At 70.9% G+C, this 55,912-nt stretch carries 50 protein-coding genes, 2 pseudogenes and 1 riboswitch; of the genes and pseudogenes, 38 read left to right on the top strand and 14 right to left on the bottom strand.

Annotated features, from left to right (window positions below):
* On the top strand, positions 1-379 hold a 379-nt coding region (locus tag IF78_RS0131175; RefSeq protein ID WP_031498559.1), incomplete at its 5' end, for a methionine adenosyltransferase domain-containing protein.
* Positions 380-528: 149 nt separating this feature from the next.
* A complete protein-coding gene (locus IF78_RS0131180; protein ID WP_031486080.1) occupies positions 529-2,700 on the top strand; it encodes a primosomal protein N' in 2,172 nt (723 codons plus the stop codon).
* A 148-nt stretch (positions 2,701-2,848) separates the two neighbouring features.
* Here the strand turns inward: IF78_RS0131180 and IF78_RS0131185 are convergent, their stop codons facing one another.
* On the bottom strand, positions 2,849-3,391 hold the full coding sequence (locus IF78_RS0131185; protein ID WP_031486081.1) for a hypothetical protein: 543 nt from the start codon (positions 3,389-3,391) through the stop codon (positions 2,849-2,851).
* 340 nt (positions 3,392-3,731) lie between these two features.
* Between IF78_RS0131185 and fmt the strand changes: the two genes are divergently transcribed.
* Positions 3,732-4,664 (top strand): methionyl-tRNA formyltransferase, encoded by a 933-nt coding sequence (gene fmt, locus IF78_RS0131190; protein ID WP_031486082.1) that lies wholly within the window; start codon positions 3,732-3,734, stop codon positions 4,662-4,664.
* Positions 4,665-4,846: 182 nt separating this feature from the next.
* Positions 4,847-6,265 (top strand): RsmB/NOP family class I SAM-dependent RNA methyltransferase, encoded by a 1,419-nt coding sequence (locus tag IF78_RS0131195; protein ID WP_031486083.1) that lies wholly within the window; start codon positions 4,847-4,849, stop codon positions 6,263-6,265.
* 196 nt (positions 6,266-6,461) lie between these two features.
* Here IF78_RS0131195 and IF78_RS0131200 read toward each other — a convergent pair whose 3' ends face one another.
* A complete protein-coding gene (locus IF78_RS0131200) occupies positions 6,462-8,642 on the bottom strand; it encodes an MMPL family transporter (RefSeq protein WP_051828316.1) in 2,181 nt (726 codons plus the stop codon).
* Positions 8,643-8,788: 146 nt separating this feature from the next.
* Here IF78_RS0131200 and rpe point away from each other — a divergent pair, with 146 nt between their 5' ends.
* The 7 genes from rpe to IF78_RS0131235 all read left to right on the top strand — a co-directional run bounded on the left by rpe (position 8,789) and on the right by IF78_RS0131235 (position 15,371).
* Positions 8,789-9,475, top strand: coding sequence for a ribulose-phosphate 3-epimerase (gene rpe / locus IF78_RS0131205; RefSeq protein ID WP_031486085.1), 687 nt, complete (start codon positions 8,789-8,791; stop codon positions 9,473-9,475).
* Between the two features lie 78 nt (positions 9,476-9,553).
* Positions 9,554-10,597: a sugar-binding transcriptional regulator gene (locus IF78_RS0131210; RefSeq protein WP_031486086.1), complete on the top strand. Its 1,044-nt coding sequence runs from the start codon at positions 9,554-9,556 to the stop codon at positions 10,595-10,597.
* An 80-nt stretch (positions 10,598-10,677) separates the two neighbouring features.
* Entirely contained in the window at positions 10,678-10,983 is a 306-nt protein-coding gene (locus IF78_RS0131215; protein WP_031486087.1) for a barstar family protein, read from the top strand.
* Between the two features lie 169 nt (positions 10,984-11,152).
* Positions 11,153-12,595, top strand: a complete 1,443-nt coding sequence (locus IF78_RS0131220) for a GuaB1 family IMP dehydrogenase-related protein (protein WP_031486088.1) — start codon at positions 11,153-11,155, stop codon at positions 12,593-12,595.
* A 94-nt stretch (positions 12,596-12,689) separates the two neighbouring features.
* Positions 12,690-13,187 (top strand): GNAT family N-acetyltransferase, encoded by a 498-nt coding sequence (locus tag IF78_RS0131225; RefSeq protein WP_031486089.1) that lies wholly within the window; start codon positions 12,690-12,692, stop codon positions 13,185-13,187.
* Between the two features lie 233 nt (positions 13,188-13,420).
* A complete protein-coding gene (locus tag IF78_RS0131230; RefSeq protein WP_031486090.1) occupies positions 13,421-14,908 on the top strand; it encodes an amino acid permease in 1,488 nt (495 codons plus the stop codon).
* Between the two features lie 10 nt (positions 14,909-14,918).
* Positions 14,919-15,371 carry an Lrp/AsnC family transcriptional regulator gene (locus IF78_RS0131235; RefSeq protein ID WP_031486091.1) on the top strand — a complete coding sequence of 151 codons (453 nt, stop codon included), beginning with the start codon at positions 14,919-14,921 and terminating at the stop codon, positions 15,369-15,371.
* Positions 15,372-15,420: 49 nt separating this feature from the next.
* On the opposite strand, the gene IF78_RS0131240 is transcribed toward IF78_RS0131235, so the two are convergent.
* Together IF78_RS0131240 and IF78_RS0131245 are read right to left on the bottom strand one after the other, a co-directional pair.
* The gene (locus IF78_RS0131240) at positions 15,421-15,879 is read right to left on the bottom strand and encodes a hypothetical protein (protein WP_031486092.1); all 459 of its coding nucleotides are present in this window, start codon (positions 15,877-15,879) and stop codon (positions 15,421-15,423) included.
* Positions 15,880-15,989: 110 nt separating this feature from the next.
* On the bottom strand, positions 15,990-16,730 hold the full coding sequence (locus IF78_RS0131245; RefSeq protein WP_031486093.1) for a GntR family transcriptional regulator: 741 nt from the start codon (positions 16,728-16,730) through the stop codon (positions 15,990-15,992).
* Between the two features lie 226 nt (positions 16,731-16,956).
* Here IF78_RS0131245 and IF78_RS0131250 point away from each other — a divergent pair, with 226 nt between their 5' ends.
* The 4 genes from IF78_RS0131250 to IF78_RS0131265 are packed head-to-tail and all read left to right on the top strand — an operon-like array spanning position 16,957 to position 21,008.
* Entirely contained in the window at positions 16,957-18,129 is a 1,173-nt protein-coding gene (locus tag IF78_RS0131250) for an ABC transporter substrate-binding protein (RefSeq protein WP_234439913.1), read from the top strand.
* Complete coding sequence (locus IF78_RS0131255; RefSeq protein ID WP_031486095.1) at positions 18,126-19,061, top strand: ABC transporter permease; 936 nt, start codon at positions 18,126-18,128, stop codon at positions 19,059-19,061. The genes IF78_RS0131250 and IF78_RS0131255 overlap by 4 nt, the downstream gene beginning before the upstream one ends.
* Positions 19,049-19,891, top strand: coding sequence for an ABC transporter permease (locus tag IF78_RS0131260; RefSeq protein ID WP_107050051.1), 843 nt, complete (start codon positions 19,049-19,051; stop codon positions 19,889-19,891). The genes IF78_RS0131255 and IF78_RS0131260 overlap by 13 nt, the downstream gene beginning before the upstream one ends.
* A 25-nt stretch (positions 19,892-19,916) precedes the next feature.
* A complete protein-coding gene (locus IF78_RS0131265; RefSeq protein WP_031486097.1) occupies positions 19,917-21,008 on the top strand; it encodes an ABC transporter ATP-binding protein in 1,092 nt (363 codons plus the stop codon).
* On the opposite strand, the gene IF78_RS0131270 is transcribed toward IF78_RS0131265, so the two are convergent.
* Entirely contained in the window at positions 21,009-21,464 is a 456-nt protein-coding gene (locus IF78_RS0131270) for a hypothetical protein (RefSeq protein ID WP_031486098.1), read from the bottom strand.
* 129 nt (positions 21,465-21,593) lie between these two features.
* Between IF78_RS0131270 and IF78_RS0131275 the strand changes: the two genes are divergently transcribed.
* Together IF78_RS0131275 and IF78_RS0131280 are read left to right on the top strand one after the other, a co-directional pair.
* A complete protein-coding gene (locus IF78_RS0131275) occupies positions 21,594-23,081 on the top strand; it encodes an HAD-IA family hydrolase (RefSeq protein WP_267882982.1) in 1,488 nt (495 codons plus the stop codon).
* Positions 23,082-23,201: 120 nt separating this feature from the next.
* A complete protein-coding gene (locus IF78_RS0131280) occupies positions 23,202-24,398 on the top strand; it encodes an MFS transporter (protein WP_031486100.1) in 1,197 nt (398 codons plus the stop codon).
* Here the strand turns inward: IF78_RS0131280 and IF78_RS0131285 are convergent.
* The gene (locus tag IF78_RS0131285) at positions 24,367-24,909 is read right to left on the bottom strand and encodes a hypothetical protein (RefSeq protein ID WP_031486101.1); all 543 of its coding nucleotides are present in this window, start codon (positions 24,907-24,909) and stop codon (positions 24,367-24,369) included. The two genes, IF78_RS0131280 and IF78_RS0131285, sit on opposite strands and share 32 nt — an antisense overlap.
* Before the next feature lie 299 nt (positions 24,910-25,208).
* Between IF78_RS0131285 and IF78_RS0131290 the strand changes: the two genes are divergently transcribed.
* A complete protein-coding gene (locus IF78_RS0131290) occupies positions 25,209-25,997 on the top strand; it encodes a carbon-nitrogen hydrolase family protein (RefSeq protein ID WP_031486102.1) in 789 nt (262 codons plus the stop codon).
* A gap of 57 nt (positions 25,998-26,054) precedes the next feature.
* Entirely contained in the window at positions 26,055-27,773 is a 1,719-nt protein-coding gene (locus tag IF78_RS0131295) for a flavin monoamine oxidase family protein (RefSeq protein WP_031486103.1), read from the top strand.
* Between the two features lie 20 nt (positions 27,774-27,793).
* Here the strand turns inward: IF78_RS0131295 and IF78_RS0131300 are convergent, their stop codons facing one another.
* On the bottom strand, positions 27,794-28,723 hold the full coding sequence (locus tag IF78_RS0131300) for an LLM class F420-dependent oxidoreductase (protein WP_031486104.1): 930 nt from the start codon (positions 28,721-28,723) through the stop codon (positions 27,794-27,796).
* Positions 28,724-28,804: 81 nt separating this feature from the next.
* Entirely contained in the window at positions 28,805-29,491 is a 687-nt protein-coding gene (locus IF78_RS0131305; protein WP_031486105.1) for a DUF5995 family protein, read from the bottom strand.
* Between the two features lie 192 nt (positions 29,492-29,683).
* Between IF78_RS0131305 and IF78_RS0131310 the strand changes: the two genes are divergently transcribed.
* The gene (locus IF78_RS0131310; protein WP_031486106.1) at positions 29,684-30,829 is read left to right on the top strand and encodes a glycoside hydrolase family 6 protein; all 1,146 of its coding nucleotides are present in this window, start codon (positions 29,684-29,686) and stop codon (positions 30,827-30,829) included.
* Positions 30,830-31,000: 171 nt separating this feature from the next.
* Positions 31,001-31,327 (top strand): annotated as a pseudogene (locus tag IF78_RS0131315) (acyl-CoA thioesterase); the annotation flags it as partial.
* Here the strand turns inward: IF78_RS0131315 and IF78_RS0131320 are convergent.
* Positions 31,287-32,498 (bottom strand): MFS transporter, encoded by a 1,212-nt coding sequence (locus tag IF78_RS0131320; protein WP_031486108.1) that lies wholly within the window; start codon positions 32,496-32,498, stop codon positions 31,287-31,289. The pseudogene IF78_RS0131315 and the gene IF78_RS0131320 overlap by 41 nt on opposite strands.
* A gap of 150 nt (positions 32,499-32,648) precedes the next feature.
* Between IF78_RS0131320 and IF78_RS0131325 the strand changes: the two genes are divergently transcribed.
* The gene (locus IF78_RS0131325; RefSeq protein ID WP_031486109.1) at positions 32,649-33,965 is read left to right on the top strand and encodes an ROK family transcriptional regulator; all 1,317 of its coding nucleotides are present in this window, start codon (positions 32,649-32,651) and stop codon (positions 33,963-33,965) included.
* Between the two features lie 153 nt (positions 33,966-34,118).
* On the opposite strand, the gene IF78_RS0131330 is transcribed toward IF78_RS0131325, so the two are convergent.
* A complete protein-coding gene (locus IF78_RS0131330) occupies positions 34,119-34,874 on the bottom strand; it encodes an SDR family oxidoreductase (protein WP_031486110.1) in 756 nt (251 codons plus the stop codon).
* A gap of 438 nt (positions 34,875-35,312) precedes the next feature.
* A riboswitch (FMN riboswitch) is annotated at positions 35,313-35,443 on the top strand.
* Between the two features lie 147 nt (positions 35,444-35,590).
* Between IF78_RS0131330 and IF78_RS0131335 the strand changes: the two genes are divergently transcribed.
* The 9 genes from IF78_RS0131335 to IF78_RS0131375 all read left to right on the top strand — a co-directional run bounded on the left by IF78_RS0131335 (position 35,591) and on the right by IF78_RS0131375 (position 43,015).
* Positions 35,591-36,208, top strand: coding sequence for a riboflavin synthase (locus tag IF78_RS0131335; RefSeq protein WP_031486111.1), 618 nt, complete (start codon positions 35,591-35,593; stop codon positions 36,206-36,208).
* Positions 36,205-36,846, top strand: a complete 642-nt coding sequence (locus IF78_RS0131340) for a nicotinamide mononucleotide transporter family protein (RefSeq protein ID WP_031486112.1) — start codon at positions 36,205-36,207, stop codon at positions 36,844-36,846. Before IF78_RS0131335 ends, IF78_RS0131340 begins: the two co-directional genes overlap by 4 nt.
* A complete protein-coding gene (locus IF78_RS0131345) occupies positions 36,843-38,207 on the top strand; it encodes a bifunctional 3,4-dihydroxy-2-butanone-4-phosphate synthase/GTP cyclohydrolase II (RefSeq protein WP_031486113.1) in 1,365 nt (454 codons plus the stop codon). Before IF78_RS0131340 ends, IF78_RS0131345 begins: the two co-directional genes overlap by 4 nt.
* 25 nt (positions 38,208-38,232) lie before the next feature.
* Positions 38,233-38,718: a 6,7-dimethyl-8-ribityllumazine synthase gene (gene ribH / locus IF78_RS0131350; RefSeq protein ID WP_003988915.1), complete on the top strand. Its 486-nt coding sequence runs from the start codon at positions 38,233-38,235 to the stop codon at positions 38,716-38,718.
* Between the two features lie 34 nt (positions 38,719-38,752).
* Entirely contained in the window at positions 38,753-39,025 is a 273-nt protein-coding gene (locus IF78_RS0131355) for a phosphoribosyl-ATP diphosphatase (RefSeq protein WP_031486114.1), read from the top strand.
* Between the two features lie 48 nt (positions 39,026-39,073).
* A complete protein-coding gene (hisG, locus tag IF78_RS0131360; protein ID WP_031486115.1) occupies positions 39,074-39,925 on the top strand; it encodes an ATP phosphoribosyltransferase in 852 nt (283 codons plus the stop codon).
* A gap of 19 nt (positions 39,926-39,944) precedes the next feature.
* Positions 39,945-40,403 (top strand): PH domain-containing protein, encoded by a 459-nt coding sequence (locus tag IF78_RS0131365; RefSeq protein WP_031486116.1) that lies wholly within the window; start codon positions 39,945-39,947, stop codon positions 40,401-40,403.
* 201 nt (positions 40,404-40,604) lie between these two features.
* Positions 40,605-41,930: a hemolysin family protein gene (locus IF78_RS0131370; RefSeq protein ID WP_031486117.1), complete on the top strand. Its 1,326-nt coding sequence runs from the start codon at positions 40,605-40,607 to the stop codon at positions 41,928-41,930.
* On the top strand, positions 41,927-43,015 hold the full coding sequence (locus tag IF78_RS0131375; protein WP_031486118.1) for a hemolysin family protein: 1,089 nt from the start codon (positions 41,927-41,929) through the stop codon (positions 43,013-43,015). The genes IF78_RS0131370 and IF78_RS0131375 overlap by 4 nt, the downstream gene beginning before the upstream one ends.
* A gap of 104 nt (positions 43,016-43,119) precedes the next feature.
* On the opposite strand, the gene IF78_RS0131380 is transcribed toward IF78_RS0131375, so the two are convergent.
* On the bottom strand, positions 43,120-44,985 hold the full coding sequence (locus IF78_RS0131380) for an AAA family ATPase (protein ID WP_031486119.1): 1,866 nt from the start codon (positions 44,983-44,985) through the stop codon (positions 43,120-43,122).
* A 432-nt stretch (positions 44,986-45,417) separates the two neighbouring features.
* Positions 45,418-46,038 (bottom strand): nucleoside/nucleotide kinase family protein, encoded by a 621-nt coding sequence (locus IF78_RS0131385; RefSeq protein WP_031486120.1) that lies wholly within the window; start codon positions 46,036-46,038, stop codon positions 45,418-45,420.
* Positions 46,039-46,291: 253 nt separating this feature from the next.
* On the opposite strand from IF78_RS0131385, the gene IF78_RS0131390 reads away from it, so the two are divergent.
* The 5 genes from IF78_RS0131390 (at position 46,292) to IF78_RS0131410 (ending at position 51,531) form a co-directional block, all read left to right on the top strand.
* Positions 46,292-47,245 carry a hypothetical protein gene (locus IF78_RS0131390; RefSeq protein WP_031486121.1) on the top strand — a complete coding sequence of 318 codons (954 nt, stop codon included), beginning with the start codon at positions 46,292-46,294 and terminating at the stop codon, positions 47,243-47,245.
* 124 nt (positions 47,246-47,369) lie between these two features.
* Positions 47,370-48,824, top strand: coding sequence for an amino acid permease (locus tag IF78_RS0131395; protein WP_037641707.1), 1,455 nt, complete (start codon positions 47,370-47,372; stop codon positions 48,822-48,824).
* Positions 48,825-49,123: 299 nt separating this feature from the next.
* On the top strand, positions 49,124-50,482 hold the full coding sequence (locus IF78_RS0131400; protein WP_031486123.1) for a peptidase C39 family protein: 1,359 nt from the start codon (positions 49,124-49,126) through the stop codon (positions 50,480-50,482).
* Between the two features lie 102 nt (positions 50,483-50,584).
* Positions 50,585-50,725, top strand: a complete 141-nt coding sequence (locus IF78_RS47915) for an SCO1431 family membrane protein (RefSeq protein WP_107050053.1) — start codon at positions 50,585-50,587, stop codon at positions 50,723-50,725.
* A 146-nt stretch (positions 50,726-50,871) separates the two neighbouring features.
* Entirely contained in the window at positions 50,872-51,531 is a 660-nt protein-coding gene (locus tag IF78_RS0131410; protein WP_031486124.1) for a TetR/AcrR family transcriptional regulator, read from the top strand.
* A gap of 67 nt (positions 51,532-51,598) precedes the next feature.
* On the opposite strand, the gene IF78_RS0131415 is transcribed toward IF78_RS0131410, so the two are convergent.
* The gene (locus tag IF78_RS0131415) at positions 51,599-52,849 is read right to left on the bottom strand and encodes a glycoside hydrolase family 18 protein (RefSeq protein ID WP_031486125.1); all 1,251 of its coding nucleotides are present in this window, start codon (positions 52,847-52,849) and stop codon (positions 51,599-51,601) included.
* Between the two features lie 351 nt (positions 52,850-53,200).
* Here IF78_RS0131415 and IF78_RS0131420 point away from each other — a divergent pair, with 351 nt between their 5' ends.
* Both IF78_RS0131420 and IF78_RS0131425 read left to right on the top strand, forming a co-directional pair.
* A complete protein-coding gene (locus tag IF78_RS0131420; RefSeq protein WP_031486126.1) occupies positions 53,201-54,373 on the top strand; it encodes an acyl-CoA dehydrogenase family protein in 1,173 nt (390 codons plus the stop codon).
* Between the two features lie 464 nt (positions 54,374-54,837).
* Positions 54,838-55,254: pseudogene (locus IF78_RS0131425) on the top strand (hypothetical protein); the annotation flags it as partial.
* Positions 55,255-55,324: 70 nt separating this feature from the next.
* On the opposite strand, the gene IF78_RS0131430 reads toward IF78_RS0131425, so the two are convergent.
* The gene (locus IF78_RS0131430; protein ID WP_031486128.1) at positions 55,325-55,762 is read right to left on the bottom strand and encodes a hypothetical protein; all 438 of its coding nucleotides are present in this window, start codon (positions 55,760-55,762) and stop codon (positions 55,325-55,327) included.
* Between the last annotated feature and the right edge of the window lie 150 nt (positions 55,763-55,912).

Raw genomic sequence — 55,912 nt, forward strand, 5'->3', positions numbered from 1 at the left:
TGGCGCGTTCTCCGGCAAGGACCCGTCCAAGGTGGACCGTTCGGCGGCGTACGCGATGCGCTGGGTCGCCAAGAACGTCGTCGCGGCGGGTCTGGCCGCCCGCTGCGAGGTGCAGGTGGCGTACGCGATCGGCAAGGCCGAGCCGGTCGGCCTGTTCGTCGAGACCTTCGGCACGGCCAAGATCGACGCCGAGAAGATCGAGAAGGCCATCGACGAGGTCTTCGACCTCCGCCCGGCCGCCATCATCCGCGACCTCGACCTGCTGCGCCCGATCTACGCCCAGACCGCGGCCTACGGTCACTTCGGCCGTGAGGTGCCGGAGTTCACCTGGGAGCGGACGGACCGGGTTGAGGCGCTGCGGAAGGCGGCGGGGCTGTAAGCCCGGCTCCACTGGTTCGTACGAGGCCCGGCGCCCCAAGGGGCGCCGGGCCTCGGCGTGTCTGACGTGGGTGGGGAGGATGCGCGCTTCGTTGCCGTCGGGATCTCGGGGCGCGTCGGTTGTCAGTGGCGTTTGGTAAGAATGCAAGCGTGAGCAGCGAGAACGGGCAGACGGGCGGTGGGGCCGAGGGGGCGCCGCCCGAGCAGCTTGCGCTCATTCGGGAGAGTGTGCGCAAGGCCAAGGTGCCCAAGGCCAAGCCGCGGACGTGGCGGGGGGCCGCGCTCGCCAAGGAGCTGCCCGTGGCGCGGGTGCTGGTCGACAAGGGTGTGCTGCACCTCGATCGGTACTTCGACTACGCCGTCCCCGAGGAACTGGACGCCGACGCGCAGCCGGGCGTTCGGGTGCGGGTGCGGTTCGGGGCCGGGCGGCATCGGGTGCGTGAGGGCCGGCGTGAAGGCGGCGGGCTCATTGACGGGTTCCTTGTCGAGCGGGTCGCCGAGTCCGACTACTCCGGGCCGCTGGCGGCTCTCGCGCAGGTCGTGTCCCCTGAGCGGGTGTTGAGCGAGGAGCTGTTGGGGCTTGCCCGGGCCGTTGCCGATCGGTATGCCGGAGGGCTTGCCGATGTGCTGCAGCTTGCCGTGCCACCGCGCAGTGCCCGGGCCGAGCAGCGTCCCTCGCCGGAACCGCTTCCGGCGCCTGGAGTGCCCGAGGTGGGGTCATGGGGCCGGTATGAGCGGGGGGCCGCCTTCCTGGAGTCGCTGGCTGCCGGGGGCGCGCCGCGTGCCGTATGGAATGCGCTGCCCGGACCCGAGTGGAGTGAGGAGTTGGCTCGGGCCGTTGTCGCGACGCTGGCCTCCGGGCGCGGGGCGCTCGTCGTGGTGCCGGACGGCAGAGCTGTCGCGCGGGTCGACGCCGCGCTGACCTCCTTGATGGGAGAGGGGCGGCATGCGGTCCTGACCGCGGATGCCGGGCCCGAGAAGAGGTATCGGGAGTGGCTCGCGGTGCGGCGGGGCAGCGTGCGGGCGGTCGTGGGCACTCGGGCCGCCATGTTCGCCCCCGTGCGGGATCTAGGGCTGGTCGCCCTCTGGGACGACGGCGACGACAGCCACAGCGAGCAGCATGCTCCGCAGCCGCATGCGAGGGAAGTGCTCCTGCTGCGGGCGGCGCAGGACAAGTGCGGCTTCCTGCTGGGGAGTTGGAGCTGCACGGTCGAGGCCGCCCAGCTCGTGGAGAGTGGCTGGGCCCGGCCGTTGGTCGCGGGGCGGGAACAGGTGCGGGGCGCGGCTCCGCTCGTCCGGACCGTCGGGGACGCGGATCTCGCGCGGGACGAGGCCGCTCGGGCCGCCCGGCTGCCCACGCTCGCCTGGCAGGTGGTGCGGGAGGGGCTGCGGCATGGGCCGGTGCTGGTGCAGGTGCCCCGGCGCGGGTACGTGCCGCGGATGGCCTGCGCCAACTGCCGGGCGCCCGCTCGGTGTCGGCACTGCTCCGGGCCGCTGGAGGCGCGGGGCTCGGGGGCCGATCTGCGGTGCGGGTGGTGCGGGCGTGACGAGGGCGCCTGGCACTGTCCGGAGTGCGGTGCGTTCCGGTTGCGGGCTCAGGTGGTGGGGGCGCGGCGGACCGCCGAGGAGTTGGGGCGGGCCTTTCCCGCGGTTCCGGTGCGGACGTCAGGTCGAGAGCATGTGCTGGACACCGTGCCGGGCACGCCCTCGCTGGTCGTGAGTACGCCTGGGGCCGAGCCGGTTGCCGAAGGCGGGTATGCGGCGGCACTGCTGCTGGACGGCTGGGCGATGCTCGGGCGACCCGATCTGCGGGCCGGGGAGGACGCGTTGCGGCGGTGGATCGCGGCCGCGTCGCTGGTACGGCCGCAGCGGGTCGGGGGGACGGTGGTGGTCGTCGCCGAGCCCACGTTGCGGCCCGTTCAGGCGCTGGTGCGGTGGGATCCGGTCGGGCACGCGGTGCGGGAGCTGGCCGAGCGGGCAGAGCTGGGGTTTCCGCCGGTGTCCCGCATGGCGTCCGTGGCCGGGCCGGGGGAGGCGGTCGCCGAGTTCCTCCGTGCGCTCGCACTGCCGCCGCAGGCGGAGGTGTTGGGGCCGGTTCCGCTGCCCGTCACGCCGGCGGGGCGGCCGCGGCGCGTGGGGGCGCCGCCGCCCGGGGAGCACTGGGAGCGGGCGTTGATCCGGGTGCCGCCGGGGCGGGGGGCCGCGTTGGCGACCGCGTTGAAGGCAGCGCAGGCGGCGCGGATGGCTCGGGGGAGTGGGGGTGGCGGTGGTGAGGCTGTGGTGCGGGTGTCGGTTCGGATTGATCCGGCTGATATTGGGTGACGGTGGAATGTCGGGTGCCGCCGGTGTGCCGGGTGCCGCTGGTATTGGGTGACTGGTGACTGGTGACTGATGCCGGTGGCGTGGCCCTTGTGGGACTGGCATGGCTCTGCCCTCCCGGGTGCGCTCCAGGAGGGCAGAGTTAGGGGGGTCAGCCGTTGCGCGGGCCGGGGAAGGCCGTCGGCCTGGCCTCGTCGCGCAGGCCGGGGCTGCCTGCCGTCGGCTGCGTCGGCATGGAGCGGGCCGCGGGGACCGTCGGCACCGTGGGGATGGCGGTGGTGACATTGACCGTGCGGGTTCCCGAGGGCTCGGTCGCACGCTCGGCCTCGGCTGTCGCCTGGGCGGTGGCGCGGCGTGCGCCGTAGCGGCGGTGGACCGCCTGTTTGGTGACGCCGAGGGCGGAACCCACCGCGTCCCAGGAGAAGCCGAGTGAGCGGTCGAAGTCCACGGCTGCCGTGACCAGGGTTTCGACGCTGTCCCGCAGCTCCTGGGCGAGGCGGACCGTCGGGGCGGGGGCGCGTCCGTAGACGACGAAGCCCGTGGAGGGACCGGAGCGGCGCGGGCGGTAGACGTTGCCCAGTTGCGCGGTGAGCGTGCGCAGTGCGTCCACCTGCCGGCGGACCCGCTCGATGTCCCGCACCAGCAAGTGCAGGCTGGCCCGAGCCTGGGCGTCGTGGGTTGCGTGGTCGGCCATGAACAAGCCTCTCGAACCGGCGTTGAAAAGGAGTGGGCCGCGAGTACGGCGGGTGCGGCCCGTTGTGGTCAACTCTTTCTTGACCAACGCGGGATCGCTCCGCGGGTCACGCAGTGGGGGCGTGTGGGCATATGCCTACGCCCCTGCGCGCGGGGTGTGCGCCTCGGCGTTCGGCCTCGGATCCTTTGCCCGCCCGCGCACCACCCGTTCCTTGGCCAAGAGGCTGGACTCTCCTGTGGGTGTTGCTCGCCGTTGGCGGCTTTCCGTTCGTGGGCGCCATGCACACATAGACTTGTGCGCTGCCCGCAACAACCCCCGCCCGAGAGGCCCGAACCCACCCATGAAGCTTGTCTTCGCCGGTACCCCCGAGGTCGCCGTTCCCGCTCTGGACGCTCTGATCGCCTCCGGGCGACACGAGGTGGCCGCCGTCGTCACGCGGCCCGACGCGCCGGCCGGGCGTGGGCGCAGGCTGGTGGCCAGCCCGGTGGCCGAGCGGGCCGAGGAGGCCGGGATCGAGGTGCTCAAGCCGGCCAGGCCGCGTGACCCCGAGTTCCTGGAGCGGCTCAGGGAGATCGCGCCCGACTGCTGTCCCGTCGTCGCCTACGGCGCCCTGCTGCCGCGCGTCGCCCTCGACATCCCGGCCCACGGCTGGGTCAACCTGCACTTCTCGCTGCTGCCCGCCTGGCGTGGGGCGGCGCCGGTGCAGCACGCCATCATGGCCGGCGACGAGATCACCGGGGCCTCCACCTTCCTCATCGAGGAAGGGCTCGACTCCGGACCTGTCTACGGCACCGTCACCGAGGAGGTCCGGGCCACCGACACCAGCGGCGACCTGCTGACCCGCCTCGCCTTCGCCGGCGCCGGGCTGCTGGCGGCGACCATGGACGGGATCGAGGACGGCACGCTGAAGGCCGTACCGCAGCCGTCCGAAGGGATCACTCTCGCTCCCAAGGTCAACGTAGAGGACGCCCACATCGACTGGAGCGCGCCCTCCCTGCGCGTCGACCGGGTCGTGCGTGGGTGCACCCCGGCGCCGGGCGCCTGGACCACCTTCCGTGGCGAGCGGCTCAAGCTCATCCAGGTGCAGCCGGTGCCCGGGCGGGACGACCTCGCGCCTGGTGCGCTCTCCGTCGGGAAGAACAACGTGTACGTCGGGACCGGTTCGTACGCCGTCGAGTTGCTGTGGGTGCAGGCTCAGGGCAAGAAGCCGATGCGGGCCGCGGACTGGGCTCGGGGGGTCAGGATCGACGACGGGGAGATCCTCGGGGCTTGAGGTTCGATGGCGCGGATGCGGATGCCGACGCGGATGTGGCGGGTGCGGGGACCGTTGGCTGATTGTTGAGTGCCGGTTGTCCGCCGCTCGTCGGTTGGTCGGCGGACCGTCCTGCGCGCGGGCCTCCGGTGCGACGTACGCTGTGTGCGTATCTCGATCCAGCAATCCGGAGCACCTTTTTCGTGAGCGACACCTCCCGTCGGCCCCGCAAACCCGGCAAGCCCTACCGACGGCCCAAGAAGGACCCCGTCCGCATGCTCGCCTTCGAGGCGCTGCGCGCCGTGGACGAGCGGGACGCGTACGCCAATCTCGTGCTGCCGCCGCTGCTGCGGAAGGCGCGGGAGAAGGGCGACTTCGACGGGCGGGACGCCGCGCTCGCGACCGAGCTGGTGTACGGGACGCTGCGGTGGCAGGGGACGTATGACGCTGTCGTCGCCGCCTGTGTGGACCGGCCGTTGCGTGAGGTCGATCCGCCGGTGCTCGATGTGCTCAGCCTCGGTGTGCATCAGCTGCTCGGGACGCGGATCCCGCCGCATGCCGCCGTGTCCGCCTCCGTCGAGCTTGCCCGTGTCGTGCTCGGGGACGGGCGGGCCAAGTTCGTCAACGCCGTGCTGCGGAAGGTCGCGCAGGACGATCTCGACGGGTGGATCCAGCGGGTGGCGCCGCCGTACGACGAGGATCCCGAGGACCATCTCGCCGTGGTGCACTCGCATCCGCGGTGGATCGTCTCCGCGCTGTGGGACTCGCTCGGTGGAGGGCGGGCCGCGATCGAGCGGTTGCTGGAGGCCGACAACGAGCGGCCCGAGGTGACGCTGGTCGCGCGGCCGGGACGTGCCACGACCGAGGAACTGCTCGGGGAGGAGGCCGCGGTGGCGGGGCGTTGGTCGCCTTATGCCGTGCGGCTTGCCGAGGGCGGGGAGCCGGGGGCGATCGAGGCCGTGCGGGAAGGGCGTGCGGGGGTGCAGGACGAGGGGAGCCAGCTGGTTGCCCTCGCCCTTGCCAATGCTCCGCTGGACGGGCCTGATGAGCGGTGGCTCGACGGGTGTGCCGGGCCTGGAGGGAAGGCCGCGTTGCTCGCGGCGTTGGCCGCCGAGCGGGGAGCCTCGTTGCTCGCCTCCGAGAAGCAGCCGCATCGGGCGGGCCTGGTGGCCAAGGCGTTGGAGGGGAATCCGGGGCCGTATCAGGTCATCGCCGCCGATGGGACGCGGCCTGCGTGGCGGGCCGGGAGCTTTGACCGGGTGTTGGTGGATGTTCCGTGCACCGGGCTGGGGGCGTTGCGGCGGCGGCCTGAGGCGCGGTGGCGGCGTCGGCCGGAGGATCTGGATGGGGTCGCGCCGTTGCAGCGGGGGTTGTTGCGGGGGGCGCTCGACTCCGTGCGGGTGGGTGGGGTGGTGGGGTACGCCACTTGCTCGCCGCATCTTGCTGAGACGCGGGCGGTTGTCGAGGACGTGTTGAAGCAGCGGGTTGGGGGTGAGCTGATTGATGCTCGGGGGTTGTTGCCCGGGGTGCCGGAGCTGGGGGAGGGGCCCGATGTGCAGTTGTGGCCTCATCTGCATGGGACGGATGCGATGTATTTGGCGTTGATTCGGCGGGTGGGCTGAGGGGCGGGGTGTCTGGGGGCGCCGGTCGTTCGGTGCCCGGGGGGTTGGTGCGGGCTTGGCTGTTCTCGCCCCCGCCGCCCCTACCCGTCCCGTCCTCCAGGGGCGCTGCCCCTTCGACCCCGCCAGGGGCTCCGCCCCTTGACCCCGCTGGGGCTGCCGCCCCAGACCCCGCTTCGGCCCTGAAGGGGCCTCGTCCTCAAACGCCGGACGGGCTGGATGGTGAAACGGCATCGAGAGGTGGCTCTTCCTCCCGCGCCCGCCTGTGCGGCCACCAGACCTTCGGCCCCGCGTCCAGGAACAGTGCCGTCACCAGGACCGAGCGGACGATGAAGGTGTCCAGGAGCACTCCCAGTGCTACCGCGAAGCCGATTTCGGCGAAGGCGACCATGGGGAGGGTGCCCAGGGCGGCGAAGGTGCCGGCGAGGACCAGGCCGGCCGAGGTGATGACCGCGCCGGTGGCGGCCAGGCCGGTGAGAACGCCGGGGCGGGTGCCCTGGTGGGTTGCCTCCTCGCGGATGCGGGTCGTGAGGAAGATGTTGTAGTCGATGCCGAGCGCCACCAGGAAGACGAAGACGAAGAGGGGGAAGTCGGTGGACTCGCCCGCGTAGTCGAAGAGGTGGCGGAACGCCAGCGCGCTGATTCCCAGGGCGGCCGTGAACGACAGGATCACCGTGCCGATCAGCAGGAGCGGGGCGATCAGTGCGCGGAGCAGTGCGCAGAGGATCAGCAGGACGACCAGCAGGACGAGCGGGATGATCAGGACGTTGTCGTGCGTTGTTGCCCTGTCCATGTCCAGCAGGGCTGCCGTACCGCCGCCCACCTGGGCGTCGGCGTCCGGCACGGCATGCACGGCGTCGCGTACGCGTTCGACCGTCTGTTTCGCGGCCTCGCTGTCGGCGGGATCGCTCATCGTCGCCTCGAAGAGCACCTTGCCGTCGTAGGAGGGCTTCGCGCCGGGCGGGAGGCCGAGTGACTCGGGGACCACGCCGGGTGTGTCGGCCACCGTGCGGCCCACCTGTTCGGCCTGTGCCTGGTTGGTGACGATGACCAGCGGGTCGCCGGTGCCGGCCGGGAAGTAGCGCTCGGAGACCTCCTGGCCGGTGATCGAGTCCGGCTTGTCGGTGAACGCGTCGGCGTTGCTCAGGCCTTCGGCGCGCAGTTGGATCAGGCCCAGGGAGCAGACCGCCAGGGCGATGGACGTGGCGACCCAGGTCGTGCGCGGGCGGTGGGAGATACGGCGGCCCATGCGGGCCCAGATGCCTCGCTGGTCCGGGTTCTCCGTGCCCAGGTGGGGGATCACCGGCCAGAAGATCCAGCGGCCGAAGATGACCAGGAGGGCGGGGAAGAGTGTGAGCATCGCGATCAGACCGACCGCGACGCCGATCGCGGCGACGGGGCCGAGGCCGCTCGTCGAGTTCATCTCCGCCGCCAGCAGCACCAGCATGCTGAGGACGACGGTCGCGCCGGAGGCGATCACCGCCGGGCCCGCGCGGTGCAGGGCGAGGGCCATCGCCTCGTGGCGGTCCTCGTGGCGGCGTAGCTCCTCCCGGTAGCGGGCGACGAGCAGCAGTGCGTAGTCCGTGCCCGCGCCGAAGACCAGGACCGTGAGGATGCCGGCGCTCTGGCCGTTGACCGTCAGGCCGCCGTACTCCGCCAGGAGATAGATGAAGGCCTGCGCGGTGAACAGGGCCACGATCACGGCCACCAGGGGGATCAGGAGCAGGGTCGGACTCCGGTAGGTGAGCAGCAGCATCACGATGACCACAGCCATCGCCGACAGGAGCAGCGTGGAGTCGATGCCCTCGAACGCCTCGGCGAAGTCGGCGGATGTGCCGCCCGGGCCCGTGATGTGCACGGCCAGTCCGCCGCCGCCCTCGCCGACCACGTCCCGGATCGAGTCGACCGCGGGCGCGATGCGTTCCCAGCCCTTCTCGTCCATCGTGATCGGGACCTGGACCTGGGCCGCGCGTGGGTCCGCCTCGCGGTCGAAGACCGGGCCCCGCGTCTCGGCGCCCCGGATGCCGTGGTCGGTCAGCTGCTTCAGCCGGCCCACGTCCTCGGTGATCGCGGCCCGGTCCTGTGCCGTCAGGCCGCCGTCACGGGCGTAGATGACGATCGCCGGTATCTGTTCCGGTCTGAAGTTCTCGGAGATTTCCAGGACTTGGGTGGACTCGGCCGAGCCCGGCAGCCAGGAGGCCGCGTCGTTGTCCTGGGCGTCGGTCAGCTTCTGGGCGAAGGGCGCCGTCAGGAACAGCACCACCAGCCACAGGACGAGCACCACCCACTTCGCGCGCCGCCCGCAGACCAGATGCGCGATGCCCTGCTGTCCCGGCCGCGTCCGCTGCCTCGTCTCCTGGAACTTCTGGACCTTCGTCATGGCCACCCCCGCAGCCGCACAACGATCCGGTCGGCCGTCCGGTCGGCCGCCCAGCATGGCACGCGCGACCCGAGCACAACATCCGATGAACGTCTCAGCTCTGTACCGGCGCGAACATTCGTGCTCCGGCATGGCAGTCTTGGGTCATGGCCGTGCAGATCAACCCCAGCATCCTGTCCGCCGACTTCGCCCGTCTCGCGGACGAGGCGAAGGCGGTCGAGGGAGCCGACTGGCTCCACGTCGACGTCATGGACAACCATTTCGTCCCGAACCTCACGCTTGGCGTGCCGGTCGTAGAGTCCCTGGTCCGTGCGACGGACACCCCGCTGGACTGCCATCTGATGATCGAGGCCCCCGATCGATGGGCACCCCAGTACGTGGAAGCGGGGGCTTCCTCCGTCACCTTCCATGTCGAGGCCGCCGCGGCCCCGGTGCGGCTGGCCAGGGAGATCCGGGCCAAGGGCGCACGTGCCTCCATGGCGCTCAAGCCCGCGACGCCCATCGAGCCGTACGAGGATCTGCTCCCCGAACTCGACATGCTGCTGATCATGACGGTCGAGCCGGGCTTCGGTGGTCAGGCGTTTCTCGACATCATGCTTCCGAAGATTCGCCGCACCCGCGAGTTGATCAGCAAGCACGGCCTCCAGCTGTGGCTCCAGGTGGACGGCGGGGTCTCCGCGTCGACGATCGAGCGGTGTGCCGAGGCGGGCGCCGATGTCTTCGTCGCCGGATCGGCGGTGTACGGGGCCGAGGACCCGGCCGAAGCGGTCCGTGGGCTGCGCGCTCAGGCGGAGGCGGTGACCAAGTCCGCCGCCTGGGCATGCGACCACTGAGCCAAGGGAACGTGAACGGCGCCCATCAGGGCGGATCAAGAGCGCCGGATCTGCAAGGATGAACGGCGAATCCAGAGTGTGAACAGCAGTGAGGAGATCGCCGTGTCGGGTATGTCGGCGGGCCGGTCAGCCATGCGGATGGGACCCGCTGAGCTGGTGCAGGCGGCGGCCATGGCCCGCCGCTTCTACCTCGAGGGCAAGTCCAAGATCCAGATCGCCGAGGAGTTCGGCGTCAGCCGCTTCAAGGTGGCCCGGGTCCTGGAGACCGCCCTCGAACGGGATCTCGTACGTATCGAGATCCGTGTCCCGGCCGAGTTGGACGCCGACCGCTCGGACGCGCTGCGCGCCCGGTACGGCCTCAGGCATGCCGTCGTCGTGGAGTCCCCGGCCGAGGCCGAGGAGACGCCGGACCCGGAGAACCTGGGAGAAGTGGCCGCCGACCTGCTCGGCGAACTGGTGAACGAAGGGGATGTCCTGGGCCTGGCCTGGGGCCGCTCCACCATCCACATGGCCGCGGCACTCGACCGGCTGCCGCCGTGCACGGTCGTGCAGCTGACGGGTGTGTACGACGCGGGGACCGCCGAGCGCGGTTCGGTCGAGGCGGTGCGCCGGGCCGCCCAGGTGTCGGGCGGCGACGCACACCCCATCTACGCGCCGATGCTGCTGCCGGACGCGGCCACCGCGGCGGCGCTGCGCCACCAGACCGGGATCGCCCGGGCCTTCGAGTACTTCGACAAGGTCACGGTCGCCTGTGTCTCCATCGGCTCCTGGGAGCCCGGCATCTCCACGGTGCACGACATGCTCAGCGACGAGGAGCGGGCCCACTACGCCTCGCTCGGCGTCGCCGCCGAGATGTCCGCGCACCTCTTCGACGCCGAGGGGCGCCGGGTCGGGCGGGACCTGGGCGAGCGGTGCATCACGGTCAAGGCCGACCAGCTCCGCCGTATCCCGGAGGTCGTCGCGATCGCGGGCGGCGCGCGCAAGGCGGCCGCGATCGACGCGGTGCTGCGCTCGGGGCTCGTCACCAGCCTGGTGACGGACACCTCGGCGGCGGACGTGCTGATGACGGCCGGGACGACGCCGAAGCCGGCGCTCAACAGGGCCGATCCGGACGGGCACTGACGGAACATCAGGAGGGGGCGGCCCGGGTCGCCCCCTCCCTCATTCGACGATCACTACGACACGCTCAGGGCGGTACCGACATGACGGAGCTCGTGGTCACGCTGGACCTCGACGGGGTCACCGACAGGGCCGGCCTGATGGACCGCTGCGCCACCGCCCTGCGGCTGCCCGACTGGTTCGGCCGCAACTGGGACGCGCTGGCCGACTCCCTCTCCGACCGCACCGTCTGGCCGGAGGATGCCGTCGAGCGGGGGCTGCTGGTCGTCGTACGGAACTGGCAGCCGTACGCGAAGACCAGGCCCGAGGAGTGGACGGTCGCGCAGGACGTGTTCGGCGACGCGGTCGCCCGTGACTCGTCGCTCACTGTGGCGCTCGCTCTTGGCTGACGCCGGAGGCCGACGCCAGCCTTGGAGGTTCCTCTGAAGGGGCCCCTGACCTGCTTGGATGATGTGACCGTACATCGCAATCCGGTCAGCATGGGACAATGAAGTACGTGCTCCTACCCCTGGCTGACCTGTCCGGGGGCCACCTCTGATCGACTGGGATGTGCAGCACGTGCGTTTCCTCAATGACATCCAGCCCGCGTACGACCTGACGTACGACGACGTCTTCATGGTCCCGAGCCGCAGCGCGGTCGGCTCGCGGCAGGGCGTGGACCTCAGCTCCCCGGACGGCACGGGCACCACGATCCCGCTGGTCGTCGCCAACATGACGGCCATCGCCGGCCGCCGTATGGCCGAGACCATGGCCCGGCGCGGCGGCCTGGTGGTCATCCCGCAGGACATCCCGATCGATGTCGTCACGGACGTCATCTCCTGGGTCAAGAGCCGCCACCACGTCCTCGACACCCCGATCGTGCTGGCCCCGCACCAGACCGTCGCCGACGCGCTGTCGCTGCTGCCCAAGCGTGCGCACAACGCCGGTGTCGTCGTCGACGAGGACAACAAGCCGATCGGCGTGGTCACCGACTCCGACCTCTCCGGCGTGGACCGCTTCACGCAGCTCGAAGTGGTCATGTCCCGTGACCTGCTGCTCCTCGACGCGGACATCGACCCGATCGAGGCCTTCAACACCCTCGACCACCACAACCGGCGCTACGCCCCGGCCGTGGACGCCGAGGGCCGTCTCGCGGGCATCCTGACCCGCAAGGGCGCCCTGCGCGCCACGCTGTACACGCCGGCCGTCGACGTCGACGGCAGGCTGCGCATAGCGGCCGCCGTCGGCATCAACGGCGACGTCGCGGGCAAGGCCAAGCAGCTGCTCGACGCGGGCGTCGACACGCTGGTCATCGACACGGCGCACGGGCACCAGGAGTCGATGATCGCCGCGATCAGGACCGTGCGCGCGCTCGATCCGCAGGTGCCGATCGTCGCGGGCAACATCGTCGCCGCCGAGGGTGTCCGGGACCTCGTCGAGGCCGGTGCCGACATCATCAAGGTCGGTGTCGGTCCGGGCGCGATGTGCACGACCCGCATGATGACCGGCGTCGGCCGGCCGCAGTTCTCGGCGGTGCTCGAGTGCGCCGCCGAGGCGAAGAAGTACGGCAAGCACGTGTGGGCCGACGGTGGTGTGCGGCACCCGCGCGACGTCGCCATGGCGCTCGCCGCCGGTGCGTCCAACGTGATGATCGGGTCCTGGTTCGCGGGGACGTACGAGTCCCCGGGCGACCTCCAGCACGACGCTCAGGGGCGTGCGTACAAGGAGTCCTTCGGCATGGCCTCCGCGCGTGCCGTGCGCAACCGTACGTCGGAGGAGTCCGCGTACGACCGCGCCCGCAAGGCCCTGTTCGAGGAGGGCATCTCCACCTCCCGCATGTTCCTCGACCCGGCCCGCCCCGGCGTGGAGGACCTGATCGACTCGATCATCGCGGGTGTGCGGTCGTCCTGCACCTACGCGGGCGCCGGCTCCCTGGAGGAGTTCGCCGAGAAGGCCGTCGTCGGCATCCAGAGCGCGGCCGGTTACGCGGAGGGCAAGCCGCTGCACGCCAGCTGGAGCTGACGGGACTGCAACGCCCTGTCGTACGGCCCCCGTTGTCCCGCCCGCCGGGAAAATCGGGGGCCGTTCCCGTGCTCCGGGAAGTAGCTTCGGCGACATGGAGATCACCGTCTGCGGGCCGGCCGACGTGGCGCTGCTCGACCGGCACATCGCTTCGCCGGGCACCCTGTCGTTCCACGCGCGAAGGTTCGCACGCCAGCAGCGGGGTGAAAGCACCTATCTGGTCGCCTGGTTGGAGGGGCGGCCCGTCGGGCACGTGGAGATGCGCTGGACCGGTTGCGACGCTCCCGCTGTGCGCATCGCGCGGCCCGGCTGCCCGGAGATCAACGGACTGGGCGTCTGGCCGGAGGAACTGCGCTCGCGTGGCATCGGCACCGCACTCGTCCGGGCCGCCGAGGAGCTGGCCCGCGAACGCGGCATCACGGTCGTCGGCCTCGGCGTCGCGAAGGACAACCCCCGTGCTGCCGCGCTCTATGCGCGGCTCGGCTATCAACCCCTGATCGACTACCACGACCGCTGGCCGTACGAGGGCACCGACGGGATGCTGCGCGAGTGGGTCGACGCGTGCACGTTCCTCGTCAAGGACCTGCTCTGACCAGCCGCGCGCAACGGTCGAAAGCCCCGCTGCAACGAACACCCGCCCAGCCACCGGACACGCAATGATCATGCGGGCACACGCAAGGTTGCTGCATTTCATCAGCAACGTCACTCGCCCTAGGCTGTCGCCTCGTACGTGGCGTGGCAGGGACCCCGCTCGGTGGGTTCCTGCTGTCGCAGGGTGCCGCCGGTCCCCGCCGCCCCGATAGGCAGCGACGAAGGAGTCAGCGCGTGCTCGACCAAGGCGCACCCCCGCAGAACCGCAACCGCACAGGCCCGCCGTCTTTGGGCCTCGGCGCGCGTCTTATGAGTCGCAAGCCCGTGGAACACCTGGTCGCCGAGGGCGGCCAGGGTGAGGGAGGGTCGCTGCGGCGCTCCCTGGGCATGTGGCAGCTCACCATGATCAGCATCGGTGCCACCCTCGGCACCGGCATCTTCGTCGTCCTCGGTGACGCCGTCCCGGAGGCCGGTCCCGCGGTCACCCTGGCCTTCGTGATCGCCGGTCTGACGGCGCTGTTCTCGGCCCTGTCCTACGCCGAGCTGGCGGGCAGCATCCCGGTCGCGGGCTCCTCCTACTCGTATGCGTACGCAACGATGGGCGAGCTGGTCGCGTGGATCTGCGGCTGGTGTCTGGTGCTGGAGTACGGCGTGTCCGTGGCCGCGGTCGCCGTCGGCTGGGGCGAGTACCTCAACGAGCTGCTCGACGGGACCATAGGTGTCACCATCCCGTCGGTGCTGTCCTCCGCGCCCGGTGAGGGCGGGATCGTCAACCTGCCGGCGCTGATCGTCGTCCTGCTGGCGATGGTGTTCCTGCTCGGCGGCGTCCGCGAGTCCGCCCGCGCCAACACGATCATGGTGGCCGTCAAGATCGCCGCGTTGGTGCTGTTCTGCGCGGTCGGCTTCATGGGCTTCAAGTCCGGCAACTACGAGGACTTCATGCCGCTCGGCATGGCGGGCGTCAGCGCCGCCGGCGCCACGCTCTTCTTCTCCTACATCGGCTTCGACGCCGCCTCCACCGCCGGTGAGGAGGCGAAGGACCCCAAGCGGGACCTGCCGCGGGCCATCATGCTCTCGCTGATCATCGTGACCGCGCTGTACGTGCTCGTCGCGGGCGTCGCCGTCGGCGCCTGGAACTGGACGAAGTTCGAGGGCTCCAGCGCCTCCCTCGCCGCGATCATGAACGACGTCAGCGGCCAGACCTTCTGGGGCACGCTGCTCGCCCTCGGCGCCGTCATCTCCATCGCGAGCGTGGTCCTGACCGTGCTCTACGGCCAGACCCGCATCCTCTTCGCGATGTCCCGCGACGGTCTGGTGCCCAAGGCGCTCGGCAAGGTCCACGCGAAGACCGGCGCGCCCCGCCTCAACACGGTCATCGTGTCCCTCTTCTGTGGTGCGCTCGCCGCCCTCATCCCGCTGGGCAAGCTCGTCGACGCCACCAGCATCGGCACGCTGTTCGCCTTCGCGCTGGTCAACATCGCGGTGATCGTGCTGCGCGTGAAGCGGCCCGAGCTCGAGCGCACGTTCAGGGTGCCGTTCGGGCCGGTGCTGCCGGTGCTCGGCTTCCTGTTCTGCGCGTACAACATGTTCAGCCTCGACAGCGTCACCTGGGTGGTCTTCGGGTTCTGGATGGCCGCCGGTCTCGTGTTCTACTTCGTGTACGGCTATCGCCGTTCCCGTCTCGCGACGGGTGAGGCTCTCGCAACACCAGAAGTGAAGTGAACACCCCGCAGTGCTGAACGATCTCGACGAACGCATCGTGCACGCCCTCGCCGAGGACGCCCGCCGCTCCTACGCGGACATCGGGCAACTGGTCGGCCTGTCCGCGCCTGCCGTCAAACGGCGCGTGGACCGGCTGCGCGCGACCGGGGCCATCACCGGTTTCACGGTGCGGGTGGACCCGTCCGCGCTCGGCTGGGAGACCGAGGGGTTCGTCGAGATCTACTGCCGGCACAACACCTCGCCGGAGACCATCCGGCGCGGCCTGGAGCGCTATCAGGAGATCGTGGCCGCGTCCACCGTCACCGGTGACGCGGACGCGGTCGTGCAGGTCTTCGCCTCTGATATGCGGCACTTCGAGCGGGTGCTGGAGCGGATCGCGGGGGAGCCGTTCGTGGAGCGGACCAAGTCTGTTCTGGTGTTGTCGCCCTTGTTGCGACGGTTTTCTTCCGGGTCGCCTGCGTAGTTTGTCGGCTGCGGGTCTGTGGGGGCTTGTCGCGCAGTTCCCCGCGCCCCTAAGCGGCGTGTTCGCGGACCTTCTTCAGCATGTGCCGTACGACGATCGCGTGGCCGCCCGTGCCAATCACCAGAAGCCGGTAGATTCGGCCGGCCGGCCCCGGGAAAGCACCCCACGTTTCGGCGCGCACCCTCGTGTGTCCCTCGCCGGCCTCCTCCAACCGGAAGATCAAGGCGTACGTCGAGAAGCGGTGGCTCCCGGCGAGTGCCAGCTCCCTCCCCGGCACCGCGCTGACCACGTGGAACCCGGGGATCGCGGAGCCCTCTGCCGGGGGCCTCGGGCCGGACGCGGTGCGGTCGGCGCAGTCGAGCATGCGTGCGACGAACGCGGTGGGCCGGTTCCTGAAGCTGCGGTCGACCGTTTCGGCGATGGCGCGCCAGACGGCGTCCGGATCCGCGGCCATGACCGTCGTGTGCGCGTCGACGAACGGCAGGTCGAGTATCTCGGCGGCGTCCATGAAGTCCCCCTCGAACTGGCGGCTCGGCTTCCTCCCGGCAGTCTCCCGGCCCGCTGTACGAGACGGCCTCCTCCAGCGGGAGGACGTGTATAGCCGTACGGCGGAGAACGTCAGTCGGCCGTCTTGCGCGCCAGCGCGTTGTTGTCGATCGAGTTGTGCACGCTGAAGCTCACCGCGTCCGAGCGGTAGCGGTCGTCCGACCACTCCACCGGCCGTCCCTCGCGGGTCGTCGTCACGCGGCGCACCCGCAGCAGGGGGCTCGTGCGGCGGATGCCCAGCAGCTCGGCGTCCTGGGCGCCCGCGGCCACCGCGTCGATGACGTGCTCGCCGTAGGCGAAGACCAGGCCCGAGTCGTCGTAGAGGCGTTGGGTGACGGACGGGCAGTCGGGCTCGATGGCCTCGACGGCGGGGGAGATCCAGTCGGCGTACACGGTCCGCTCCAGCAGCACCGGCTCGCCGTCCAGACCGCGCACCCGCAGGACGTGCAACACCGAGGTCCCGGCGCTCAGCTGGAGGCGTACGGCGTCCTCTGCGGTCGCCGGGCGGTACTCCTGCGCGACCACGTGCCCGGTCGCCTCGCGCCCCATCGCCTGTGCCCACTGGGCGAAGCTGCGCAGTTCGGCGAAGCTCTGGCTGCGGCGGCTGGCCAGGACGACCCGGCGGGCGCCCTGGCGGGAGCCGATGAGGCCCTCGGCGGTCAGTGTCGCGACGGCCTGCCGGACCGTGCCGCGCGAGACGCCGTAGTGGGAGGCGAGGTCGGTCTCCGCGGGCAGCAGAGTGCCGACCGTGTACTCCTCGCGGTCGATCGCCCGGCGCAGTGCGTCGGCGATCTCCTCGTGTCGCGCCGCCATGCTTCCCCTCTGAGTCGGTTGCTGTGCACAGCGTGACCAGCGTAATCGAGATCCCTCGGTGATCCGTGTCAGTCGGGAGCATGCACAAATTCAGGGCAGAGGCTTTCGCCGGTGTTAACGGACGTGTCACCATCGGCGGGCCTACTGGGGCCAACTTGTTCAGACAAGTTCGAGATCTTTCCTGGGCAAGATCCTCCTGCACCCTCGCGCGTCCCCTGGAGAAACCGTGTCCACGTCTTTGCCGAGCACAGCCCTGCCGAGAACCGCCGCCCGCGGTGCCGCCCTCGCCGTCGTCGCCGCGCTCGCCCTGAGCGCCTGTGGCGCCGCCCCCGACAACGCCTCCACCAGCGCCGACGGCAAGAGCGCCGCCACCGTCACCTCCGCCGAGGAGTTCGGGGGCATGGACGCCCTGGTGAAGGCGGCGAAGGAGGAGGGCAAGCTCAACGCGATCGCCCTGCCGCGCGACTGGGCCAACTACGGCGCCCTCATCGACGGCTTTGAGAAGAAGTACGGCATCAACGTCGAGGTCGACAATCCCGACGGCTCCAGCCAGGAGGAGATCAGCGCGGTCACCACGCTCAAGGGCCAGGACCGTGCGCCCGACGTGCTCGACCTGGGACAGTCGTTCGCGCTGAGCGGGGCCCAGCAGGGCCTGTTCGCCCCCTACAAGGTCGCGTCGTTCGACGACATCCCCGCGGCCCAGAAGGACGCCCAGGCCCGGTGGTACAACGACTACGGCGGCTACATCTCCATCGGCTGCGACGCGGGGCGCGTCAAGGAATGCCCGACCACCTTCAAGGACCTGCTGAAGCCGCAGTACAAGGGCCAGGTCGCCCTCAACGGCAACCCCACCAAGTCCGGTTCGGCCTTCGCCGGGGTGTGGGCGGCGGCCCTGGCGAACGGTGGCTCGTTCGACGACCTCCAGCCCGGGATCGACTTCATCGCCGAACTGAAGAAGAACGGCAACTACACGCCGGTCGAGTCGACTCCGGCCACGGTCGAGAAGGGCGAGACGCCCATCACCATCGACTGGGACTACCTGAACGCCGGATACGCGCAGGAGTTCAAGTCCAAGGGACTGGACTGGAAGGTCGCCGTCCCGACCGACGGCAAGTTCTCCCAGTACTACTCGCAGGCCATCAACAAGGACGCCCCGCACCCGGCGGCCGCCCGGCTCTGGCAGGAGTACCTCTACAGCGCCGAGGGCCAGAACCTCTGGCTCAAGGGGTACGCCCGCCCGGCTCTCATGGCCTCGATGGAGAAGGCCGGCACGCTCGACAAGGCCGCCGCGGCCAAGCTGCCCGAGGTCTCGGGTACGGCGGCCTTCCCGACCGAGGCCCAGCAGGCCAAGGCCAAGGAAGTCCTCGCCCAGGGCTGGGGCAAGGCTGTCTCCGGATGACGACCCAGACCGACGCGACCGTCGCCCCCGCCGCCTCGGCGAACACCGGTACCGACGCCGCCGCGCCCGCCGTCCCCTCCGGGCGGCGGCGCCGCCGCGTCGGGGGCGGCTTCGCCGTCGTCCCGCTGCTCGCCTTCGTGGCGCTCGCCTTCGGGATCCCCGCCCTGGCCATGCTGAACGGCGCCTTCACCGTCAAGGACCCCGCCACGGGAGCCACTTCGTACGGCGTCGCCAATGTGACCGCCTCGATGCAGGGGGCCTACCTCACCGCCCTGATCGGCAGCGTGAAGCTCTCCGCCTTCTCCGCGGCCATCGGCGTGGTGAGCGGGCTGCTGCTGGCGCAGGCCGTGGTGACCTCACGGTCCAGGATGCTGCGGGAGGCCGTGCTCACCGCCTCCGGGGTCCTCGCCAACTTCGGCGGTGTCCCGCTGGCCTTCGCCTTCGTCGCCACGCTCGGCAACTCGGGCTTCCTCACCCGTCGCCTGGACCTGACGGACAAGGGGTGGAGCCTCTACGGCTTCTCCGGGCTGACGCTGGCCTACCTGTACTTCCTGATCCCGCTGATGGTCCTCACCATCACTCCGGCGCTCGAAGGACTGCGGACCCAGTGGCGTGAGGCCGCCCGGAACAACGGCGCCACCAACGCCCAGTACTGGCGGCACGTCGCGCTGCCGGTGCTCGCACCCTCACTGCTCGGCGGCTTCGTGCTGCTCTTCGGCAGCGCCTTCGCCGCGTACGCCACCGCGGCCGCCATGGTCGGCAGCTCGATCCCGCTGGTCACCCTGCAGATCGCCGACGCCCTCGCCGGCAATGTCCTGGTCGGCCAGGAGAACGTCGCGCTGGCCCTGAGCCTGGACATGGTCCTCGTGGCAGGCCTCGTGATGGCCGTGTACCTGCCCCTGCAACGACGGAGTGCCCGATGGCTCGCCTGACCAGTCGCGGAATCGGGAAGGTCCGCCCCGGGCGCGGTGTGGTCCTGCTGTGCGCCGCGGTCTACTTCCTGCTGCCGCTCGCCGCCTCCGTGATCTTCACGGTCGACATACCCGGCCAGGGGGTGAACTTCGACGTCTACGAACAGATCCTCGGCGCCGAGGGTTTCGTCGCCAGCCTGCTGCTCTCGCTGGAACTGGCCGCCGCCACCATCGCGCTGGTCCTGCTGCTGATGGTGCCCGCGATGGTCGCGCTGCGGCTCGGTGCGCGGCGGCTGCGCCCGGTCGTCGAGATCGTCTGCTCGCTGCCGCTGGTAGTGCCGCCGATCGCGTTCGTCGCGGGCATCGCCACGGTGCTGACGTGGGGGCCCGAGTACCTCTCGACGACTCCGTTGTTCCAGACCTTCGTGGCGGTGCAGAATCCCGACTTCCCCGTAGTGCTCGTCCTCGCCTACACGGTGATGGCACTGCCGTTCGTGTACCGGGCGCTGGACGCGGGTCTGCGGTCGATCGATGTACCCACCCTCGTGGAGGCGGCCCGCAACTGCGGCGCCGGCTGGGCGCAGGCGCTGGTCCGGGCGGTGCTGCCCAACCTTCGCGGGGCCCTGCTGAACGCCTCGTTCCTCACGCTGGCGCTGGTGCTCGGCGAGTTCACGGTCGCTCAGATCCTGAAGTTCCGGCCCTTCGCCGTCTGGATCGTCGGTATCGGCGGCTCGCAGGCACAGATGTCCGTGGCGGTGTCCGTCCTCAGCCTGTTCGTGACCTGGCTGCTGCTGCTCGCCATCGCCGCCTTCGGCGGGCGCACTCCCTCCCCGACCACCACCGAGAAGTGATCCGACCCCAGAGGTGACCCGGAAGATGACACTCACAGCACCCCAGCCGAAGGCCGACACGGCCGACGCGGCCGCCACGGTCGAGTTCCGGGGCCTGCGCCGCGCCTTCGGCAGCACGGTCGCCCTCGACGGGCTGGATCTCGCCGTACGGCCCGGTGAACTCCTCGCCCTCCTCGGCCCGTCCGGCTGCGGCAAGACCACGGCCCTGCGCATGCTCGCCGGGTTCGAGCACCCTGACTCGGGCGCCCTCCTGGTGGACGGAGAGGACGTCACCCGGGTCCCGGCGCACCGTCGCGATGCCGGCATGGTCTTCCAGTCGTACAGCCTGTTCCCGCACCTCAGCGCACTCGACAACGTCGCCTTCGGCCTGCGCATGCGCAAGGTCGGCACGGCCGAGCGCCGTGCCCGGGCCGCCGAACTGCTGGAACTCGTCGGTCTCGGCGACAAGAGCGGGCGCTTTCCGCACCAGCTCTCCGGCGGCCAGCAGCAGCGCGTGGCGCTGGCCCGCGCCCTCGCCCTGCGCCCGCGGGTCCTGCTGCTCGACGAGCCGTTGTCCGCGCTGGACGCCAAGGTGCGGCTCACCCTGCGCGAGGAGATCCGCCGCATCCAGCAGGAACTCGGCATCACCACCCTGTTCGTGACCCACGACCAGGAGGAGGCCCTGTCCATCGCCGACCGCGTCGCGGTGATGCGCGGTGGGCGCCTGGAGCAGTGCTCCGCACCCCGCGAGTTGTACGCCGACCCGGCGACGGAGTTCGTGGCGGAGTTCGTCGGCACGGTGAGCCGGCTGCCCGGCCGCACGAACGGCACGGGCGCGGTGCGGGTGCTCGGCCGCACCGTGCCCGTGAAGTCCGGCTCCCCCGCCGGGGAAGTCGAGGTGGATGTCCTGGTCCGCCCGGAGGCCGTACGAGTCGCCGCGGACCCGGAGGGGAACGGGCAGGTGGTCGCCGCCACCTTCCTCGGGGCGACCACTCGTCTCACGGTGCGACTGCCGCACGACGGCCCCGAGATCAAGGCCGACGTGCCCACGGCCGACGCCGGGGACTTCGCCCCCGGCGTCCGCGTGGCGGTCACGCTGCCGGACCAGTCGGTGATGGTGGTGGACCGGGCCGGGTGATTACTTGAACATGCCGCAGTAGAGGTTCACCGATGGGGTCTCCCAACGGCCGCCGTATTCCCGGAGCCACACGGTCTGCCAGGTCTTCGCCTTGGCTCCGGAATTCGGATAGTCGAACTTGCACTGATGGGTGATGCTCCATTTCGCCGACTTTTTGCTCTTGAATTCGTAGTTCTTCTGCTCGTACGCGACGCGTCCGAGTGCCGGGTGCTGGTAGTTTATGGCCGAGGTCATGTGGAACGTGTGAGAGGTCTTGCACTTCCAGGAGCCGTCGACGGATATGCGCTGGTCGTCGCGACTGTAGTAGTGATGGACCGGAATCCCTACATAGAAGTCGCAGTCCTTGTACGTGTAGTGCACGGACAGAGCGCTGGCGGTCGGAGCCTGCAGCAATCCCAGTCCCGCTACGGACGCGAGCGCCGCGGATACCGCGGCGATTCGGGCGTGCAAACGCATGCGACACCTCCGGTCGGCGTGGTGTGGTCGCGTCAACCTAGCATGAATTTCGGAGGGAATTGCAATTCGTCTCACCCAGGTATTGTCCCGTCCAATATGTATCGACGAGAATTGAAAGAGTCGGCAAACGTGGCAACCCGAGACCGTGAAAATGCATCAGGGAATTCCCTGAGTGCCGTCCTGTTCGACATGGACGGCACCCTCGTCGACACCGAGCGGCTGTGGTGGGAGGCGGTGGAGCGCGTCGCCGGACGGACCCTGGCCGAGGCGGACCAGCAGGAGGTGCTCGGACGCCCGGTCGAGCACACCGCCGCCTGGCTGGCCGCGGCCACCGGTGGCTCGGCCCCGGAGCTCGCCGACGTCCTCCACCGGGAGTTCGCCGAGCGCGTCCGCAACGGCATCGTGCCCCGCCCTGGTGCGATCGGTCTGCTCGACGCCCTGGCCCGCGAGGGCGTCCCCACGGCTCTGGTGACCGCGTCCCCCAGGGCCGTCGCCGACACCGTTCTCGAAGCGCTCGGCCGGAGACGCTTCGCCGTGACCGTCACCGCCGACGACACCGACCGCACCAAGCCCGCCCCCGACCCCTACCTCGCCGCCTGCCACGCCCTCGGCGTCGACCCCAGGGCGTGCGTCGCCGTCGAGGACACCGCCACCGGCGTCAGCTCCGCCGAGGCGGCCGGTTGCACGGTGCTCGCGGTGCCCTCGCTCGCCCCGATCGAGCCGGCCCCCGGCCGCACGGTCCTCGCCAGCCTCGAGGGCGTGAGCCCGCGGCGGCTGCGCGACCTCCTGGCGGGCGCCCTGCCACCGCCCGGCCTGCGCGTCATGAGCTGGAACCTCTGGCACGGCGGCACCAAGGTCCACGACCACCGGGCCAAGCAGCTCAAGGTCATCGCCGAGACCGGCGTGGACGTGGTCGGCCTCCAGGAGACGTACGGCACCGCCGCCCAGGAACTCGCCGACGCCCTCGGCTGGTACCACCACCGGGCCGGCGAGAACCTCGGCATCATCAGCCGCCACCCGATCACGGCCCGCTTCGGCGACCCCGGCGTCGGCTTCTACGGGGCGGCCGGCGTTCGGATCCGGGTGGGGCAGCGGCAGGTCGACATCTGGACGGCCCACCTCGACTACACGCCCTACGGCCCGTACGAGTCCGCCTTCGACGGGCTCGACGCGGCCGAGCTGATCGCCCACGAGCGGGTGCGGCTCGCCCAGATGCGGGACACCCTGCGCCGGATCCAGGAGGCCTCCGGCCCCGCCGTGCCCGTCGTCCTCGTCGGCGACTTCAACAGCCCCTCGCACCTGGACCGGCCGGACGTGGAGTGGCCGGTGACCAAGGCGGCCGAGGAGGCGGGGCTGCGGGACTCCTACCGCGAGGCCCACCCGGATCCGGCCGCCCACCCCGGCCACACCTGGTCGCCGATCCACCCCGTGCACGAGGACGGCAGCGGACGCCCGGAGCCTCAGGACCGGATCGACTTCGTGCTGCACCGGGGCCTGCGCGTGCTCGACTCCGAGACCTACGTCAGCGGCCGTTCGCGCCCCTGGCCGGACGTCGAGGACAACGACTGGCCGTCCGACCACGCGGCGGTGATCACCACATTCTCCCTGCACGGGTGAGCCCGAGCCGCCTACCATCGGTGTCATGACCTGGCGACATTGATCCACCAGCCGCGCCTCCCGAGGGCCGCCGCGGACGCCGTACCCCCGGTGTCCGAAACGTCCCTGCGGGAAGGCCTCATGACACTCTCACCCGCGCGTGTGCCCGCCACCGGTGTCCGGCGGCTGACGACCACGCTGTACGGCTACTCGTTCCTCGACGACTTCGTCCTGCTCTACCCGGTGTACGCGTTGCTGTTCGCCGACACCGGCCTGTCGCTGTGGCAGATCTCCTCCCTGTTCGCCCTGTGGTCGATCACCGGTGTGGTCCTCGAGGTGCCCTCCGGCGCCTGGGCCGACGCCGTGTCGCGGCGCCGGCTGTTGTGGATCGGCCCGCTGCTCACCGCCGTCGGCTTCGCGCTGTGGGTCCTCGTCCCGTCGTACTGGGCCTTCGCGCTCGGCTTCGTTCTGTGGGGCGCCGGGGGAGCGCTCGGCTCCGGTGCGCTCGAAGCGTTGGTCTACGACGAACTGGATCACCTCGGCGCCGCCGACCGGTATGCGCGGGTCATGGGCCGGGCCCGGGCCGCGCGACTGCTGGGCACGATGGCCTCCGCCGGTCTCGCCGGGCCCGCCTTCGCGCTGGGCGGCTACCCGGTCGTCGGCGCGGCGAGCATCCTGGCGTGTCTGCTGACGGCCGCCACGGCCGCCCGGTTCCCGGAGCACCGGGTGAAGCCGGAGACCGGGGGCGACAGCTGGGCGACGACGCTGCGGACCGGACTCGCCGAGGTCCGCCGGGACCGTTCCGTGTGCGGCGCGCTCTTACTGATCCCCGCCGTCGCCGCCGTATGGGGTGCCCTCGACGAGTACACCCCGCTGCTGGTCCGGGACATCGGCGTCGCCGAGGCGACCGTCCCCTACCTGATCCTGCTGATCTGGGCCGGCGTCACGGCCGGAAGCCTCCTGTCCGGACCGGCCGAACGCCTCGGCACGACCGGCCTCGCGGCGCTGCTCGCGGGCGGCGCCCTCGCCCTGGCCGTGGGCGCCGCGGCCCGCTCGGTGGCCGGCGTCGCCCTGGTCGGCCTGGCCTTCGGGGCGTTCCAGCTCGCGGAGGTGCTCGCCGACGTCCGTCTCCAGCACCGTATCGACGAGTCCCGCCGGGCCACGCTCACCTCTGTGGCGAGCCTGGGCACGGAGCTCGCCACGGTCGCCACGTTCGGGGTGTACGCGCTGCTCGGCACGGGCGCGGCGCACAGCACGGTCTTCGCGGTGCTCGCGGTGCCCTATCTGGTGACGGCGCTGGCCCTGGCTAGAGCTCGGGTTGCCACGGCACGACCTTGAAGCCGCCCGTCCCCTTCCTGACCTTCTCGAAGGGGGCGGAACTCACGCACTGGGGCGGCTCGTTGCCCGCACCGGGCCGGCCCGTGGCGGCCCAGCTGTAGCCGAGCCGGTCGTGGCGGCCGAGGTCATGGACGGTGACGCCGACCCGCTTGCCCTCGGCGCCCGGCAGGTCGGACTCGGTGATGACGCCGGAGACGACGGCCACCTGCCCACCGGTGACCAGGCAGTCGACCTCGGCCTTGGCGCGGGCGCCGAAGTCGTTCAGGTAGTGGCTGAACTCGAAGGTGCCGGTGGCCTTCGTCGGGTCGCCGGAGTCCTTCGCCGCGAGATGGGCGTCGAACGAGAACGTGATGTCGTCCCCGGCCGAGCGGTACAGCTTGGCGGTGCCGGTGAGCGCGGCGGCCTCACGCTGCTGCGGCCCGTCTGTCGCGGTGGCGGCGGGACCGACCGTCCCGGCGGTGAGCAGCAGCAGCGCACAGCAGAGCACGACGGTCCTCGTACGGCGGTTCATGGCGGTCCTTTCCGCAGGTCAACCGGACGGGAACCACCTTCGCGGAGGCGCGCCCCGGCCACATCGCACCGAGGACGGGACCCCGCCTCCGCCGTGCGGCGGGGACACCCGTGCGCCGCTCCGCTCCGAGGAGGACAGGGCCTCCGTCGGTGGGCGCGCAACGAATCGCCGCCGCACCCAGGACCGACGCAACAAACCGCTCACCGGCGCGCAACGGCTCCTTCTTGTCCGCCCTGGTCAGCCGCCCGTACCGTCTACGTGGCCCCCGCAACCACCCTTCCGCCCCGGTGAGGACACGCATGCGCACCGCCCTGCTCCAGAGCTCCGGCCGCCCCGGCTCGACCGTCGAGAACCTCAAGGTCCTCGACGAGGCCGCGGGCCGTGCCGCCGCCGCGGGCGCCGGGCTGCTGGTCGCGCCGGAGATGTTCCTGACCGGGTACGCGATCGGCGACGACATCGCCCGCCTCGCCGAGCCCGCGGACGGCGACTGCGCGGACGCGATCGCCGAGACCGCGACGCGGCACGGCCTGGCGATCGCCTACGGCTACCCCGAGCGGGCGGGCGAGACCGTCTACAACTCCGCCCAGCTGATCTCCGCCGACGGCACGCGTCTCGCCAACCACCGCAAGACCCACCTCTTCGGCTGCTTCGAGCGCGACCACTTCACGCCGGGCGACCAGCCCGTCGTCCAGGCCGACATCGACGGCCTGCGCGTCGGCATCCTGATCTGCTACGACGTCGAGTTCCCGGAGAACGTCCGCGCCCACGCCCTCGCCGGCACGGACCTGCTGGTCGTGCCGACGGCGCAGATGCACCCGTTCCAGTTCGTCGCCGAGTCGATGATCCCGGTGCGGGCCTTCGAGAACCAGATGTACGTCGCGTACGTCAACCGGGTCGGTCAGGAAGGGGAGTTCGAGTTCGTCGGCCTCTCCACCCTCGCCGGGCCCGACGGGGTGGCCCGCACCCGCGCCGGGCGCGGTGAGGAGCTGCTGTTCGCCGACGTCGACCCCGCCTTCCTCGCCGCATCCCGCGAGGCGAACCCGTATCTGAAGGACCGCCGCCCCGGTCTCTACGGGTCGCTCGTCTGAGCAGCCGAAACACTCCCCCCCGCTTCCCCTCACGCAGTCGCAAGGAGTCCGTACCCCATGACGTCCATGGTGCCCAACGCCGTCGAGCACACCGACGAGCAGCAGCTGCCGCCGATCACCATGTTCGGCCCGGACTTCCCGTACGCGTACGACGACTTCCTCGCCCACCCGGCGGGGCTCGGCCAGATACCGGCGACCGAGCACGGCACCGAGGTCGCGGTCATCGGCGGCGGCCTGTCCGGCATCGTCGCCGCGTACGAGCTGATGAAGATGGGCCTCAAGCCGGTCGTGTACGAGGCCGACGAGATCGGCGGCCGGCTGCGCACCGTCGGCTTCGACGGCCCCGGCACCGAGGGTCTGACGGCCGAGATGGGCGCGATGCGTTTCCCGCCGTCCTCCACAACCCTGCAGCACTACATCGACCTGGTGGGCCTGCAGACCCGTCCCTTCCCCAACCCCCTTGCCGAGGCGACCCCTTCGACGGTCGTCGACCTCAAGGGCGAGAGCCACTACGCCGAGACGATCGACGATCTCCCGCAGGTCTACCGGGACGTCGCCGAAGCGTGGAACAAGTGCCTCGAAGAGGGCGCCGACTTCTCCGACATGAACCGGGCCATGCGGGAGCGGGACGTGCCGCGCATCCGGGAGATCTGGGCGAAGCTCGTCGAGAAGCTCGACAACCAGACGTTCTACGGCTTCCTCTGCGACTCCGAGGCGTTCAAGTCCTTCCGGCACCGCGAGATCTTCGGCCAGGTCGGCTTCGGCACCGGCGGCTGGGACACCGACTTCCCGAACTCCATCCTGGAGATCCTGCGCGTCGTCTACACCGAGGCCGACGACCACCACCGCGGCATCGTCGGCGGCTCCCAGCAGCTGCCGCTGCGCCTGTGGGAGCGTGAGCCGGAGAAGATCGTCCACTGGGCCCAGGGGACGTCCCTGAAGTCCCTGCACGACAACGGCTCGCCCCGCCCGGCCGTCACCCGTCTGCACCGCACCGCCGGCAACCGGATCACCGTGACCGACGCGGACGGCGACATCCGCACCTACCAGGCGGCGATCTTCACCGCCCAGTCCTGGATGCTGCTCTCCAAGATCGCCTGCGACGACTCGCTCTTCCCGATCGACCACTGGACGGCGATCGAGCGCACCCACTACATGGAGTCGTCGAAGCTGTTCGTGCCGGTCGACCGGCCGTTCTGGCTGGACAAGGCCGTCGACGACAGGGGAAATCCGACCGGCCGGGACGTCATGTCGATGACGCTCACCGACCGGATGACGCGCGGGACCTACCTCCTCGACGACGGCCCGGACAAGCCCGCCGTGATCTGCCTGTCCTACACCTGGTGCGACGACAGCCTGAAGTGGCTGCCGCTGTCCGCGAACGAGCGGATGGAGGTCATGCTGAAGTCGCTCGGCGAGATCTATCCCAAGGTCGACATCCGCAAGCACATCATCGGCAACCCGGTGACGGTCTCCTGGGAGAACGAGCCCTACTTCATGGGCGCGTTCAAGGCCAACCTGCCCGGCCACTACCGCTACCAGCGGCGCCTGTTCACGCACTTCATGCAGGACCGGCTGCCCGAGGACAAGCGGGGCATCTTCCTCGCCGGCGACGACATCTCCTGGACGGCCGGCTGGGCCGAGGGCGCCGTCCAGACCGCGCTGAACGCGGTCTGGGGCGTCATGCACCACTTCGGCGGGGCGACGGACGCGAGCAACCCGGGCCCGGGTGACGTCTACGACGAGATCGCGCCGGTGGCACTCCCGGAGGACTGAGCCCTCAAGGGCCCGGCCCGTCACAGCCCGGCGGCCCGTGCCTTCTCGTACACCTCCGCGGCGACGTCCTTCAGCTCCTGGGCGTCGCGCGGAGTGGTCTGAAGGTCGAGGAGGACCTCGTCCATACCGACCTCGGCGTGCGCCGCGAGGTCCGCCACGATCTGGTCGGCGCTGCCCTGGAAGGGCTGACGGTCGTCGCCGTCGTAGGCCTTGGCCGAGTACAGGGCGTTCACCCGCGGCACCCGCTCGATCGGCTGCGTGCGGCCGCGCTCGGCGGCGATGTCCTGGAGCCGGTGCCAACCGTCGGCATACGCCTGAGCGCCCATGGCGACCGGGATCCAGCCGTCGCCGCGGTCCACGACCCGCGCCAGCGCCTTCCTGCCCGACGCGGCCACCAGGATCGGGATCGGCCGTACGGGCTTGGGGCCGACCACGGCCGAGTCGATCTTCGTCATCCGGCCGTCGTAGGACACCGGGTCCGGGCCCCACACCGCCCGGCAGACGTCGATCGTCTCCTCCAGCACCTTGCCGCGCTCCTCGTACGGCCGTACGGCCGCCGCGGCGAACTCGTCCGTCGACCAGCCCGGGCCCAGCCCCGCGACCACCCGGCCGCCGCTCGCCGCGTCCAGCGAGGCCAGGGCCTTGGCGAGCTGGAACGGACCGTGCAGTGGTGCGACCAAGATGCCCGTGCCCAGCCGGACCCGTTCGGTGACCGCCGCGGCCAGGGTCAAGGTGACCAGCGGATGGGCCATACCCCGGTAGTAGTCCGGCCAGGGCAGGCCCGGGATGCCGTACAGGCCCTGGGTCGGGGACTCGGGGACCAGAGCCCGCTCGTACACCCACACGCTGTCGTATCCGATCCGCTCGGCCGTGCGGGCCACGTCCGTCACGTCCTTGGCGAGGTCGTACTGCCGGAGCTGGGGAAGGCCGAGTCCGAGACGGATGGTCATGACGGAGTGCTCCTTCGCGATCGGTCGGGCCCCCACCGGCCAACGTACTGCGAGCGCGCGGAACCGCCAGTCGGCCCCGGCTCAGTCGGGCAGCGGCGTGAGCAGCATGCGTCCCGCGAACCCCACCGCCGCGTCCAGCCGCTCGGCGAACTCCGCGGCGAAGTCCGGGAGTCCGCGCAGCGCCCACAGCGCCCGCGCCGTCGACCAGGTGGCGTCCCGGGCCCGCTCCAGGCTCCAGGAGCCGAGCAGATGGGTGAGCGGGTCGGCGATCTGGAACAGGTCGGGACCCGGCATCAGATCTTCGCGGATGCGCTCCTCCAGCGAGACGAGGAGATCACCCACCCGGTCGAACTCGTCCTCCAGCTCGGCGGGTTCGCAGCCGAGGCTACGACAGGCGTCCACCACGGCGAGCGCCAGATCGTGCCCGATGTGCGCATTGATGCCCGCCAGTGCGAACTGCAGCGGTCGTACGCCCGGATGGCGGCGCATCTGGAACAGGGGCCGCCAGCAGGCCGGTGTGCGCCGCTCGTCCTCGGCCGCCTCCACCGCCGCCAGATACCGCTCCGCGAACCGCGCGTCCAGCGTGATCGCGGCCCGCGCGTCCTCGAACCGGCCGCCGTCGATGTGCCGGTCGACCGCCTCCGTGACGGTGAGGTAGACGCGGTTGAAGACAGCCACCCCGTCGCGCTCGGGCAGGGCCGCGTCGAGGGCGCGCATACGGGAGATGACCGCGTCCACGGGTGTGGTGAATTGTTCGCATTGCGCCATGGGGGCAGAGTCCCAGCTTTAGGCTGACGGGAGTGTCGGCGGGCCCGGCGCTTCCCCAGAACGGGGGAACGCGCTCGCTGTGGGGGACGGGCTCGCCGTGGGGGAGGGGGGAGCAGGACCGTGTCAGGCTTACGTGCCCAGCGACTGGCCGCACGCAGGTCCGAGCGAAGGAGGGCGGCCCGGCGCCATGCCATGGTCGTGGCGGCCTCGGTGGTGGTCGCCGTCGGCACGGTGACCGGCATGATGTCCGCGCTCGACGACACAGCACGCTCCGACGAGGCCGGGCCACCCGAGGTGACGCGCTCGCCGAGCCTGGAGTCCCTGCCGATCGTGCCGCCGCCGTCCCCGTCCGTCACGAAGTCCCCCGCACCGGCTTCTCCTTCTCCGAGCCCTGCCTCTCCGACCCCGAAGAAGAAGGCCGGCCCCACGCCGTCGCCTACCGCCACCGAGAGGAAGCAGCAGCCGACCGTGGTGTCCGCCCGCCTCTACCGCCACCCCGAGTCCCAGGTGCTCGCATGGGTCCGCGACAACGCCGGCGACCCGCGCCACGCCGTCATCGAGTCCCGGATAGCCGCCCAGCCGGCGGCGGTGTGGTTCGCCGACTTCACGCCGGCCACCATCACCGCCCGGGTCCGCGCGGTGACCACGGGCGGTTCGGCGTCGGGCCGGGTGCCGGTGGTCGTGCCGTACGCGATCCCGGACCGTGACTGCGGCGGGCACTCCCAGGGCGGGGCGCCCGACCTCGACGCGTACGACGCCTGGATCGACAGGTTCGCCGCCGGGCTGGGCTCCGGCGACGTCATCGTGATCCTGGAGCCCGACTCCATCGCCCAGTCGGAGTGCCTCTCCGCCGCGGAACGCGCCGACCGCTTCGCCTCGCTGGCCCGCGCGGGACGCGTCCTCAAGGCTGCCAACCCCAAGGCCCGCGTGTACTACGACGCCGGGCACTCCGGCTGGAACGCGCCCGGCAAGCAGGCGGCGTGGCTGCGGCAGGCGGGGGCCGCCTCGACCGCGTCCTCCGACGGGGTCTTCAGCAACGTCTCCAACTTCCACGCCACGGCCGCCGAGATCGCCTACGACCGGCAGGTCCTCGACGCCCTCGGCGGCCCCGCGAGCCTGGGCGCCGTCATCGACACCAGCCGCAACGGCGCCGGTGCCCCAACCGACGGCGAATGGTGCGATCCGGCGGGCCGCAAACTGGGCCGGGCGCCGACGCTCGCCACGGAGGAGGCGCGGATCGACGCCTACCTGTGGGTGAAGCTGCCGGGGGAGTCGGACGGGTGCAAGGGGAAGCCCGGGACCTTCACGGCGTCGTACGCCTATGACTTGGCGCGCTGAGTCGCCCCGCCGGTGTCGCTCGCGTCGCCCTGCTCGTCGTACGACGAGGTGCCCTCGTCGAGCAGCGGCTTCTGTGACTTGAGGTGGGCCGGGGCGGACCATTGTCGGGGGACGCCAGGCGCGGCGCCGACCCGGGTTGATCTGGGATGCTGAGCGCCCGCTTAGGATAGCGGGCTGCTGCACAACGCCCGCTACCCGCTGATGGTGGAGCGGGCCTGGGCCGAGCTGTGGCAGGAGCACGGCTTCCGTTTCGTGGGCGACTGGGGCTACGAGGCGCCGGTCACCAAGCCGGGCGCCTATGCCGTCCATCCCTGGCTGGAGCGGCTCGGCAACACCGGCCTGACGTACGGCTTCCGCTTCTGCTCGGCCGACGGGTCGGTGACCTACGCCCACGGCACCCGGGTCATGGTCCGGCTGGACGCCGGGACGCTGCGGCCGGCGCCCTGGAGCGAGGGCTTCAGGGCCGCGGGTCGGGCACTGCTGCGTCCGGGCTGCTGACCTTCGGGCGGTCGCGGTCGCCGGCGCGCAGGACGCGCGCGAACACGACCAGCCCCGAGGACAGCAGGGTGACCAGACAGAACGACACCATCAGGCTGGTGGCCTGGGCGATGCCGCCGATCGCGCTCGGGGCGATGAGCCCCGAGGTGTACGTGATCGTCGCGACACCCGCTATCGCCAGCGAGGGGTTGGGGCCGCTGCGGCCCGCTGCCGCGAAGCACAACGGCACGACCACGGCGATGCCCAGACCCAGCAGCGCGAACCCGGTCATCGCCAGGGCCGGCGCGTCCGACACGACGATGAGCAGTCCGCCGAGCGTGGCGAGGATGCCGCTGAACCGAACCGTGCGTACGGCCCCATAGCGGTCCACCACCTTGTCGCCGGCGAGCCGGGCGATCGCCATGGTGAGCGTGAACCCGGTCGTGCAGGCGGCCGCGAGACCGGCCGAGGTGTCCAGCTGGTCCCGCAGATAGACCGCCGACCAGTCCAGGCTCGCGCCCTCCGCGAAGACCGCGCAGAACCCGACCGCGCCGATGAGCAGCGCCGACTTGGGTGGCAGCGCGAACCGGGGCGGCGGCTCCTCGTCCTCGGCGGGCTGCAGATCGAGCACCCACCGGCACGCCAGGACACCGAGGATGGTGAGGGTCGCCGCCGCGAGCGCGTGGTGCAGCCGGGCGTCCGAGCCCAGATGGGCCGCGAGCGTGCCGGCCGCCGAGCCGATCAGGGCGCCGGCGCTCCACATCCCGTGCAGCCCCGACATGATCGACCGGTCCAGCCGGTTCTCGACCTCGACGCCGAGCGCGTTCATCGCCACGTCCGCCATGCCCGCCGTGGCGCCGTAGACGAACAGAGCCAGGCAGAGGGTCAGCAGGTTGGGGGCGAGGGCGGGCAGGACGAGTGCGAGTGTCCACAGGGCGATCAGTCCGCGCAGGGCGTTCCGGGCGCCGAACCGGTGGCTGACACTGCCGGCCAGCGGCATCGCCACGGACGCGCCGAGCGCGGGAAAGGCGAGCGCGAGCCCGAGTTGGCCGGCGCTGACCCCGGCATGGTCCTGGATCCACGGCACCCGCGTCGCGAACGAGCCGGTGACGGCACCGTGCACGGCGAAGACGGCCGCCACGGCGTACCGGGCGCGCCTCACCTCGCGCAGGTCGTAGACCACCTCACTCATTGTCCGACCCCTCCCGGTCCTCGCCTGCTGATCGAGCCGCGCGTAAACTATCAGGAACCCTGCCTGATAGATAGAGTCCCTTTACGGCCACCCGCTGCCGTACGTCCGGCCGTCCGCGGCACCGCCCCGCCGATCTGGAAGGATCCCGGCATGCCCGCATCCCCGAGCACCGCCCGGGCCATCAACGACCGGCTCGCCCTGCGACTGCTGCAGCAGGAGGGCCCGTTGACGGCAGGGCAGTTGAAGCACTTGACCGGCCTGTCCCGTCCGACCGTCGCCGACCTCGTCGAACGCCTCACCGACGCCGGCCTCATCGAGGTGGTCGGCGAGGCGGGGGAGCAGCGGCGCGGGCCCAACGCCAAGCTGTACGGCATCGTCGCCGGCCGCGCCCATCTGGCGGCGCTGGACGTCCGTACCGAGGGCGTCTCGGTGGTGGTGTCCGACCTGGTCGGGGCCGTGCTCGCCGAGGCGTCGGTGCCGATCGGCGGCGACATGGCGACCGGGCCCGCCGTGGAGCAGGCGGTGGCGCTGGTCGAGCGGGTCGTGAAGGAGGCGGGAGCCGACCGGCTCCATACGGTGGGCATCGGCGCGCCCGGCCTGATCGACCCGGCGACCGGCGAACTGCGCGACTCCTCGGGCCTGCCCGCATGGCACCGCCGACTGGTGGCGGCTCTGCAGGAACGGCTCCCCGAGGCCCGCGTCACCGTCGAGAACGAGACCAACCTCGCCGCCCTCGCGGAGCAGCGCGACGGGGTGGCCCGAGACCGGGACACCTTCGTGCTCCTGTGGCTGGGCCACGGCACCGGCGCGGCCGTGGTCCTCGACGGCGCCCTGCGCCGCGGGGCCTCCGGCGGCACCGGCGAGATCGGGTTCCTGCCGGTGCCGGGGACGACGGGGTTGCCGTCGGCGGTGGACTGCGAGGGCGGGTTCCACTCGCTGGCGGGGGCGGCGGCGATCGTGGAACTGGCGGGGGCCTATGGGCTGACCGCCGAAGGCGGCACCGTGCACGAGCCGCCGGCCGCCGGGGTGGTCAGGGACGCGGTGGCACTGGTCGCGGCAGGCGGCGAGGAGACGGTGGACGGGGATGAGCGCGCGGAGCGGGGAGCAATGACGGAGGCGCCCACCGACTCGTCCCCCTGCGCGTCCGGCACCGCACCGTCAGCCGGTCCGCTCCACACCCCGGCGTCCGCCTCCCGCTTCCTGGACGCCCTGGCCGACCGCCTCGCCATCGGAGTCGCCTCCGTCGTCGCCGTCCTCGACCCCGGCTGCGTGGTCCTCGGCGGCGAGGTCGGGCAGGCAGGCGCGCAGGAACTCGCCCGGCGGGTCGAGGAGCGGATCCGGCGGATGTCGCCCCTGGCGACCGTGGTGCGGCCCAGCGGCCTGGGCGGCGGCGCGGTCCTGCGCGGGGCGCTGCTCACGGCGCGGGACGCCGCACAGGACGAGCTGTTCACGCCACCGGAACGGTGAGCTGCGGAGTGCTCGGCCACTGTGCTGCCGGATCGCTGTGCTGCCGGGCCACTGTGCTGCTGGCTCGCTGTGCCGCCGGACGAGCCGACCGCCGGGTCGCCGCGCGCCGCCGTATGCGAAACCCCGACGGCGCCGACGTGTGGCGGATCGCCGTCAGGCGCTGCGCCCGCCCCCGACGAGCCGCCTCAGATACTCCTCGAACGTCCCCTTGCCCACCGCAAGCCCCGGCGTCAGATGGCCACCCGAGCGGAAGCCCCCGTACGCCTTCCCCCACAGCGGCACGCTCACCACGAGCCGCCTGCGGCCCGTCGCCTCGAGGTACGCGCGAGCCAGGGAATCGAGGGTCCGCACCTCGGGGCCGCCCATGTCCTCGACCCGCCCGGCCGGGGCTCCCAGAGCCAGTTCGGCGAGCCGGTCCGCGACCTCGGCCACATCGACCGGCTGGTCCTTCACCCGGGCCGGCAGCAGCATGACGGGCGGCTTGGACACGATCCGGAACACCTTCACCAGCAAGTCGTGGAACTGCGTCGCCCGCAGCACCGTCCAGCCCAGCCCCGACTCCTCGACCAGCTTCTCCACGGCGAGCTTGGTCCGGTAGTAGCCGTACGGCACGCGGTCGACGCCGACGATCGAGATGTACACCAGGTGCCGTACGCCGGCCTTCCGCGCCGCCGCGATCAGATGCTCGGCAGCCTCCTCGTCACCGCCGCCCGGCGAGCTCGCGCAATGCACGATCGTGTCCACGCCCGCAACCGCCGTGGCCAGGCCGGAACCACCCTTGCGCAGGTCGACGGCGTACGGCTGGGCATGCCGGCTGAGCACCCGCACCTCGTCGCCCCCCGCCCGCAGCCGCTCCGTGACGAGCCGGCCGAGTGTTCCGGTGCCGCCGGTCACCAGGATCGTGGTCATGTCGCTTCAGCCCCTTCGGACGCCGGGCGCCCCCTGGTGGGGCGCCCTTCGCCAACTGGGACGAGTACCCGGCGCGGAATGTGACATACGACGTCACGCCCAGGCGTGCCAGGGCCGCCGGCAACGGGAGTTGGAGGACCCGGCGGCGGGCAAGGGCCGTCGTCACCGCCACCGGGCCGTCTGCGTGCCCCGCGCTCCCCACCGGAAGAAGTCACGGGGGGCGACGGGGTTGCGAACCGTCGGGAGTTGCGCCGACCCTAGAGAGGACTAGACCATAGCGTCAATAGGTATGGACCAATCTCAAGGCTCGCCGCGCATGCGGGAGTTGGATCGTCCGCACATGCCACCGAAGGCCGGTGGAGCCGCCTGTGAGGCAGCCCACAGGATTCACCCGCATGGATGCCGATCAGGCGTGGCAGACTGGCCCTGTACCAGAAGCAGCGCACTCCGGGGTCGGTGAAAGTCCGAACCGGCGGTTACAGTCCGCGACCCGGTCGCCTCCAGCGGCCGGTTGACCAGGTGAAATTCCTGGACCGACGGTTAAAGTCCGGATGGGAGGCAGTGCGCGGCGGGCGGGCATTCGTGCGCGCCGCCGTACCGGTTCGTCCATGTGGCGAGCTCTGTCCGGCGTCGCCCCCGGTGTCCCTGCTCGTACATTCTGTCGTCATCGACAGGCCCCGGAGTCCGTGCCCCAATGTGGCAGGAGGACCCGGGAAGTGTTCACCGGAATCGTCGAAGAGCTGGGCGAGATCACCGCCGTCGAGACCCTCGACGACGCCTGTCGCTTCCGAGTGCGCGGCCCCGTCGTCACCGACGGCGCGAAGCACGGCGACTCCATCGCGGTCAACGGCGTCTGCCTCACGGTCGTCGACCACGAGGGCGACGAGTTCACCGCCGACGTCATGGCCGAGACCCTCAACCGCTCCAGCCTGGGCGTCCTGGCCGTAGGCTCCCGCGTCAACCTGGAGCGCCCCACCGCCGTGGGCGCCCGCCTCGGCGGGCACATCGTGCAGGGCCATGTCGACGGCACTGGCGAGGTGTTGGAGCGCAAGCCCTCCGACAACTGGGAGATCGTGAAGATCTCGCTCCCCGCGGACCTCTCCCGGTACGTCGTCGAGAAGGGCTCCATCACCGTCGACGGCATCAGCCTCACCGTCGTCGACGCCGGGCCCGACTTCTTCACCGTCAGCCTGATCCCGACCACCCTCGCCCTGACCACGCTCGGCCTGAAGCAGCCCGGCGACCCGGTCAACCTCGAGGTCGACGTCATCGCCAAGTACGTCGAGCGGATGCTGGGCGACCGGGCCACCTCCGAAGAGGCGGCGACCCGGTGAACTCACTGAACTCCGTGGCGTTCACCGTCTTCGGCCAGCACATCCTCTGGTCCGACATGGTCGGCAACCTCTTCGGCCTGGCCGCCCTCGCCCTCGGCTGGCGGCGCTCCATATGGACCTGGCCCGTGCAGTTCCTCGCCGGTCTGATCCTCTTCGGCGCCTTCTTCGGCCACCTCACCGGCAGCGCGGGCAAGCAGGCGGTCGTCATGCTCGTCGCCCTGTACGGCTGGTGGCAGTGGCAGCGCGGCAAGGCCCGGGCCGAGGACGGCCACATCGCCGTACGGTTCGCCACCTGGCGCGAGCGCGCGGCCATGGTCGCGGCGGCCGCCGCCGGCACCGTCGCGGTGGCGGTGCTCTTCAAGGCGTACCCGACCCTGTCCTGGGACCCCTGGCCGGACGCCTACATATTCGTCGGCACCATCGTCGCCATGTACGCCCAGGCGCGCGGCATGGTCGAGTTCTGGTTCGCCTGGCTGCTCGTCGACCTGGTCGGCGTCCCCCTCAACTTCGCCAACGGCTACGCCTTCTCCGGCTTCGTCTACGTCATCTACGGCGCACTCGTCCTGTGGGGCATGCGCGACTGGTGGCTGCGCTCCCGCAACGACGCGCGGCCCGTCCTGGAAGGAGCGCCGGCATGACCACGGCACCGATTCTGTACCGCACCGAAGGCGTCGAGGACCTCACGCTCGACCCGATCGAGCAGGCCATCGCCGACATCGCCGCGGGCCGCCCGATCGTGGTCGTCGACGACGAGGACCGCGAGAACGAGGGCGACCTCGTCATCGCCGCCGAGAAGGTCACCCCCGAGATCGTCGCCTTCATGATGAGCGAGTGCCGCGGCCTGATCTGCGCCCCCATGGAGCCCGAGGAACTGGACCGGCTGGGGCTCGCGCAGATGGTCGAGGACAACACCGAGTCGATGAAGACCGCGTTCACCGTCTCCGTGGACGCCTCCGCCGAGCACGGTGTGACCACCGGCATCTCGGCCTCCGACCGGGCCACCACGCTTCAGCTCCTCGCGAGCGGCAAGGCCGAGCCGTCCGACCTCGTCCGCCCCGGCCACATCTTCCCGCTGCGCGCCAGGCCCGGCGGCGTCCTCGTCCGCAACGGCCACACCGAGGCCGCCGTCGACCTGGCCCGGCTCGCGGGGCTGCGCCCGGCCGGCGCCATCGTCGAGATCGCCGGCGCGGACGGCGAGATGCTGCGGCTGCCCCAGCTGATCCCCTTCGCGCGCAAGCACGGCCTGACGATCATCTCCATCGAGGACCTGATCGCCCACCTGCGCAGCACCGAGTCGCCGGAGCAGGCCGCGCCGCAGCCTTCCGAGCACGAGCCGGTCCTGTCCGAGCCGGCCGTCGAGCCCACCGTCCGCCGCGAGGCCGAGGTCCATCTGCCCACCGCCCACGGCACCTTCACCGCGTACGGCTACCGCTCCGCCGTCGACGGCGTCGAGCACGTCGCCCTCGTCCACGGCGAGATCGGCGACGGCGAGGACGTGGTCGCCCGCGTCCACTCCGAATGCCTCACCGGCGACGTCTTCCACTCCCTGCGCTGCGACTGCGGCCCTCAGCTGGAGGCGGCCCTGGAGCGCATCCGCGCCGAGGGCCGGGGAGTCGTCGTCTACCTGCGCGGACACGAGGGCCGGGGCATCGGCCTGATGTCCAAGCTGCGCGCGTACGAACTCCAGGAGCGCGGCCGCGACACCCTCGACGCCAACCTCGAACTCGGCCTGCCCGCCGACGCCCGCGACTACGGCGCCGGCGCACAGATACTGGCGGACCTGGGCGTGCGCAGCGTGCGCCTGCTGACCAACAACCCCGACAAGTCCGACGCGCTGCTCGCTCACGGCCTCAAGATCACCGAGCGGGAGCCGATGCCCGTACAGGCGGGCGAGCACAACCTCCGGTACCTGCGCACCAAGCGCGACCGGATGGGCCACGACCTGCCCTGGCTGGACCCGGCCCCCGAGGCCGCCCTGTCCACCTGCGGCAACCAGTAAGAGCACACCGAGGAGACTCAAGAACGTGAGCGGCAAGGGCGCACCGGAGCTGTCCGTACGCAATGTGGGCGACCTGAGGGTCGCGGTCATCGCGGCGCAGTGGCACGAGAAGGTGATGGACGGTCTGGTGGACGGCGCGCTGCGCGCCCTGCACGACCTGGGGATCGACGAGCCGACCCTGCTGCGGGTCCCCGGCAGCTGGGAACTGCCGGTGGTCGCCAAGGTCCTCGCGGGCCGCGGCTACGACGCGATCGTGGCGCTCGGCGTCGTCATCCGCGGCGGCACTCCCCATTTCGAGTACGTCTGCCAGGGCGTCACCCAGGGCCTGACCCAGGTCTCGGTCGAGACCGGCGTCCCCGTCGGCTTCGGCGTGCTGACCTGCGACACCGAGGAGCAGGCCCTGGACCGGGCGGGCATCGAGGGCTCCAACGAGGACAAGGGGCACGAGGCGGTGACGGCGGCGGTGGCCACGGCAGCCACGCTCCGCTCAGTATCTGAACCATGGCGCTGACGAAAGGCGTATGTGGCATAGGCTGAGCGTCACCATGTCCAAGAAGACGTTCGAGGAGCTCTTCACCGAGCTCCAGCACAAGGCCGCAAACGGCGACCCCGCCACCTCCCGCACCGCCGAACTCGTCGGCAAGGGCGTCCATGCCATCGGCAAGAAGGTCGTCGAAGAGGCCGCCGAGGTCTGGATGGCCGCCGAGTACGAGGGCAAGGAAGCGGCCGCCGAGGAGATCTCGCAGCTGCTGTACCACGTCCAGGTGATGATGGTCGCCCGCGGGATCTCCCTGGACGACGTCTACGCCCACCTCTGAGCACCAGCAACCCGCACACCGTAAGAGCGAACGAAGGAAGCCGACCTCATGCTGCGCATCGCCGTCCCCAACAAGGGTTCACTGTCCGGCCCTGCGGCGGAGATGCTGCATGAGGCCGGCTACCAGCAGCGCCGCGAGTCCAAGGAACTGCGGATCGTCGACCCGGAGAACGAGGTCGAGTTCTTCTACCTCCGCCCCCGCGACATCGCGATCTACGTCTCCTCCGGTCAGCTCGACATCGGCATCACCGGCCGTGACCTGCTGATCGACTCCGGCGCCAACGCCGAGGAGATCCTGCCGCTGGGCTTCGCCCGCTCCACCTTCCGCTTCGCCACCAAGCCGGGCACCGTCGGCCACGACCTGGCGGACCTGAACGGCAAGACGGTCGCCACCTCCTACGAGGGCATCGTCGCCAAGCACCTCGCCGACAACGGCATCGACGCCTCGGTCGTCCACCTGGACGGCGCCGTCGAGACCGCCATCCAGCTCGGTGTCGCCCAGGTCATCGCGGACGTCGTCGAGACCGGCACCTCGCTGCGCAACGCCGGCCTGGAGGTCGTCGGCGAGCCGATCATGAAGTCCGAGGCCGTCGTCATCCGCCGCACCGGCGCGGACGGCGAGGAGCCCAAGGTGCAGCAGTTCCTGCGCCGCCTCCAGGGCGTCCTGGTCGCACGGACGTACGTGATGATGGACTACGACTGCCGCGTCGAGCAGCTCGAGAAGGCGGTCGCCCTCACCCCGGGCCTGGAATCCCCGACCGTCTCGCCGCTGCACAACGAGGGCTGGGTCGCCGTCCGCGCGATGGTTCCGGCCAAGGAAGCCCAGCGCATCATGGACGACCTGTACGACATCGGCGCCCGGGCCATCCTGACCACGGCCATCCACGCCTGCCGCCTCTGAACCGAGAAGCCGTACTCCGATGTCCTCCGAACTGCCCACCCTGCCCGTCACGTTCCGGCCGGGCCGCACCCGGGCCGTCCTGCTCACCGCGGGCACCGCGATCTTCGTCGTCATCACGGCGATCGCGCTGCTGCTGGAGAAGCTCGGACCGGGCGAACGCCTCAGCTTCATCCTCACCGGCGCGCTCATGTTCGGCGTGCTGGCCATGCTGGCCCGCGTGAAGGTCGTCGCCGACGAGTCCGGTGTCACCGTGGTGAACATCGCCAGCAGGCGCCGTCTGGACTGGGCCGAGATCCTTCAGGTGAACCTCCGACCGGGTGATCCCTGGGTGTTCCTCAACCTCAGCGACGGCACCAGCCTGCCCGCCCTCGGCATCCAGCCCGGCATCGCCAAGCAGCGCGCCATCGCCGACGCGCGCGCCCTGCGGGCGCTCGCCGAGGCCCGGTCCGCCGGGGAGCCCGGGGGCCGGCAGGGCTGACCGAGGGACGTTCACCCTGCCGTAAATCCCCATGTCTTGATTAATCTGTTGGCGGAGGCGTTTCTGTGGCGCCTCCGCCGCTGATGTTCCGACCGGTCTTCAGAGGTTCCTGCTACCCGAGGAGTGACTCCCTCCAGCGATGGACGGATCGTCCTGTAGTACCTGCGCCGCCCCCTCCCGACATACCGGGGCGGCCGCATCATGACCACGCCCTTGCTGCTTCTGGCAGCCGCGTTCCTCCTGATCCTCGCCAACGGCTTCTTCGTGGCCGCCGAGTTCGGCCTGGTCACGGTCGAGGCGACGGACGCCGAGAAGGCCGCGGCCGAGGGCGACCGACGGGCCCACCGGGTCGTCGAGTCGCTCAGGGAGCTGTCCTTCCAGCTCTCCGGCACCCAGCTCGGCATCACCATCACTTCCCTCGTCGTGGGCATGCTCGCCGAACCGGCGCTTGCGCAGCTGCTCGGCGGCCCCTTCACCGCGATCGGCATCCCCGAGGGCGCGGTGCCCGGTGTGGCCGTCGTCGTCGGCATGCTGCTGGCGTCGGCCGTGCAGATGGTGATCGGCGAGCTCGTGCCGAAGAACTGGGCGGTGTCCCGGCCGATGCAGGTCGCGCGCTTCGTCGCCGGCCCGCAGCACGCCTTCGCGCGCCTGTTCCGCCCGGTGATCGCCGCGCTGAACTCGGTCGCCAACCGCCTCGTCCGCGCCCTGGGCATCGAGCCCACCGAGGAGCTGGCCTCCGCCCGCACCCCCGACGAACTCGTCTCCCTGGCCCGGCACTCCGCCCAGGCCGGCGCCCTGGAGCAGGACACCGCCGACCTCTTCGTACGGACGCTGTCGCTCGCCGAACTGACCGCGCAGCACGTGATGACACCGCGCGTGAAGGTCAGCGCGCTGCAGTCGTCGGCGACCGCCGAGGACGTGGTGAACCTGACCCGTGCCACCGGTCTGTCTCGTTTCCCGGTCTACCGGGAGAAGATCGACGAGATCGTCGGCATGGTCCATCTCAAGGACGCGCTGGCGATCCGTTCGAGTGACCGGCTGCGCACCCCGGTCGGCCGCATCGCCCGCCCGGCGCTGCTCGTCCCCGAGACCCTGCCGGTCCAGCCGCTCCTCGCCCAGCTGCGCAGTGAGCAGCCCATCGCGGTCGTCGTCGACGAATACGGTGGCACGGCGGGAGTCGTCACTCTGGAGGACATCGTCGAGGAGATCGTCGGCGAGGTCCGCGACGAACACGACGGACTGGACCTGCCCGAACTCGCCGCCGCCCCGCCGGAGGAGGGCCGGCCGGCCTGGGACGCCGACGGCAGCTGCCGGGTCGACATCCTCCAGCGCATAGGGCTCGACGTGCCCGAGGGGCCGTACGAGACCGTCGCCGGACTCGTCGCCGACCTGCTCGGGCACATCCCGGCCGTCGGCGACAAGGCCGAGCTGCCGGGCTGGCGGCTGTCGGTGCGCCGGGTCGGCCACTACCGGGCCGAGCGGGTCCGGCTGGTGCGGACCGGGCCCGTGGTGGAGGTCGCCCGATGAGCGTGCTCCAACTCGCCTTCGCGGCACTGCTCGTGCTCGCCAACGGCTTCTTCGTCGGCGCCGAGTTCGCCCTCGTCTCCGTGCGCCGCAGCCAGATCGAACCGCTGGGCACGGCACGCGCCCGGCAGGTGCTGTACGGCCTGGAGCGGCTGCCGCAGATGATGGCGGCGGCCCAGTTCGGCATCACGCTCTGCTCGCTGACGCTCGGCGCGGTCGCCGAACCGACGGTGGCGCATCTGCTGGAGCCGGTGTTCGAGTGGATACACCTGCCGCACGGCATGATCCACCCGCTCACCTACGTCATCGCGCTCGCCGCGGTGGTCTTCTTCCACCTGGTCATCGGCGAGATGCTGCCGAAGAACCTGGCGATGGCGGCGCCGGAGAAGGTCGCGCTGTGGCTCAGCCCCGGCCTGGTCTGGTTCGCCCGCTTCTGCAAGCCCATCACCGTGGCCCTCGGCGCCGTCGCCCAGGCCATCCTGCGGCTGTTCCGCGTCGAGCCGAAGGACGAGGTCGAGGCGGTGTTCACCAGCGAGCAGCTCAACCGGCTCGTGGAGGACTCCGGCCAGGCCGGACTGCTCGACCCCGAGGAGCAGGAACGTTTGGAGGACGCCCTGGAACTGGGCTCCCGCCCGGTCACGGACGTGCTCCTGAAACGCGAGTCCCTGGTCACCGTCAGCCCGTCGGTCACCCCCGGCCAGATCGTCGAGCTCACCGCCCGCACGGGGTACTCCCGCTTCCCGGTGGCGGCCGAGACCGGCGCCTTCATGGGCTACCTGCACGTGAAGGACGTCCTGGACCTGGAGGCGTCGGAACGCGCGGTGCCGCAGCAGCTGTGGCACCCGATGACGACCCTGCGCTCGGAACTGCCCCTGGACGACGCCCTGACGGTGATGCGCCGCGCCGCGACACATCTGGCCCAGGTGGCCGACGCGTCCGGCAAGGTACTGGGGCTCGTCGCGCTGGAGGACGTACTGGAGCTACTGGTGGGCGAGGTACGGGATCCGGCGCATCGGGAGCTGCCGGAGGTTCGGGTGACGAGTCCGCGGATGAGCAGCGGGGAGCCGGAGGAAGTCTTGGCGACCTAGCTGCGGGCAGTCGTGCCGCTGGGGCGGCGCCCGTCCCACAGACGGCGGCACCCCGCCGGCGCGGGCGGGCGACACCCGCCCGGGCCGGCCCCAGCAGGCAGTAGCTACATGGCCGACGGATCCTGCGGCCCCCGCCCCGACAGCACCTCTCCATACGCCTGCATCAGATCCGGCAGTCGAAGTGTCGACAAGTCGTCCCTCGTCAACGCCCCCGGATAAGTAGTCAACCGCAGATCCCGATACGCACAGCTCTTCTCGTACAGCGTCCGCAGGAACCGCCCGTTCCCCAACTCGTCGATCCACCCCTGATCGACCACGTGCCCGGCGATGGACCGCAGCTCGTCCAGTGCCTCCTCGTCCCACGCGTCCCCGTTCTCCCCGGCGAGCACCTCACCGATCGAGGTGAGTTCGAGGGGCCGATAGGACGGGAAGTCGACGCGAGTCGTGAAGCGCGACGACAACCCGGGATTCGCCGCCAGCAGACGGTCCATGCCCTCGGGATAGCCGGCGAGGATCACCACCAGGTGGTCCCGGTTGTCCTCGGCCCGCTTCAGCAGCACCTGAAGGGCCTCGTCGCCGTACGCGTCGCCCTTGCCGTAGCCGGAGTTGGAGAGGGAGTACGCCTCGTCCACGAAGAGGACCCCGCCGAGCGCGGAGTCGATGAGCTCGTTGGCCTTCACGGCCGTCTGGCCCAGATACTCGCCGACCAGGTCGGCCCGCTGGGCCTCCACCAGATGGTCGCCGCCGAGGAGCCCGAGGGCGTAGAAGACCCGGCCCAGGATGCGGGCGACCGTGGTCTTGCCGGTGCCCGAGGGCCCGGAGAAGACGAAGTGCCGTTTGGGCGGCTGGACCGGCAGCCCCTGTCCGGCGCGCAGCCGGGCCATGTTCAGCTGCGCGGACAACGCCTTGACCTGGCGTTTGACGGGTTCGAGCCCCACCATGCGCTCGAGCTCGGCGAGCGCCTCCTCGAGTAACCCGGGATCGGTGGGCCCGGCGGGCAGGGGCTGCGACGTCACGGCCGCCTTCTCGCGCACCGCCGGATCGACCACCGACGGCAGTGGACCGGTCGGCGGCAGCTCGGCGTCCGGCAGCCGCAGGTCCCGTCCCTCCGTGCCGAAGAGCGGATCGAGTCCGTCGGGGCCGTCGGCCACGTCCTGGCCGACACCGGTCAGCGTGATCGCCGCGAGGTCGGCGGGGTCGTCGTACCCGTCGCCCTCGGCGATCGCCGCGAGCCGGGCCGAGGTGTCCATGAAGGCGGGGTCGACGCGGTGCACGGCACGGTAGAGCGGTAAGGCGGCCGCGGACCGGCCCGTGCCCTCGTGCGCCCGGGCCAGCCAGTACCGCAGCTCCTTGCGCTGCGGCTGTTCGCTGCGGCAGCGCATCAGCGCGGCCGACAGGAGGGGTTCGGCCTGGCCGTACATCTCCAGCCGTACCCGCGCCATACCGCCGAACAGGCCCGCCTCGATGCCGAGCATCGGGTCGTCGAGCAGAGGCTCCGTGTGCCGTACGAGCTGCTCCCAGTCCTTGACCAGGTAGGCGCGGCAGGCGTGCAGAAAGCGGACCTGGTGGTCGGTGTCCACGGGCGGCAGCCCGGCCAGTGCCCGGTCCAGCTCGGGGACGTGCCGGCCGTCCAGCCAGTGCGAGGCGTGGGCCAGCAGCAGGTCACGGGGGCTCTCCAGGACCGGCTGCACCCACCAGCCCAGCCAGTACCAGGAGTTGAGCGTGCGCCGGTGCCGGGTTCGCTGTTCCCCGAAGCGGTCCCGGTGCCGGAACATCCGCAGCAGCGCGGTCGTCGTGTCGACGCGCAGCGCGTGCAGGCCGAGCCAGCCGTCGGCCATCCCGGGATCGATCCGCACCGCGGTGCGGAACTCCTCCTCCGCCTGCGGATAGGCCCCCATCGTGTAGGCATCCACACCTCGCAGCCAGGCGAGGTCGGCCGGGGCCTCGGGCCCCTGCATGCCGAAGTCCATCACGTCCCCCACAAACCGTGCCCCCGTCGGTTGACCGCCAGGCCGTCGCCCAGGGCCGCCTTTGTTCGAACCGCCGTACCGCGGACCGGAGTTGCAGCGGTGCGCAGAGCAGCCGTCCGTAGGTCGCACCGAGGGCATCGTACCTGCGAGGGCATGGCCCGCCCCAGGGTGCCGCACCGGCCGTTTGACGAGGTGGGAGCAGAGCGTGTGCACCGCATTCGGTGACCGAGGGTGAGCGAATCGCGCCTCACAGCGCGGGAAATGGGGTGTGAGGGCAGAACGAAGCCCCCGATCACGGGGGAACAACCGGGGGCTTCGCGTATGGGGGCGACCGCGATTGGCCGCACATTCAGAACGTAAGACCTGTACGGCCCCCGGGTCAAGCCGAGTTGGAGCACTCCGGGAACTTGTCCCGCAACGCTCTTCACAAGTTCAGCACATTGCCGATGGATCGTCACTCTGAGTGAAGGACTGGTCCGGTCCAACCGTCCCGGCAGGCCCAGTGAGCACCTCATACCCCTTGCCGCTCTGCCGAACCAGAAGGTCGGCGAACGGCCTGGAGGGGTCGTCGGCGAAGTGCCTCAGTTCCGCTTCGACCCACCCGTCCCAGAACTCCCGCTGCTCCGCCCCGTCCCGCGTGCGGCCTCTGGCCCAGGAATCCTCGTGAGGCATCTCCATCCACAGCAACCGGGCGAGGTAGGGGCGCAGCGCACGGCGGCCGGCGCCGACGCCCTCGACGACGACCACCGGTGCGGGTGGGACCGGGAGGGGTGGTCCGAAAACGCGGGCACGCCAGTCGTAGGGGGTGTAGTGGGCGGTCTCGCCGCGGGTGAACGGTTCGATCACCTGGGTCAGCAGGCGCGCGGTCCACTCGAACAGCTCGTCATGGCTCGCGATGTCGTCGAGGTGCAGCACCGGGGCGTCGCCCAGTGCCCGGGCCAACTGCCCGGCGAACGTGGACTTTCCGGAGCCGGCGTGTCCGTCGACGCCGATCAGGCGGACCGGGCCGCAGGACGGGGACAGACGGCGGAGCCGGGTGGCGAGGTCGTGAATCGTTTTTCCCAGAGTTGAGCAGGGGTGTGCATATTTCGTTGGAACATTCTAGTGGAGTGGAAAGCGCGTACTGAGCCGGGATGGCGGGACGAGAACAGAAAACGTGTCGCTTTGAACTAGTGGCCGGCCGCCCGCAATGCCACCGAAAAACTCCGGCCGCCACCATGAAATGTGCGTTCCGGTTGTGACCCGCGGTGAGTAAGGTGCCAGGTGCGCAACTGTGAGATGCCGTAACGGGGATGGGCTGGGACAGATGGCCGCGGGGTTATTCGAAGGGCAGTATGTGTGGCATCCGGCGGCCGACGACCGCTTGCTCGCGAGCGTATGCGTCGATGTCCGGGCCGGCCGTTATCTGAGCGCCCGTGACGCCCTGGCCGAAACTCGCGGCGACTTTGCCCTGCGCGCCCACCGCTCCCTGGTGCTCGCCTCGGAGGCCGCCGACTCCGACCTCGTCGAGCGCTGGCTTGCCGAGGAACCCGGCCCCGAGGCCGCGCTGCTGTGGGCCCGGGTGGCCGTGCTGCGGGCGCTGCGCGCGGCCGACTCCCGTGACCCGCGCACCGAGGCGCTGGAGCGCATAGCGCTGGCCGCCTGCGACCGGGCCGCTACGGCCGACCCCGCCGATCCGACACCCTGGGTCGCCAAGCTGGCCATGGCGCGGCTGCACCGGCTGCGCGACCAGGCGCCGCGCGGGCTGCTCACCGCGCCGCCCGGGCCCTGGCGCCTGTTCGCCCACATCCTCTCGCTCGACCTCTGGCACCGCGAGGCCCACCACCGTTTCCTGGCCTGCTTCTTCCCCCGGTACGGCGGCTCCGTGACCGCCGCCTGGGACGTCGCCGCATTCCTCGGGCAGCGCGCGCCCGCCGACTCACCGCTGCGCCTGCTGCCGCTGGTCGCCCTGGTCGAGTGCTACGACCCGACCCAGCTCCTCGCCGACCGGGTCTGGGAGCAGCCGCAGTGGCGCTCCACCGCCCTGGCGATCCACGAGAACTGGCTGCCGGCGGTGGCCGGATACCCGTTCACCCCCGTCCTCGACCTGTCCTACCTCGCACACGCCCTGGTCATGGCCCGGCGCGAGCAGGAGGCACGCGCCGTCTTCACGGCGATGGGTCCGTATGCCTCCCGTATGCCCTGGTGCGTCTTCGGTGAGCCGGCCGAGCAGCTGTCCCGGGCGCGCCGCGCCTGCGGGCTGCCGGTGCCGGCCGTCTGACGCATCGCAACCCCCCACCAAGAGAAAGGTCCGTTCCGTGTCAGAAGGGATAACGGCTCCGCGTGCCCGAGCGCGCGGGGGAGCGGTTCCGGTCGAGCTCGACGACGACGCGACCCTGCATGCGATGGGTTATCCGAGAAAACTCACGCGTCGTTTTCAGGCATTCGACAATTTCGCCATCTCGTTCACCATCATCAACATCATCTCGGGTATCTTCTCGGGAATCGGGTTCGGCCTGAGTGCGGGCGGCCCGAGTATTCTCGTCTTCGGCTGGATCGGCGTCTCCGTCATGGTGCTCTTCGTGGGAGCATCGATGGCGGAAGTCGCCTCGGCCTATCCGACGAGTGGTGCGCTGTATTTCTCCGCCGGAAAGCTCGCCAAACGGCACAAGGGCGCCTGGTCCTGGTACACCGGCTGGCTGAACTTCGTGGGCCAGGTCGGCGGCACGGCGGCCACCGGTTACGCCGCCGCCACCTTCCTCCAGGCCTTCATCGCCCTGCAGTGGCCCTCCTACCAGCCGACCCCGCACCGGACGGTGCTGATCACGGCCCTGATCATCGTGCTCCAGGGGCTCGCCAACACCTACACCGTGCACCTGGTGGCCGTACTGAACCGGATCTCCGTGTGGTGGCTGCTGATCGGACTCGTGGTGATCGTGAGCGCGCTGATCGTCATGCCCGAACATCATCAGTCGGCCTCCTTCGTCACGCATTTCGTGAACAACACCGGTTTCACGAGCGGGCTTTACGGCGGGATGCTCGGTCTGCTGGTCACCAGCTGGACCTTCACCGGCTTCGACGGCAGCTTCCACATGTCCGAGGAAACGGTTCGGGCGACCGTGAACGCGCCGCGGGGGATCACGCGGGCGATCGGTTTCTCGGCGATCGCCGGACTGCTGCTGATGCTCGCATTGGTCTACAGCATTCGTGACTATGACCGCGTGGCGAGCGCCGACGCACCGCCCGTGCAGATCCTGATCGACGGGCTCGGCCTCGGCACCGCGAAGGCGCTGCTGCTGATCGTGATCGGCGCCATGCTCTTCTGCGGCCTCGCCAATCTCACCAGCAACACCCGGCAGATCTTCGCCTTCTCCCGGGACGGGGCGATGCCGGGCTCCCGCTGGTGGCACTCGGTCTCGCCGCGCACACGCACACCCGTCAAGGCGGTGTGGCTGGCGGTCGCCTGCTCGCTGGCGCTCGTGCTGCCCGGCTGGTGGTCGCAGACGGCGTTCACCGCCATCGTCAGCGTCAACGTCGTCGGACTCTTCCTCGCCTACGCCGTCCCGATCCTGCTCCGGCTGCGACTGGGGGACGAGTTCCAGCCGGGGCCCTGGCACCTGGGCCGCTGGGGACGGCCGGTCGGGGCCGTCGCCGTGATCTGGATCCTGCTCAGCAGCGTCCTGTTCATGCTGCCGCACGCCTCACCGATCACCGCCCGCTCCTTCAACTACGCCCCGATCGCCCTGGCCGTCGTCCTGGCCGTGGCCACGGTGTGGTGGTTCACCACCGCCCGTCGCCGCTTCCACGGGCCGGTCAGCTACGGCCGCCCGGACGAGGTCGCGGCCATGGACCTCGTCTGACGAACTGTCACCCTCTCGGCGTACTCCGCTTTCCCGGCGGCGTACGCCGAGAGCCTCTTCGCGCTCATCTCGCCCCGCGCGTAAGGGGTTTGCGGCCGATGGCGGGCCCGTGTCATGCCAGTGGTCGACACCAATATTCGTAGGCGCGCCAGGGACCGAAGTGCTGGCAGACGGTGCCGCCTGCGTCCATAGTTGGCGGACAGCCGTGCTAGGCCCTGTCGTCAAATTCCCGCCTGCCCGGCGACGCCTGGCACTAGGCCCTGACCCGCCCGACTCGGACACCTGGGGGTCTTCCGCCCATGAGCAGAGCCGAACAGCCGTCCCGGAGAGCCGTCCTGACCGCCGCCCTCGCCGCAGCCGTCGCCGGCAGCGCGGGCCCGGCCGTCGCCGCCGACGCCGATGCCGCGGCCCCCGCCGACACCCCGGCCCGCACCGTCGACAACCGTGCCTGGACCACGCACGCCGACTGGCGCCGCGGCACCGCCGAAGGCACACGGGCCGTCGCGGGTGCCCGCCCCGGCATCGTGATCGCCGGGGCCGTCGGCACCACCGACTACACCGACCCGCACACCGGCCGGACCGCCCGCTGGGAGTACGCGACCTGGACGTCCCCCGTCCACCGCCTCTCCGTCCCCGCGACCGAGGCGATCGCCTCCTGGAACGCGCACACGCCCGACGGCACCTGGCTCCAGATCGAGCTGCAGGGTACGTACTCCGACGGCACCGCGACCCCCTGGTACGTGATGGGCCGCTGGGCCGCCGGCGACCAGGACATCAGGCGGACCTCGGTCGACGACCAGAGCGACGGCAAGAGCAGCGTCTGGACGGACACGTTCGCCGTCGACGACCCGGCCACCGGGCTGCGCCTCACCTCGTACCGGCTGCGGCTGACCCTGCACCGCAAGCCCGGCACGAAGCTCACCCCCAAGGTCTGGCGGGTCGGCGCCATGGGCTCCGATGTCCCCGACCGCTTCACCGTCCCGGCCTCCACCCCCGGCCTCGCCCGTGAGCTGATCGTCCCGAGGTACTCGCAGGAGACACACATCGGGCAGTACCCGGAGTACGACAACGGCGGCGAGGCCTGGTGCAGCCCCACCTCCTCGCAGATGATCATCGAGTACTGGGGCGGCCGCCTCACCCCGGAGCAGCTGGCCTGGGTCGACCCGTCGTTCGCCGACCCGCAGGTCTGCCACGCGGCCCGGTTCACCTACGACTACCAGTACGAGGGCTGCGGCAACTGGCCGTTCAATGCCGCCTACGCGGCCACCTTCGAGGACCTCCGGGGCGTCGTCACCCGGCTCGGCTCGCTCACCGACCTGGAGACACTGATCGCGGCCGGCATCCCGGCCATAACGTCCCAGTCCTTCCTCAAGGAGGAGCTGACCGGGGCGGGCTACGGCACCGCCGGGCACCTGATGACCGTCATAGGGTTCACCGCCGACGGCGACGTGATCGCCAACGACCCGAACTCGCCGAGCAACGAGGCGGTGCGGCGCGTCTACAAGCGGCGCGAGTGGGAGAACATCTGGCTGCGGACCAAGCGGTACAACGCCGCGGGCAAGGTCGTCTCCGGCACCGGCGGGGTCTGCTACCTCTACTTCCCGGCACATCCGACCCCGCGCCAGCGCGCCGCGCTCGCAGCGGTGGGCGTGCGCTGAGCCGCCGGGCGCGGACGCACGGAAGGCCCCGGGCAACCGGGGCCTTTGTGCTGTGAGCAACGTCTCCACCGCAAAGGCCGCTCCCGGTGGCAAGGTGGGCATATGACCGCACACTCAGCCACAGCCGCCCGCGTCCGCACCGGCGGCCCCAAGGAAGACGGCCCGAAGATCGCCGAGCACGTCATGGGCTGGACCCTCGTCGTGGTCCTCGCGATGCTCATAACCCAGCTCGGCCTGCTGTGAGCTGAGACACGCAGAGTTCTTTGGTCGGACATATGCCGACCTCGGGGTGAGTGGCCTCAACAAAGTCGATCAGACTCGAACGAGCAGCTGATGCAGGTCTGCCATACTGCCGATGTCCCGCCGCCCGTTGGAATCCAGGGTCGAAATTGAATATTAGTCAACAGCGCGACGCGGCCCGTCCCCGGGCCCGCGGCACCGAGCGTTCGGTGGCGCGTCGTGCCGAACTCATCACCATCGGGCGGAAGTTGTTCGCCGACACGTCCTACGACGCGCTCTCCATGGATGACATCGCCCGGCAGGCCCGTGTCGCCAAGGGGCTCATCTACTACTACTTCCAGTCCAAGCGCGGCTACTACCTGGCGATCATCCAGGACTCCGTCGCCGACCTGGTCACCTACGCGGCCGGCGGCGTCGAGCTGCCGCCGGTGGACCGGGTCCACCGCACCATCGACAGCTATCTCCGCTACGCCGAGCACAACCAGGCCGCCTACCGGACCATCGTCAGCGGCGGCGTCGGCTTCGACGCCGAGGTGCACGCCGTCCGGGACGGGGTGCGCGAGGCGATCGTGGCGACCATCGCCGAGGGGGTGTACGGCCGTACCGACATCGCCCCGCTCGCCCGCATGGGCCTGCTCGCCTGGGTGTGCAGCGTGGAGGGCGCCACCCTCGACTGGATCGACCGCCCCGAGCTGCCCCGTGACACGATGCGCGAGCTGCTGGTGAGGACCCTGGGCGGCGCCATGCGCGCCATCGAGGAGCTCGACCCCTCCTACAAGGCTCCCGACCCCGCCCGGCGGGACGACTGACCCGGCCGGACAAGCCCAAGGGGCGGAGGTCTCGTGGTCCTCCGCCCCAAGTGCCCAGCGACTCCCGCTACTTGATGGACTTGATCAGCTCACCGTTCGCGGTGTCCCCGCTGAGCTCCCAGAAGAAGGTCCCGCCCAGACCCTGCCGGTCCTTGTACTTCATCTTGGTCGCGATGGTCGCCGGGGTGTCGTAACTCCACCAGTCGTCCCCGCACTTGGCGTAGGCGGTGCCGCCCACCGTGCTGGTCGCCGGGCAGGTCTGCTTGAGCACCTTGTAGTCCTCGAAACCGTCCTCGTAGGTGCCCTTCGCCGGGCCCGTGGCGGTGCCGCCGGGCGCCGCCTGGGTGACGCCGGTCCAGCCGCGGCCGTAGAAGCCGATGCCGAGCAGCAGCTTCGAGGACGGGATGCCCAGGCCCTTGAGCTTGGCGATGGTGACGGCCGTGTTGTAGCCCTCCTGAGGGATGCCCGGGTAGGAGTGGAGCGCGGAGTGCGGGGCCGTGGGGCCGGTGGCGGCCCAGGCGCCGAAGTAGTCGTAGGTCATCGGGTTGTACCAGTCGACGTACCGCGCCGCGCCCGCATAGTTCGCCGCGTCGATCCGGCCGCCCTCGCTGGCGTCGGCCGTGATCGCCGCGGTGACCAGATTCCGTTTGCCGAACTTGGCGCGCAGCGCCTTCATCAGCTCCGGGAAGGCCTCCCGGCCGCTGGTGTCGCAGGTCAGGCCGCAGGCATTGGGGTACTCCCAGTCGATGTCGATGCCGTCGAAGACGTCCGCCCACTTGGGGTTCTCGACCAGGTCGTGGCAGGACCGGGCGAAGGCCGCCGGGTCCTTGGCCGCCTCGCCGAAGCCGCCGGACCAGCTCCAGCCGCCGAACGACCAGACGATCTTGAGGTTCGGGTGGAGCTTCTTCAGCTTGCGCAGCTGGTTGAAGTTGCCGCTCAGCGGCTGGTCCGCGGTGTCCGCGACGCCGTCCACGGACTCCGCCGCGGTGAACGGCTTGTCGGTGTCCGCCCAGGTGTCGCCGATGGCGCACTTGCCGTCGACGACGTTGCCGAAGGCGTAGTTGATGTGCGTGAGCTTCTTCGCCGAGCCGGAGGTCTCGATGTTCTTGACGTAGTACTGGCGGTCGTAGATGCCCCAGTCGGTGAAGTAGCCGACCACCTTGGAGCCGGCCGCCTTGCGGTCGGCGTCCAGGTCGGGGCCGTTCTGGTCGGCGGTCGCCGTACCGGCGCCGGCGAGCAGACCGGCGCCGAGGGCGGCGGAACACGCGGCGGCCAGCAGGGTGCGGCCGCGAGCGCGGGAGTGGAGCGGGGTGTGCATCGGGTGTCTCCTCGCAGGGGACGGAGGGGAACGCACGGGATGGCACGCCGATTGGCATGAACGCGGGGAGGCGTTGGACCGAAACGGTAGGAGGACTAGACCAATTGGTCAATGGTTCGGACCAATTTGGCAGCCGGAGACCTCCGGGGAATGGACGGAAAGTTTCCTGGAGTAAGCGGTCGTTAACTGGTGACTCGATGTCCCCGATCGGGCATACTCACCGCAGAGCCGCTGGTCAGCAGCTTCCGCGACCCGGGAGCGGAGCACCTGCCGGCATCCGAGAGACAGGCGGAGCCGCCCCACCCAAGGCGTGCGACCGCCGACATTCCCGAAAGGGAGGAGAGCGTCGCCATGCCCGACCGCGCCCCGCAGCCGGTGGACCGTCAACTGCCCACGGACGAGGCCCGGGATCTGATCTCGCTCGTCCGCGACATCGCGCAGCGCGAGATCGCCCCGAAGGCGGCCGAGGAGGAGGACGCCGGACGCTTCCCGCGCGAGGTCTTCACCCTGCTCTCCGAGTCCGGACTGCTCGGCCTGCCGTACGACTCCGAATACGGCGGCGGCGACCAGCCGTACGAGGTCTATCTCCAGGCCCTGGAGGAGCTCGCCGCGGTCCGCCTCACCGTCGGCCTCGGCGTCAGCGTGCATACCCTGGCCTCCTATGCCCTCGCCACCTACGGCACCAAGCAGCAGCAGGTCGAGCACCTGCCCGCGATGCTCGGCGGCGGGCTGCTCGGCGCGTACTGCCTCTCCGAGCCCGCGTCCGGGTCCGACGCGGCCTCGCTGCGGACCAAGGCGGTACGGGACGGCGACGACTGGGAGATCACCGGCACCAAGGCCTGGATCACGCACGGCGGCATCGCCGACTTCTACACGGTCATGGCCCGCACCGGCGAGGAGGGCCCGCGCGGGATCACCGCGTTCCTGGTGCCCGGTGACGCGGAAGGGCTGAGCGCTGCGGCGCCCGAGAAGAAGATGGGCATGAAGGGCTCACCCACGGCCCAGGTGCACTTCGACGGCGTCCGGGTCCCCGACGAGCGGCGCATCGGCGACGAGGGCCAGGGCTTCGCGATCGCCCTGTCCGCACTCGACTCCGGGCGGCTCGGCATCGCCGCCTGCGCGATCGGCGTGGCCCAGGCGGCGCTGGACGAGGCTGTGACGTACGCGACCGAGCGACGGCAGTTCGGCAAACCCATCGCCGACTTCCAGGGCCTGCGCTTCATGCTGGCCGACATGGCGACCCAGATCGAGGCGGGCCGTGCGCTGTACCTGGCGGCGGCACGGCTGCGCGACGCGGGCCGACCGTTCGCCAAGCAGGCGGCCATGGCCAAGCTGCACTGCACCGACACCGCGATGAAGGTCACCACTGACGCCGTCCAGATCCTCGGCGGGTACGGATACACCGCGGACTTCCCGGCCGAGCGCTATATGCGGGAGGCCAAGGTCCTGCAGATCGTCGAGGGCACCAACCAGATTCAGCGGATGGTCATCGCCCGTCACCTGGCAGGTCCCGAAGGACGCTGAACTGACCGTGCCTGACCTGGGGCGCCGTGAGCCGGATCCACTCCGGGTCGTGGCGCCCCGGCAGGGTGCGGCCACGATCGGCCCACATGCGCATCAGATCGCGGTAGATCGGCGGGTCCGGCTGCTGCGGGGGCGCCGGCGTGACCGCTCCCGCGGGCCGCGGAACGAAGATACGGCGCTGAGGCCCGGTCGCGGAGTAGGTGGGGGGCATACCAGGGCAACGCGGAGGCAGGCGGACAAGTCACCGCTGAGGGGAATAGGGCGTGAGTTCGCGAACGTCCGGCACGCTCTCTGGCCACCCGAGGCTGCCTGACGTACCGTCAGCCCAGCCGCCTCCAGGGAAGTTTGCCGTGGCCGACGACGACCGCACGACCCGAGCGGGTTCACGGGCTTCGACTCGGTCGCACCGTAAGGGAGTCGGCCCATGGCCGCGGCACCCCGCCCCCGTACGGCGACTCGCGACCATGCCGTACACCTGCGAGGGCAACTGGCTGCACGAGGCGAGCGACACCGAGCGCGAGCATCTGGAGGCCGCGACGATCGGGCTGCTGGCCCGGCTGCACGACCAAGTCCCGCCGAATAGCGCCGAGTTCCTGGAGCTTCCGGGTCTGGGTGACGCGCTGCGGCGGCACGTCACGGCCCAACGCCCGTACTGCGAATGGGTGGTTGACGGGCTCGCGCGCTCACCGCTCATCGAGGACGCGTTCGAGCGCCTGGCGGAGCTCTGGCTGTACGCCGCCCTGCGGCACGCCGTCGTCATGCCGCGGATCGCCTGCCGCCGGGCGCACTTCGGCGAAGTCGCCGTCCCGGTGGACCCGGACACACTGATCCTGCACCACGGCAGTCTGCGAGCCATGGTGCAGGGCAGCTACTGGGATTGAGCCACGCGACCGAGGCGGTGGTCGCTCGGGCGGCGTGCGCTCAGGCGGCGATCGCTCGGGCGTGGATCGCTCAGGCGGCCTGGCGGCGCATCGCGGGGATCCTGATGGGCCGCGAGCCGGGGCCGCCCACGTGCGAGAACGGCTGGGTCCGCCAGTCGAGCCCCTGAGGGAGCGTCAACAACAGGGCCGTGTCCTGCTCCTGGGGCTCCGCCGAGTCGTCGGCGGAGCGGGCGTCGGAAGCCCTGCGGCCCGTACCGGCACACACCGTGAGGCCGAACGGGTTCCACGGCGAGGCGCACAGCGCGTGCTCCGGCAGGACCTCCTCGTCCGCCAGCAGGGCGATGGGCTGCGCGCAGTCCGGGCAGATGACCCGGAACATCTCGAAGGTGTCGTACGCGTCCAGCTCTTCGTCGTCGAAGTCGTCGGGTTCGACGCCCTCCGGAGCGGGCTCGACGACGGGCTGAAGGCGCTTGGGCGCGGTACGACCAGGACGCTTAAGACTCTGCATGGATAACTCCCCCTCGGGCTGGGGCCGTGAAGGCGCTGCGGCCTCGACCACAGCAAGCACTTCCCGCCCGATCTCGGCGTTAATCACGGCAACATCACGGAGCCTGTTCGAGGCCTGTGGCGTTCGTCACATGCCGCTCGCAGGTGCCCG

It is taken from the genome of Streptomyces bicolor (assembly GCF_000719285.1).
Lineage (GTDB): Bacteria > Actinomycetota > Actinomycetes > Streptomycetales > Streptomycetaceae > Streptomyces > Streptomyces bicolor.

What these genes read in the sequence shown, in the direction of transcription:
- hisG (WP_031486115.1), top strand. Translation starts at nt 39,074, where the DNA reads ATGCTGCGCATCGCCGTCCCCAACAAGGGTTCACTGTCCGGCCCTGCG.
- IF78_RS0131280 (WP_031486100.1), top strand. Translation starts at nt 23,202, where the DNA reads ATGACACTCTCACCCGCGCGTGTGCCCGCCACCGGTGTCCGGCGGCTG.
- IF78_RS0131285 (WP_031486101.1), bottom strand. Translation starts at nt 24,909, where the DNA reads ATGAACCGCCGTACGAGGACCGTCGTGCTCTGCTGTGCGCTGCTGCTG.
- IF78_RS0131400 (WP_031486123.1), top strand. Translation starts at nt 49,124, where the DNA reads ATGAGCAGAGCCGAACAGCCGTCCCGGAGAGCCGTCCTGACCGCCGCC.
- IF78_RS0131390 (WP_031486121.1), top strand. Translation starts at nt 46,292, where the DNA reads ATGGCCGCGGGGTTATTCGAAGGGCAGTATGTGTGGCATCCGGCGGCC.
- IF78_RS0131355 (WP_031486114.1), top strand. Translation starts at nt 38,753, where the DNA reads ATGTCCAAGAAGACGTTCGAGGAGCTCTTCACCGAGCTCCAGCACAAG.
- IF78_RS0131260 (WP_107050051.1), top strand. Translation starts at nt 19,049, where the DNA reads ATGGCTCGCCTGACCAGTCGCGGAATCGGGAAGGTCCGCCCCGGGCGC.
- IF78_RS0131380 (WP_031486119.1), bottom strand. Translation starts at nt 44,985, where the DNA reads ATGGACTTCGGCATGCAGGGGCCCGAGGCCCCGGCCGACCTCGCCTGG.
- IF78_RS0131320 (WP_031486108.1), bottom strand. Translation starts at nt 32,498, where the DNA reads ATGAGTGAGGTGGTCTACGACCTGCGCGAGGTGAGGCGCGCCCGGTAC.
- IF78_RS0131265 (WP_031486097.1), top strand. Translation starts at nt 19,917, where the DNA reads ATGACACTCACAGCACCCCAGCCGAAGGCCGACACGGCCGACGCGGCC.
- IF78_RS0131185 (WP_031486081.1), bottom strand. Translation starts at nt 3,391, where the DNA reads ATGGCCGACCACGCAACCCACGACGCCCAGGCTCGGGCCAGCCTGCAC.
- IF78_RS0131370 (WP_031486117.1), top strand. Translation starts at nt 40,605, where the DNA reads ATGACCACGCCCTTGCTGCTTCTGGCAGCCGCGTTCCTCCTGATCCTC.
- IF78_RS0131215 (WP_031486087.1), top strand. Translation starts at nt 10,678, where the DNA reads ATGACGGAGCTCGTGGTCACGCTGGACCTCGACGGGGTCACCGACAGG.
- IF78_RS0131325 (WP_031486109.1), top strand. Translation starts at nt 32,649, where the DNA reads ATGCCCGCATCCCCGAGCACCGCCCGGGCCATCAACGACCGGCTCGCC.
- IF78_RS0131270 (WP_031486098.1), bottom strand. Translation starts at nt 21,464, where the DNA reads ATGCGTTTGCACGCCCGAATCGCCGCGGTATCCGCGGCGCTCGCGTCC.
- IF78_RS0131415 (WP_031486125.1), bottom strand. Translation starts at nt 52,849, where the DNA reads ATGCACACCCCGCTCCACTCCCGCGCTCGCGGCCGCACCCTGCTGGCC.
- IF78_RS0131395 (WP_037641707.1), top strand. Translation starts at nt 47,370, where the DNA reads ATGGGTTATCCGAGAAAACTCACGCGTCGTTTTCAGGCATTCGACAAT.
- IF78_RS0131310 (WP_031486106.1), top strand. Translation starts at nt 29,684, where the DNA reads ATGGTCGTGGCGGCCTCGGTGGTGGTCGCCGTCGGCACGGTGACCGGC.
- IF78_RS0131255 (WP_031486095.1), top strand. Translation starts at nt 18,126, where the DNA reads ATGACGACCCAGACCGACGCGACCGTCGCCCCCGCCGCCTCGGCGAAC.
- IF78_RS0131330 (WP_031486110.1), bottom strand. Translation starts at nt 34,874, where the DNA reads ATGACCACGATCCTGGTGACCGGCGGCACCGGAACACTCGGCCGGCTC.
- IF78_RS0131345 (WP_031486113.1), top strand. Translation starts at nt 36,843, where the DNA reads ATGACCACGGCACCGATTCTGTACCGCACCGAAGGCGTCGAGGACCTC.
- IF78_RS0131420 (WP_031486126.1), top strand. Translation starts at nt 53,201, where the DNA reads ATGCCCGACCGCGCCCCGCAGCCGGTGGACCGTCAACTGCCCACGGAC.
- IF78_RS0131240 (WP_031486092.1), bottom strand. Translation starts at nt 15,879, where the DNA reads ATGGACGCCGCCGAGATACTCGACCTGCCGTTCGTCGACGCGCACACG.
- IF78_RS0131375 (WP_031486118.1), top strand. Translation starts at nt 41,927, where the DNA reads ATGAGCGTGCTCCAACTCGCCTTCGCGGCACTGCTCGTGCTCGCCAAC.
- IF78_RS0131295 (WP_031486103.1), top strand. Translation starts at nt 26,055, where the DNA reads ATGACGTCCATGGTGCCCAACGCCGTCGAGCACACCGACGAGCAGCAG.
- IF78_RS0131365 (WP_031486116.1), top strand. Translation starts at nt 39,945, where the DNA reads ATGTCCTCCGAACTGCCCACCCTGCCCGTCACGTTCCGGCCGGGCCGC.
- IF78_RS0131245 (WP_031486093.1), bottom strand. Translation starts at nt 16,730, where the DNA reads ATGGCGGCGCGACACGAGGAGATCGCCGACGCACTGCGCCGGGCGATC.
- rpe (WP_031486085.1), top strand. Translation starts at nt 8,789, where the DNA reads ATGGCCGTGCAGATCAACCCCAGCATCCTGTCCGCCGACTTCGCCCGT.
- fmt (WP_031486082.1), top strand. Translation starts at nt 3,732, where the DNA reads ATGAAGCTTGTCTTCGCCGGTACCCCCGAGGTCGCCGTTCCCGCTCTG.
- IF78_RS0131430 (WP_031486128.1), bottom strand. Translation starts at nt 55,762, where the DNA reads ATGCAGAGTCTTAAGCGTCCTGGTCGTACCGCGCCCAAGCGCCTTCAG.
- IF78_RS47915 (WP_107050053.1), top strand. Translation starts at nt 50,585, where the DNA reads ATGACCGCACACTCAGCCACAGCCGCCCGCGTCCGCACCGGCGGCCCC.
- IF78_RS0131305 (WP_031486105.1), bottom strand. Translation starts at nt 29,491, where the DNA reads ATGGCGCAATGCGAACAATTCACCACACCCGTGGACGCGGTCATCTCC.
- IF78_RS0131200 (WP_051828316.1), bottom strand. Translation starts at nt 8,642, where the DNA reads ATGACGAAGGTCCAGAAGTTCCAGGAGACGAGGCAGCGGACGCGGCCG.
- IF78_RS0131225 (WP_031486089.1), top strand. Translation starts at nt 12,690, where the DNA reads ATGGAGATCACCGTCTGCGGGCCGGCCGACGTGGCGCTGCTCGACCGG.
- IF78_RS0131300 (WP_031486104.1), bottom strand. Translation starts at nt 28,723, where the DNA reads ATGACCATCCGTCTCGGACTCGGCCTTCCCCAGCTCCGGCAGTACGAC.
- IF78_RS0131290 (WP_031486102.1), top strand. Translation starts at nt 25,209, where the DNA reads ATGCGCACCGCCCTGCTCCAGAGCTCCGGCCGCCCCGGCTCGACCGTC.